The sequence below is a fragment of the Stenotrophomonas sp. SbOxS2 genome (assembly GCF_013416715.1).
GTDB classification, from domain to species: Bacteria; Pseudomonadota; Gammaproteobacteria; order Xanthomonadales; family Xanthomonadaceae; genus Stenotrophomonas; species Stenotrophomonas lactitubi.
The window spans coordinates 1-57,671 of sequence record NZ_JAAVXD010000003.1 but is presented as its reverse complement, the minus strand read 5'-3'; the positions used below and the strand labels follow the sequence as shown (position 1 = coordinate 57,671).

Annotated in this window: 47 protein-coding genes and 1 rRNA gene (1 of these 48 running past the window's edge); 16 read left to right on the top strand and 32 right to left on the bottom strand. The window is 66.8% G+C overall.

Annotated features, from left to right (window positions below):
- From HFK18_RS05420 to dnaQ, 5 genes are all read right to left on the bottom strand, one after another.
- Positions 1-336 carry the 5' end (the start) of an FAD/NAD(P)-binding protein gene (locus HFK18_RS05420; protein ID WP_180164924.1) on the bottom strand. It extends 1,086 nt beyond the left edge of the window, so 336 of the gene's 1,422 nt are visible here — the first part of the coding sequence; its start codon is at positions 334-336; the stop codon falls past the left edge of the window.
- Between the two features lie 24 nt (positions 337-360).
- Entirely contained in the window at positions 361-1,779 is a 1,419-nt protein-coding gene (cls, locus tag HFK18_RS05415; protein WP_089237853.1) for a cardiolipin synthase, read from the bottom strand.
- Between the two features lie 205 nt (positions 1,780-1,984).
- Entirely contained in the window at positions 1,985-2,152 is a 168-nt protein-coding gene (gene rpmG / locus HFK18_RS05410; protein WP_170272460.1) for a 50S ribosomal protein L33, read from the bottom strand.
- Positions 2,153-2,162: 10 nt separating this feature from the next.
- A complete protein-coding gene (rpmB, locus tag HFK18_RS05405) occupies positions 2,163-2,399 on the bottom strand; it encodes a 50S ribosomal protein L28 (RefSeq protein ID WP_005411638.1) in 237 nt (78 codons plus the stop codon).
- Between the two features lie 238 nt (positions 2,400-2,637).
- Entirely contained in the window at positions 2,638-3,147 is a 510-nt protein-coding gene (gene dnaQ / locus HFK18_RS05400) for a DNA polymerase III subunit epsilon (RefSeq protein ID WP_180164922.1), read from the bottom strand.
- Positions 3,148-3,350: 203 nt separating this feature from the next.
- On the opposite strand from dnaQ, the gene HFK18_RS05395 reads away from it, so the two are divergent.
- The gene (locus HFK18_RS05395; RefSeq protein ID WP_180164920.1) at positions 3,351-4,583 is read left to right on the top strand and encodes a glycosyltransferase; all 1,233 of its coding nucleotides are present in this window, start codon (positions 3,351-3,353) and stop codon (positions 4,581-4,583) included.
- Here HFK18_RS05395 and HFK18_RS05390 read toward each other — a convergent pair.
- Positions 4,552-5,445 (bottom strand): LysR family transcriptional regulator, encoded by an 894-nt coding sequence (locus tag HFK18_RS05390; protein ID WP_180164918.1) that lies wholly within the window; start codon positions 5,443-5,445, stop codon positions 4,552-4,554. The two genes, HFK18_RS05395 and HFK18_RS05390, sit on opposite strands and share 32 nt — an antisense overlap.
- Before the next feature lie 110 nt (positions 5,446-5,555).
- On the opposite strand from HFK18_RS05390, the gene HFK18_RS05385 reads away from it, so the two are divergent.
- From HFK18_RS05385 to HFK18_RS05365, 5 genes are all read left to right on the top strand, one after another.
- Positions 5,556-5,954, top strand: a complete 399-nt coding sequence (locus HFK18_RS05385; RefSeq protein WP_180164917.1) for a RidA family protein — start codon at positions 5,556-5,558, stop codon at positions 5,952-5,954.
- A 284-nt stretch (positions 5,955-6,238) separates the two neighbouring features.
- On the top strand, positions 6,239-6,583 hold the full coding sequence (locus tag HFK18_RS05380) for a hypothetical protein (protein ID WP_089237867.1): 345 nt from the start codon (positions 6,239-6,241) through the stop codon (positions 6,581-6,583).
- Positions 6,584-6,639: 56 nt separating this feature from the next.
- The gene (locus HFK18_RS05375) at positions 6,640-7,893 is read left to right on the top strand and encodes a TolC family protein (RefSeq protein ID WP_180164915.1); all 1,254 of its coding nucleotides are present in this window, start codon (positions 6,640-6,642) and stop codon (positions 7,891-7,893) included.
- On the top strand, positions 7,890-9,089 hold the full coding sequence (locus HFK18_RS05370) for an efflux RND transporter periplasmic adaptor subunit (RefSeq protein WP_180164913.1): 1,200 nt from the start codon (positions 7,890-7,892) through the stop codon (positions 9,087-9,089). The genes HFK18_RS05375 and HFK18_RS05370 overlap by 4 nt, the downstream gene beginning before the upstream one ends.
- A 9-nt stretch (positions 9,090-9,098) precedes the next feature.
- Positions 9,099-12,308, top strand: coding sequence for a CusA/CzcA family heavy metal efflux RND transporter (locus HFK18_RS05365; protein ID WP_180164911.1), 3,210 nt, complete (start codon positions 9,099-9,101; stop codon positions 12,306-12,308).
- Positions 12,309-12,432: 124 nt separating this feature from the next.
- Here HFK18_RS05365 and HFK18_RS05360 read toward each other — a convergent pair whose 3' ends face one another.
- The 9 genes from HFK18_RS05360 to HFK18_RS05320 form a co-directional block, all read right to left on the bottom strand.
- A complete protein-coding gene (locus HFK18_RS05360; protein ID WP_180164909.1) occupies positions 12,433-14,205 on the bottom strand; it encodes a DUF885 family protein in 1,773 nt (590 codons plus the stop codon).
- A 371-nt stretch (positions 14,206-14,576) separates the two neighbouring features.
- Entirely contained in the window at positions 14,577-14,924 is a 348-nt protein-coding gene (locus HFK18_RS05355) for a lipid-A-disaccharide synthase N-terminal domain-containing protein (protein ID WP_025878793.1), read from the bottom strand.
- On the bottom strand, positions 14,924-15,646 hold the full coding sequence (locus HFK18_RS05350) for a glycosyltransferase family 2 protein (protein WP_180164907.1): 723 nt from the start codon (positions 15,644-15,646) through the stop codon (positions 14,924-14,926). Before HFK18_RS05350 ends, HFK18_RS05355 begins: the two co-directional genes overlap by 1 nt.
- 90 nt (positions 15,647-15,736) lie before the next feature.
- Positions 15,737-16,702: an NAD-dependent epimerase/dehydratase family protein gene (locus HFK18_RS05345; RefSeq protein ID WP_180164905.1), complete on the bottom strand. Its 966-nt coding sequence runs from the start codon at positions 16,700-16,702 to the stop codon at positions 15,737-15,739.
- 64 nt (positions 16,703-16,766) lie between these two features.
- Positions 16,767-17,492 (bottom strand): suppressor of fused domain protein, encoded by a 726-nt coding sequence (locus HFK18_RS05340; protein WP_180164903.1) that lies wholly within the window; start codon positions 17,490-17,492, stop codon positions 16,767-16,769.
- Positions 17,493-17,636: 144 nt separating this feature from the next.
- Positions 17,637-18,557: a ParB/RepB/Spo0J family partition protein gene (locus HFK18_RS05335; RefSeq protein WP_089237881.1), complete on the bottom strand. Its 921-nt coding sequence runs from the start codon at positions 18,555-18,557 to the stop codon at positions 17,637-17,639.
- Positions 18,557-19,354 carry a ParA family protein gene (locus tag HFK18_RS05330; RefSeq protein WP_025878788.1) on the bottom strand — a complete coding sequence of 266 codons (798 nt, stop codon included), beginning with the start codon at positions 19,352-19,354 and terminating at the stop codon, positions 18,557-18,559. Before HFK18_RS05330 ends, HFK18_RS05335 begins: the two co-directional genes overlap by 1 nt.
- A 112-nt stretch (positions 19,355-19,466) precedes the next feature.
- On the bottom strand, positions 19,467-20,105 hold the full coding sequence (gene rsmG / locus HFK18_RS05325) for a 16S rRNA (guanine(527)-N(7))-methyltransferase RsmG (RefSeq protein ID WP_033832551.1): 639 nt from the start codon (positions 20,103-20,105) through the stop codon (positions 19,467-19,469).
- A gap of 39 nt (positions 20,106-20,144) precedes the next feature.
- Complete coding sequence (locus tag HFK18_RS05320; RefSeq protein WP_180164901.1) at positions 20,145-20,744, bottom strand: 4'-phosphopantetheinyl transferase superfamily protein; 600 nt, start codon at positions 20,742-20,744, stop codon at positions 20,145-20,147.
- A gap of 84 nt (positions 20,745-20,828) precedes the next feature.
- Between HFK18_RS05320 and HFK18_RS05315 the strand changes: the two genes are divergently transcribed.
- Positions 20,829-21,080: a GlsB/YeaQ/YmgE family stress response membrane protein gene (locus HFK18_RS05315; RefSeq protein ID WP_025878785.1), complete on the top strand. Its 252-nt coding sequence runs from the start codon at positions 20,829-20,831 to the stop codon at positions 21,078-21,080.
- 51 nt (positions 21,081-21,131) lie between these two features.
- On the opposite strand, the gene xth is transcribed toward HFK18_RS05315, so the two are convergent.
- The 4 genes from xth to HFK18_RS05295 form a co-directional block, all read right to left on the bottom strand.
- Positions 21,132-21,899, bottom strand: a complete 768-nt coding sequence (gene xth, locus HFK18_RS05310) for an exodeoxyribonuclease III (RefSeq protein ID WP_180164899.1) — start codon at positions 21,897-21,899, stop codon at positions 21,132-21,134.
- A 173-nt stretch (positions 21,900-22,072) separates the two neighbouring features.
- Complete coding sequence (locus tag HFK18_RS05305) at positions 22,073-23,479, bottom strand: coniferyl aldehyde dehydrogenase (RefSeq protein ID WP_180164897.1); 1,407 nt, start codon at positions 23,477-23,479, stop codon at positions 22,073-22,075.
- Positions 23,480-23,749: 270 nt separating this feature from the next.
- Positions 23,750-25,405, bottom strand: coding sequence for an MFS transporter (locus tag HFK18_RS05300; RefSeq protein ID WP_099819929.1), 1,656 nt, complete (start codon positions 25,403-25,405; stop codon positions 23,750-23,752).
- Positions 25,406-25,516: 111 nt separating this feature from the next.
- A complete protein-coding gene (locus HFK18_RS05295; protein ID WP_180164895.1) occupies positions 25,517-26,938 on the bottom strand; it encodes a DcaP family trimeric outer membrane transporter in 1,422 nt (473 codons plus the stop codon).
- 245 nt (positions 26,939-27,183) lie between these two features.
- Here HFK18_RS05295 and acs point away from each other — a divergent pair, with 245 nt between their 5' ends.
- On the top strand, positions 27,184-29,127 hold the full coding sequence (acs, locus tag HFK18_RS05290; RefSeq protein ID WP_180164893.1) for an acetate--CoA ligase: 1,944 nt from the start codon (positions 27,184-27,186) through the stop codon (positions 29,125-29,127).
- Between the two features lie 121 nt (positions 29,128-29,248).
- Positions 29,249-29,914, top strand: a complete 666-nt coding sequence (locus HFK18_RS05285; protein ID WP_006477308.1) for a response regulator transcription factor — start codon at positions 29,249-29,251, stop codon at positions 29,912-29,914.
- Positions 29,915-30,017: 103 nt separating this feature from the next.
- On the opposite strand, the gene HFK18_RS05280 is transcribed toward HFK18_RS05285, so the two are convergent.
- From HFK18_RS05280 to glyQ, 8 genes are all read right to left on the bottom strand, one after another.
- The gene (locus HFK18_RS05280) at positions 30,018-30,473 is read right to left on the bottom strand and encodes a transposase (RefSeq protein WP_180164891.1); all 456 of its coding nucleotides are present in this window, start codon (positions 30,471-30,473) and stop codon (positions 30,018-30,020) included.
- Positions 30,474-30,620: 147 nt separating this feature from the next.
- Positions 30,621-31,196, bottom strand: a complete 576-nt coding sequence (locus HFK18_RS05275) for a manganese efflux pump MntP family protein (RefSeq protein WP_180164889.1) — start codon at positions 31,194-31,196, stop codon at positions 30,621-30,623.
- Positions 31,197-31,514: 318 nt separating this feature from the next.
- Positions 31,515-34,970 carry a PAS domain-containing hybrid sensor histidine kinase/response regulator gene (locus HFK18_RS05270; protein ID WP_180164887.1) on the bottom strand — a complete coding sequence of 1,152 codons (3,456 nt, stop codon included), beginning with the start codon at positions 34,968-34,970 and terminating at the stop codon, positions 31,515-31,517.
- 154 nt (positions 34,971-35,124) lie between these two features.
- A complete protein-coding gene (locus HFK18_RS05265) occupies positions 35,125-37,272 on the bottom strand; it encodes a S46 family peptidase (RefSeq protein ID WP_180164885.1) in 2,148 nt (715 codons plus the stop codon).
- 178 nt (positions 37,273-37,450) lie between these two features.
- A complete protein-coding gene (locus tag HFK18_RS05260) occupies positions 37,451-41,317 on the bottom strand; it encodes a translocation/assembly module TamB domain-containing protein (protein ID WP_180164883.1) in 3,867 nt (1,288 codons plus the stop codon).
- A complete protein-coding gene (locus tag HFK18_RS05255) occupies positions 41,314-43,110 on the bottom strand; it encodes an autotransporter assembly complex family protein (RefSeq protein ID WP_165378667.1) in 1,797 nt (598 codons plus the stop codon). Before HFK18_RS05255 ends, HFK18_RS05260 begins: the two co-directional genes overlap by 4 nt.
- Before the next feature lie 299 nt (positions 43,111-43,409).
- The gene (gene glyS, locus HFK18_RS05250) at positions 43,410-45,485 is read right to left on the bottom strand and encodes a glycine--tRNA ligase subunit beta (protein WP_180164881.1); all 2,076 of its coding nucleotides are present in this window, start codon (positions 45,483-45,485) and stop codon (positions 43,410-43,412) included.
- 88 nt (positions 45,486-45,573) lie between these two features.
- Positions 45,574-46,485, bottom strand: a complete 912-nt coding sequence (gene glyQ, locus HFK18_RS05245) for a glycine--tRNA ligase subunit alpha (protein WP_089237912.1) — start codon at positions 46,483-46,485, stop codon at positions 45,574-45,576.
- An 83-nt stretch (positions 46,486-46,568) separates the two neighbouring features.
- Here glyQ and HFK18_RS05240 point away from each other — a divergent pair, with 83 nt between their 5' ends.
- The 3 genes from HFK18_RS05240 to HFK18_RS05230 are packed head-to-tail and all read left to right on the top strand — an operon-like array spanning position 46,569 to position 50,085.
- Positions 46,569-48,404, top strand: coding sequence for a GspE/PulE family protein (locus tag HFK18_RS05240; protein ID WP_180164879.1), 1,836 nt, complete (start codon positions 46,569-46,571; stop codon positions 48,402-48,404).
- Positions 48,376-49,122, top strand: coding sequence for a glutamine amidotransferase (locus HFK18_RS05235; protein ID WP_180164877.1), 747 nt, complete (start codon positions 48,376-48,378; stop codon positions 49,120-49,122). Before HFK18_RS05240 ends, HFK18_RS05235 begins: the two co-directional genes overlap by 29 nt.
- Positions 49,123-49,173: 51 nt before the next feature.
- Entirely contained in the window at positions 49,174-50,085 is a 912-nt protein-coding gene (locus HFK18_RS05230; RefSeq protein WP_089237918.1) for a BPSS1780 family membrane protein, read from the top strand.
- Positions 50,086-50,176: 91 nt separating this feature from the next.
- Here HFK18_RS05230 and tatC read toward each other — a convergent pair whose 3' ends face one another.
- The 4 genes from tatC to HFK18_RS05210 all read right to left on the bottom strand — a co-directional run bounded on the left by tatC (position 50,177) and on the right by HFK18_RS05210 (position 52,604).
- Positions 50,177-50,926 carry a twin-arginine translocase subunit TatC gene (gene tatC / locus HFK18_RS05225; protein WP_176022400.1) on the bottom strand — a complete coding sequence of 250 codons (750 nt, stop codon included), beginning with the start codon at positions 50,924-50,926 and terminating at the stop codon, positions 50,177-50,179.
- The gene (tatB, locus tag HFK18_RS05220; RefSeq protein WP_180164875.1) at positions 50,923-51,396 is read right to left on the bottom strand and encodes a Sec-independent protein translocase protein TatB; all 474 of its coding nucleotides are present in this window, start codon (positions 51,394-51,396) and stop codon (positions 50,923-50,925) included. The genes tatC and tatB overlap by 4 nt, the downstream gene beginning before the upstream one ends.
- A 15-nt stretch (positions 51,397-51,411) precedes the next feature.
- Entirely contained in the window at positions 51,412-51,639 is a 228-nt protein-coding gene (gene tatA, locus HFK18_RS05215) for a Sec-independent protein translocase subunit TatA (RefSeq protein WP_180164873.1), read from the bottom strand.
- Positions 51,640-51,713: 74 nt separating this feature from the next.
- Entirely contained in the window at positions 51,714-52,604 is an 891-nt protein-coding gene (locus HFK18_RS05210; protein WP_099819945.1) for a YSC84-related protein, read from the bottom strand.
- A 166-nt stretch (positions 52,605-52,770) separates the two neighbouring features.
- Between HFK18_RS05210 and hemH the strand changes: the two genes are divergently transcribed.
- The 4 genes from hemH (at position 52,771) to HFK18_RS05190 (ending at position 56,975) form a co-directional block, all read left to right on the top strand.
- A complete protein-coding gene (gene hemH / locus HFK18_RS05205) occupies positions 52,771-53,733 on the top strand; it encodes a ferrochelatase (RefSeq protein WP_180165602.1) in 963 nt (320 codons plus the stop codon).
- On the top strand, positions 53,730-54,587 hold the full coding sequence (locus tag HFK18_RS05200; protein ID WP_180164871.1) for an alpha/beta hydrolase: 858 nt from the start codon (positions 53,730-53,732) through the stop codon (positions 54,585-54,587). Before hemH ends, HFK18_RS05200 begins: the two co-directional genes overlap by 4 nt.
- Before the next feature lie 127 nt (positions 54,588-54,714).
- On the top strand, positions 54,715-54,864 hold the full coding sequence (locus HFK18_RS05195) for a hypothetical protein (RefSeq protein ID WP_165781014.1): 150 nt from the start codon (positions 54,715-54,717) through the stop codon (positions 54,862-54,864).
- Between the two features lie 14 nt (positions 54,865-54,878).
- Complete coding sequence (locus HFK18_RS05190) at positions 54,879-56,975, top strand: methyl-accepting chemotaxis protein (protein WP_180164870.1); 2,097 nt, start codon at positions 54,879-54,881, stop codon at positions 56,973-56,975.
- A 402-nt stretch (positions 56,976-57,377) separates the two neighbouring features.
- Here the strand turns inward: HFK18_RS05190 and rrf are convergent.
- Positions 57,378-57,492, bottom strand: a 5S ribosomal RNA gene (gene rrf / locus HFK18_RS05185).
- Positions 57,493-57,671 lie beyond the last annotated feature (179 nt).

Genomic DNA, 57,671 nt, shown 5'->3' with positions numbered 1-57,671 from the left:
GTAATGGCGACACACGTAACGTTCGCCCAGCACCTCGCGCGCCTCGCCCGGGTAGGCGTTGGCCGTCTGCAGGAAATCAAGAAAGTCGCCGGGCTGGTCAGGGAAGGCGCTCATCTTCGCCGCCGGTACGTTCAGCAGGTGCTCCGGCCACGGCGTGGCATAGGCAATGCCCTGCGCCAGCTGCGAGGCAGGTTCGAAGATGGCCAGCGCCAGCGGCACCCGGGCCTGCCGCAACACCTGGATCGCCACCAGCACCCCGGCCGCACCACCACCGATGATCGCCAGGTCCAGTTCGCCATTACGCGGTGAATCAGTCATGCGCCGATTGTAGGCCATCGACCCTGCCCGGCTGGCGCCGGCCTACATCAGCGCATCGGCCAGCCGTGCGATGCCTTCGCGGCTGCGCAGCCACGCTGGGCGCTTGCGCCACTGCTCCAGGTCCAGCAGGCGCGACTGGCGCAGATAGTCGTCCTCGATGGCGATCAGCTGCGTGACCAATTGACGGTCGTAGCAGATCAGGCCGATTTCGGCATTCAGCGCGAACGAGCGGATATCCATGTTGATCGACCCGAGCACGGCGATGTCCTCGTCCACGCTCATGTGCTTGGCATGCAGGAACTGCGGCTCGTACAGCGCGATCTGCACCCCGCAGCGCAGCAGCTCGTCGTAGTAGGCCTCCTGCGCCCACGAGGTCAGCCGCTGGTTGTTGCTGGCCGACAGGATCAGCTGCACCTGTACGCCGGACAGTGCGGCGATGCGCAGTGCACTCAGCGTTGCTTCGTCGGGCACGAAGTACGGCGTCACCATCACCAGCCGGCGCCGGGCAAGATGGATCAGCGCGGCCACCGCATCGCGTGCGTTGCTGTAGGGGTAGGCCGGGCCGCTGGGCAGCAGCTGGGTGGCGATGTCCTCGCTGCACACCGGCACGTCGGCGATGACGTCCAGGCGCTGCCCGGTTTCGATGTACCAGTCGCTGGCGAACACCGCTTCAAGGTGCGCTACCGCCGGCCCGCGCACGCGCGCCACCAGCTCGCGGTTGGGGTGGCCGGCAACGAATTCAGGCCGCGCCAGGTTCTGCGAACCGACATAGCCCACTTCGTTGTCGATCACCGCGATCTTGCGATGGTTGCGCAGGTCCATGCGTCCGCTGCGGCGCCAGCGCAGGCCGCCGGGCAGCATCGCGCGCACTTCGACGTCACGTGACCGCAGCCGCTTGCTGTACGCACGCAGGCCACGCTTGGCGCCCACCGCATCCAGCAGCACGCGGCACTGCACGCCACGCGCTGCGGCACGCTGCAGGGCTTCGACGATGGCCTCGCCTACGGTGTCATCGAACATCAGGTAGTACAGCAGGTGCACCCGGTCCTGGGCCTGGTCGATATCGGCGATCAGGTTGTGCAGTGATTCGTCGTAGTCGGTCAGCAGGTCGACCGCGTTGCCATGCACCGGCATGAAATCGCCCTGCCGCTGCACCAGCGGCACCACTTCGGCACTGGCCGAATCGGGCTGTGGCGTCCAGCGCAGGCGGCGCTGCAGCGCCTGCTCCTCGCGGATCACCTGCGAGGCCTCGGCCTGCCGGCGGATGCGTTCGCGCGACAGCCACGGGTGGCCAAACAGCAGGTACAGCGGCAGGCCCAGCAGCGGCACGAAGCCGACCAGCAGCAGCCAGCTGCGCGCCGCGCCCGGCGTGGTGCGGGTGGGAATCCAGCACAGCGCCACCAGCCGGATCAGCCAGTCGATCAGCAGCAGATACGAACCCAGCAACCACTCGAACAGCATCAGGCGCGCCCGTCGGGAGGGTGATGGGCCATTCTGCCCAGCGGGGTGGGTGGAGTCGAGCCGCGCCAAGCGTGCCGACCAACGGTCGGCACCCACCGGGGTCGGAACGTGTCGACCGAGGTCGACACCTACCGGGGGCGGGGGGCCACAAAAAAACCCGCCACGAGGGCGGGTTTCTTCGGAGGCAATCAGCAATCCTTGCGGATTACTTGATCTTGCCTTCCTTGTACGGGACGTGCTTGCGCACGACCGGATCGTACTTGGAGAATTCCATCTTCCCCGGGGTGTTCTTCTTGTTCTTGTCGGTCGTGTAGAAGTGACCGGTACCAGCGGTCGAAATCATACGGACCTTATCGCGCTTGCCTGCCATGATCGTCTACTCCTCAGACCTTTTCGCCGCGCGCACGCAGCTCAGCCAGAACGGAATCGATACCGTTCTTGTCGATGGTGCGCAGTGCATGCGCGGAAACACGAAGCTTCACCCAGCGGTTCTCGCTGGCAACCCAGAAGCGGCGCTCGTGCAGATTCGGCAGGAAACGACGACGGGTCTTGTTGTTGGCGTGCGAGACGTTGTTACCCGTCTGCACTCGCTTGCCGGAAACCTGGCATACGCGGGACATGGCGCACCTCGATAGTAAGTTGTGTCAGCCCGTAGCCCGGGAGACGGCGGCCTCGATGGTTGCCCACCACACGTCAAGAGAATCAAAGGGTTACGCTGGCGTTGGGCGGCCGGGGACGTGCTCCCGGGGGCGCCGCCCGGTACGAAACCGGACACAGCGAGCCGCGCATTATGCACGCAATCAAGACCTTGCGCAACTTACCCACAGGGCAAGGCTGAACACGGCGACGGGGGCCAGCTCAGCGCAGGTGTGGAATGACCTGGGCCAGCAGATGGGCGTCCTTCAGCGCGCCGTGCAGGCCACGATTACCGGGAATACGCAGGCGCTGCAGCACATCGTCGAGCTTGTTGGGCATGCCCGGCCAACGGTTGCGGGCCAGCTTCAGGCTGCAGGTCACGCGGCAGTGCTGGGCCAGCCCTTCGGCGATGCCGGCCAGGCGCAGCTCGTTGTCGAGGAAGCCGACATCGAAAGTGGCGTTGTGCGCGACCATCTCGCTGCCACCCAGGAACTCCAGCAGCTCGGCGGCCTTGCTCGCGAACAGCGGCTTGCCCACCAGCATCGCATCGCTGATGCCGTGCACGCGCTGCGCGCCCCAGTCCACTTTGCGCTGCGGCTGCAGATAGGTGTGGAACTGACGGCCGCTGAGCTGCCCATCGATCAGTTCCACCGCCCCGATTTCAATCACCCGGTGGCCCAGACGATGCGAGATGCCGGTGGTTTCGGTATCCAGCGCAACGACGCGGCTCATGCCGCACACCTGTGAGCAGCAACGCGCAGGCAGGAGACAACGGACGGTAGTGAAGGCAGTGCAGTCATGCGGTGCTGGATCCTGGTGCGCGCGCCCGTGCAGCGTGGGCAGGTGATGCGGGATTGTCCCATGCGGCGCGCCAACGGGTAGGCGGGACGAACACTGCGATACCGGCATACTGCCGCCTCACTGCGGAGGCTCCAATGCGATTGCTGGCCCTCACCTACGGCACCGAAGGCGATACACGCCCGCTGGTCATGCTCTGCCACGGGCTGATCGCGGCCGGCCACGACGTCATGCTGCTGGCCGACGGCGGCACCCTGGGCAGCGCGAAAGCAATGGGCGTCCCGCACGCGGCGCTGGAAGGCGACATCCACGATGAAGTGGTGGCGCTGGTCTCACGCGGCAACGGCGTGGCCGCCGCCAGCACCGGGCTGGCACGGATGGCGCTGCAGCACGTCGCCGGCTGGATGCGCCAGGCCGATGCTGCAGCCGAGGGCTGCGATGCGATCCTGACCGGCGGCCTGGCGGCGTTCGTCGGCATGAGCGTGGGCGAACGTCGTGGTCTTCCGGTGATCGGCGCCGGCATGATTCCGCTGACACCAACGCGCGCATTCCGCTCGCCCTTCCTCCCACCCGGGCGTTCACCGGGATGGTTGAACCGGGCCAGCTACGGGCTGGTCAACGGCCTGATCTGGCGGCAGTTCCGCGGCCCGATCAACGCGGCCCGCCAGCACGCCGGGCAGCGGCCACGACGCTCGCTGTGGACCGGCCTGCCGATGCTGTACGGCATCTCGCCGCAGCTGCTGGCACCGCCTTTGGACTGGCCGGCCGACCATGTCGTGTGTGGCCAATGGTCGGCACCTGCTGCGCCGTGGCAACCGTCGGCGGAACTGCAGACTTTCCTCGATGCCGGGCCACCGCCGGTCTATCTGGGCTTCGGCAGCATGACCGGCTTCGACCGCGAACGCGTGCTGCCGGCGCTGTTGTCGGCGCTGGCACCGCGCCGCGTGCTGCTGTTCCCCGGTTGGGTCGGCGTGCCCGACATGGCGTTGCCCGACACGGTATTTGTGATCGGGCCCACCCCGCATGAAGCCTTGCTGCCGCGCTGCGCGCTGGCGATCCATCATGGTGGCAGCGGCACCACGCATTCGGCCTGTCGTGCCGGCATACCGTCGATGGTGATGCCGTTTGCCGCCGACCAGTTCTTCTGGGCCGATCGCCTGCAGCGGCTGGGTGTAGCGCCTGCGCCGCTGTCACCGAAACGGTTGCAGCCGCAGGCGTTGGCCGATGCACTGGCGTTCGCCGAGCAGGCGGATACGCGCGCGCGTGCAGCCGCGCTGGGCGCTGCAATGGCGAACGAGGACGGAGTGGCATGCGGCGTGGCGGTGATCGAGCGGTGGCTCAGCCCAACTTCTCCACCACCCAATCAATGAACACCCGCAGCCGCTGGCTCATGTGCCGGTTCGGCGGGAACATCACGTGCATCGGCATCGGCGGCAGCTGCCAATCCTGCAGCACCGGCAGCAGCTCGCCGCGCGCCACATGCGGTTCGGCCATGTAGCTGGGCAGCGCGACCACGCCGAGGCCGGCCAGGCCCGCCGCCAGATAGGCATTGCCATCATCGAAGCCGATGGAATAGCGCCCCTGCACCTCGATGCGCTCGGCACCGCGCTGCGCGCTGAACACGCGGGCACGGCCACTGCGCGGGCTGAGGAAACCGACCGTGTGGTGGTCCGGCCCTTGCAGCGCGCGCGGGTGGTCCGGCATACCGAACTGCTGCACATAGCCAGGGCTGGCATGGAAGCCGATCGGCAGGCTCGCCAACGGCCGCGCCACCAACGCCGGGTCGGCCGGGGTGCCGCCACGGATCACGCAGTCGACGTTGTCGGCGATGACATCGACCTCGCGGTCGCTGACCCCCACCTCCAGCTGGATGTCCGGATAGCGCGCCTGGAAGCCGGGCAGCGCCGGTACCAGCCGCAGCCGCGCGTACGGTCCGGGCACATCGATGCGCAGGCGACCGCGCGGTTGTGCGGCGGCATCGCCCAGGCCGCCCTCCACCTCTTCCAGCTCGGCCAGCAGACGCACGATGCGCGGGTAATACGCCGCGCCATCGGCGGTGACACTGACCCGGCGCGTGGTGCGGTTGAGCAGCCGCAACCGCAGATGCGCTTCCAGCTGCTGTACCAGCTGGGTGACCGTGGTGCGGCTGAGCTGCAGCGTATGCGCGGCGCGGGTGAAGCTGCCGGTCTCCACCACCCGGGCAAACGCCCGCATCGCCTCGAAGCGGTCCATGTCAGCGGCTCTGATTATTTGGAATTACCAATCAATCTAGGCGCATCATCGCGGTTTATCTAGACAGCGGCAGCGGGGAGGATGGTCTCCTCCCGTCTGGAATCCCCCGTATGTCCCACCGCGATGTCGTCTTTCCCGCCGGCCGGCAGGCGCTGTACGAGCGCAACCGTTACTCGCCGGCCATTCGATCCAATGGCTTCCTGTTCGTCTCCGGCCAGGTCGGCAGCCGCGAGGACGGCTCGCCCGAGCCGGACTTCGAGACCCAGGTGCGCCGCGCCTTCGACAATCTCAACGCAGTGCTGGCCGCGGCCGGCTGCGCGTTCGACGACGTGATCGACGTGACCGTGTTCCTGGTCGATCCGGAAACCAACTTCGAAAAGGCCTGGGCGATCGTGCCCGAATACTGGGGCGAAGCGCCGCACCCGACCCTGACCGGCATCGGCGTGACCTGGCTGTATGGCTTCCAGTTCGAGATCAAGGTAATCGCGAAGCTGCCCGCCGACCGGTAGTGCCGGCCGCTGGCCGGCAATGTGTCGGGGGTCAAAAAGCGTGTCGACCAAGGTCGACACCTACCGGGGCAGCTGGTCGCGCGACAGCAGCCGAGCATGGGCTCGGCTCTACAGAAGCGCATCCCGGTGTCCCACCCCACGGACCGAAAGGCGTGCCGACCAAGATCGGCACCTACCAGAGCAGCAGTCCCGTGCGCGGCGCAGCTGAACGGGAGGTTCCGACGAATTCCCGAGGTGGCCATTGATATTGTATCCACCGAAAACCGCTTGCTAGCCTCCCCTCCATGCGCCGGATCGCCCGCCACCTTCGTTCGTACCTGCTGATGCTGCTGATGGCGGCGTTCGTGGTCGTGCCGGTGGCCGATGTTCTGGCGTGTGCGGTGGAACCGCACGACAGCACGGTGGTGCATGTGGAGTCGGCTGCCGAAGAGCCCGACGGTGACAATGACAATGACGGCAAGCACACCGCTGCCTGCAGTCATAACCACTGCCACCACTCCAACCTGAGCCTGCCGGCGAGCACCTTCGCCGCCTTTGGTACGCCGCAACCGGCGCGCTGGATGAATGCAGGCGACGCGGCGACCTATGCGGTCGCCCAGGACGAACTGGCACGTCCTCCCCGGGCGTGAGTTGAGCGCGTCCCGCAATCGCGGGCTCCCGTTTCACTCACAACCGGAATCCCCCTATGTCGATCCTGACACGTCGGTCGCCGCGCGCGGCCGGGCTGGTCGTCGCCGTGCTGCTGGGCCTGATCCCCGCCGCACAGGTCGCCGCACAAGCCGCACCTTCGTACGACACCCTGCTTGAACGTCTCGACCAGCTGCCCGGCGCCCGCGTCGGCGCGGCATTGGCCGAGGCGGCCGACGCCCGCGCCGACCAGGCCCGGGCGCTGCCCAATCCCTCCCTTTCCTGGTCCGCCGAAAACGCCTGGGGCACGGGCTCCTACGGCGGCATGGGCAGGGCCGACACCGTGCTTACCCTGTCCCAGCCTTTGGAGGTCTGGGGCCAGCGTGGCGCGCGCGTCCGCGCCGCCCGCGCCGAGGCACAGGCCGCTGCCCTGCGTGGTTCGCAGAGCCGCAGTGATGTCGCCAGCCAGCTGGCGGCGATCTACGCACAGGCGGAAAGCGCCCTGCGTCGTTACACCCTGGCCGACGAAGCGCTGACCCTCACCCGCGACGATGCGGCGGCGGTCACCGCCATGGTCAAGCATGGCCGCGAGCCGCAGTTGCGCGCGGTGCAGGCACAAAGCGAAGTGGCCAATGCCAGCGCCGCGCTGGATGAGGCGCAGGCCTTCCGCGATGCTGCACTGGCCCGCCTGGCCGGTGCGGCCCTGCTGGATGCACCGGTGCAGACCATCGACGACAGCCTGCTCGACCGCGCACCGCCGACACCGCGCGGCGCCACCGATGTGGCACTGGCCGTGCGCGTCGCCGAAGCCGAGGTGGATGCAGCCGGTCGCCTGGTCGATGTGGAGCGCAAGCGTGCCCTGCCCGACCTCAGCGTCACGGCCGCGCAGACGCGTTTCCGCGAGGACCGCGAGCAGGCGTACACGCTCGGCGTCAGCCTCTCGATCCCGTTGTTCGACCGCAACCGTGGTGGCATCCGCGCCGCCAGTGCTGAACAGCGTGCGGCCGAAGCGCGGCTGGACCAGCAGCGTCGCGACAGCGAAGCGGAACGGTTGTCGGCGGTGGCGGGGCTGAAAGCTGCCGGCAGCCGCACCCGTGCCGCCGATGAAAGCGTCGTGGCCGCCGAGGAGGCCTATCGGCTGGCCCGCATCGGCTTCGACTCCGGACGCATCTCGCAGCTGGAACTGCGCAGTACCCGCAGTGCCCTCATCGCCGCCCGCGGCACCGCTGTGGACGCGCGTCTGTCGCGCGTCGGCGCGGAAATCGATCTCGCCCGCCTCGAAGGGCGCGCACCTTTTGTGGAGGCCCGATGAACCTGTCCCGCTCTTTCCCCCTGGTTGGTGGCCTGCTGCTGACCGTATTCCTGGCCGGCTGCTCCGGCAACGCACAGACCCCGGACGCGTCGGATGCCGCCAGCAAGGCAGCGGCCGACGACGGCCATGGTCATGCCGCTGACAGCACCGAAGCCAAGGCCGAAACAAGCAAGGTGCCCGACGCCGATGAAGGCGTGGTGCAGCTGACGCCCGAGCAGATCAAGGCCTCCGGCATCGACGTGGTTGCTGTCGGCCGCGGCGGCGGCGGTTCAACGCGGCTGTCCGGCCGGGTGGAGCCATCGATCGGTGCGCGTGCATCGGTCGCCTCCACCGTAACCGGGCGCGTGGAGCGCGTGCTGGTCGCACCGGGCACGGCAGTGAAGCAGAACCAGGCGCTGGCGATCGTGGTCAGCGGCGAGGCGGCGGTGTTCCGCGCCAATGCGGTTGCCGCCGCTGCGGAAGCCGAGGCGGCGCGCCTGGCCCATGGCCGTGACAAGGCGCTGGTCGAACAGGGCGTGGTCGCCCGCCAGGAACTGGAAACCTCACGTGCGCGCTCGCTGGCGGCACAGGCGCAGGCTGCGGCCGCACAGGCACAGGCCGCCGCCAACGGTTCACCCGACAGCAGCGGCCGCGTGCGCATCACCAGCCCGGTGGCCGGCATCGTCGGCAACGTGCAGGTGACGCCCGGTGGCGTGGTGGCAGCCGGCAGCCCGGTGGCCGACGTCGCCGATCCGTCGATGAACGAGCTGGTATTCACCGCACCGCCAGCGCTGGCCGCACAGGTCAGCCCGGGCATGACGCTGGAAGTGACCGTGCCGGGCGGCAGCTTCAGTGCCACCGTCACCGGGTCTGCCGCCGATGTGCGCCAGCAGGGTGGCGTGGCGGTGATCCGTGCCACGCCGGTCAATGCGGCATTGCCGCCCGCCGGTTCGCCGGTGTCGGCGGTGGTGGTCACCGACGGCAAGGACGGCGCGTTGAGCGTGCCGGCCGATGCCGTGCAGAACGTGGATGGCAGCAGCGCGGTGTTCGTCGCCGTCGAGGGCGGCTTCAAGGTGCAACCGGTGCTGGCTGGCCGACGCGCCGGCGACCGCATTGAGATCCTCGGTGGCCTGAGCGGCAACGAACGCATCGTCGGCGCCAACGCCTTCCTGCTCAAGGCCGAACTGGCCAAGGGCGAAGCCGAGCACGGGCACTGAGGACCATCCATGTTCAAGCTCATCATTGAAACCGCGGTACGCCACCGCTGGCTGGTCGTGGCCCTGGCTGCACTCATTGCCGCCGTGGGCCTGTTCCAGCTCGGCAAGCTGCCGATCGATGCGGTACCGGACATCACCAACCGCCAGGTGCAGATCAACACCGTGGCGCCGGCACTGACGCCCGAACAGATCGAGCGGCAGGTGACCTATCCGCTGGAAACCGCGCTGGCCGGCATCCCCGGCCTGACCACCACCCGTTCGCTGTCGCGCAATGGCTTCTCGCAGGTCACCGCGATCTTCACCGATGCCACCGACATCTACTTCGCCCGCCAGCAGGTGGCCGAACGCATGCGCGAGGCCGCCGAGGCGCTGCCCGAGGGTGCCTCGCCGATGCTGTCGCCGGTCACCACCGGCCTCGGCGAGGTGTTGATGTGGACGGTGGACTTCACCGCGTTCGACCCTGCAAAACTGGCCACGCCGGGCGAAGCCGGCTGGCAGGCCGGCGAGGTCTACCGCACGCCGGAAGGCAATCTGCTGCGCACGCCGGAAGAGCGCGCCACCTACCTGCGCACCGTGCAGGACTGGATCATCGCGCCGCAGATGCGTTCCAGCCCCGGGCTGGCCGGCGTGGACACCGTCGGTGGCTACGTCAAGGAATACGGCGTGCATCCGGACAGCGCGCGGTTGGCCGCGCATGGCCTGGGCCTGGCCGATCTGGTGACGGCCCTGCAGCGCTCCAACGTGCAGGCCGGTGCCGGCTTCGTGCAGCGTGCCGGCGAAGGCCTGGTGGTGCGTGCCGACGGTCTGGCACTGACCACCGACGATCTGGCACAGGCGCCTGTGGCCACCCGCAATGGCGTGGTGGTACGGGTGTCCGATGTGGCCGAGGTCGAACTGAGCCGCGCACCGCGCCTGGGTGCGGCCAGCCGCAACGGCCATGAAGCCGTGCTCGGTACCGCGCTGATGATCGCCGGCGGCAACAGCCGCACCGTGGCCCAGGCCGCCGCCGCGCGCCTGGAACAGGTGAACAAGTCGCTGCCGGCGGACATCGTGGCGGCGCCGGTGCTGGACCGCAGCGTGCTGGTCAATTCCACCATCAAGACCGTGGCCAAGAACCTCACCGAGGGCGCACTGCTGGTGGTGGTGGTGCTGTTCCTGCTGCTCGGCAACCTGCGCGCGGCGGCGATCACCGCACTAGTGATCCCGCTGTCGTTCCTGTTCGCGGTGATCGGCATGAACCGCTTCGGCATCAGCGGCAACCTGATGAGTCTGGGTGCGCTGGACTTCGGCATCCTGGTGGACGGTGCGGTGATCGTGATCGAGTCGACGCTGCTGATGCTGGGCCAGCGTCGTGCCGAACTGGGCCGCGCGTTGACCGCGATGGAACGCCTGCGTGTAGCGGCCGATTCGGCGCGCAAGATGGCACGACCGGCAGCGTTCGGACAGCTGATCATCCTGCTGGTGTTCGCGCCGATCCTCACCCTGGAAGGCGTGGAGGGTAAGACGTTCCATCCGATGGCGGCGACGTTCATGCTGGCCCTGGTGGGTGCCTTCATCTTCTCCTTCACCTTCGTGCCGGCGATGGCCGCGCTGCTGGTGCGCGAGCCGAAGCTGAAGGAGGGCGAGGCGCACAGCGATGATGGCGAGCACGAAACGAAGCTGATCCGCGTGCTGCGTGGGCGCATCGAGCCGATCATCCGCCAGGCCGTCGCGCGGCCGCGGTCAGTGGTGGCGGGTGCGGGCTTGATGCTGCTGGTGGGTATTGGTTCGTTCGGCCTGCTCGGCCGCGAGTTCATGCCTACCCTGGATGAAGGCAACGTGGCAATGCAGGCACTGCGCGTGCCGTCCACCTCACTGGAGCAATCGCTGGCGATGCAGCTGGCGCTGGAAAAGGCGATTGCCAAGCAACCGGAAGTGGAAACGGTGTTCTCGCGTACCGGTACCGCTGAAGCGGCGATCGATCCGATGCCGACCAACATTTCCGACAGCGTGATCGTGCTCAAGCCACGTGCGGACTGGCCCGATCCGAAGCTGGGCAAGGAAGCGCTGGTGGCCCGCTTCGAAAAGCTGGCCGGCCAGCAGCTGGGCAACAGCTTCGAGTTCAGCCAGCCGATCGAGCTGCGCTTCAACGAGCTGATTTCCGGCGTGCGGACCGATCTGGCGGTGATGATCTTCGGCGATGACTTCAGCCAGCTGCAGAAGGTGGCCGACCAGGTGGCGCTGAAACTGCGTGCGGTGGAAGGTGCGGCCGATGTGCGCGTGGAGCAGATTTCCGGCCTGCCCACGCTCAACGTCAAGATCGACCATGTGGCAGCGGCGCAGTACGGATTGACCGCCGCGGACGTCAGCGATGCGCTGTCCACCGGCATCGGCGGCACGGCGGCCGGCAAGATCTTCGAGGGCGACCGTCGCTTTGACGTGGTGGTGCGGCTGGACGACAGCGCACGCAACGACCCGGATCAGCTGGCCTCGCTGCCGATCGCAACACCGGCCGGTGTGGTGATTCCGCTGTCCTCGGTCGCGCGCATCAGCGTCAGCGAAGGGCCGAACCAGATCAGCCGCAACAACAGCAGCCGCCGGGTGGTGGTGCAGGCCAACGTGCGTGGCCGCGATCTCGGCGGCTTCGTTGGTGAGGCGCAGACCGCCGTCGCCGAGGTGGCGCTGCCGCCCGGTGCGTACCTGACCTGGGGTGGCCAGTTCGAGAACCTGCAGCGCGCGGAAAAGCGCCTGGCCACAGTGGTGCCGGTGGTGTTCCTGCTGATCGGCAGCCTGCTGTTCATGGCCCTGCGCAGCGGCAAGGAAGCGGTACTGGTATTCAGCTGCGTACCGCTGGCGCTGGTCGGCGGCATCCTCGCCCTGCTGCTGCGCGGCATGCCGTTCTCGGTATCGGCAGCGGTGGGCTTCATCGCAGTGTCCGGCGTGGCCACGCTCAACGGCCTGGTTTTGATGCAGGCGATCCGTGAGCGCCTGAACGCCGGTGACGTGCCGATGATGGCCGCAATCAATGGTGCGTCCAGCCGTATCCGCGCGGTGCTGACCACCGCGCTGGTGGCCATCGTCGGCTTCATTCCGATGGCGATCGCCAGTGGTTCCGGTGCGGAAGTGCAGAAGCCGCTGGCAACAGTGGTGATCGGCGGCTTGATCACCGCCACGGTGCTGACCCTGCTGGTGCTGCCGACCTTTGCTGCGCGCGTGGCGAAGGTGCGGACGGCAGGCTGAAAGACGAAAGGGGCGGATCATGCGATCCGCCCCTTTCTGCTGAGGTTGCCGGCCAGCGGCCGGCACTACCACCGCGCATTCCGGTAGCGCCGGGCCATGCCCGGCGGCGCGGCGACGCGACGGCTCAGGCCTTCTTGCGTTCGGCGATGTACGCCTGGATCTGCTGTTCCAGTACCGGCAACGGCACCGAGCCCTGCTTCAGCAGCGTATCGTGGAAGCCTTTGATGTCGAACTTGTCACCCAGTTCCTTCTCCGCCTGCGCGCGCAGGCGCACGATGGCGATCTCGCCGAGCTTGTAGCTCAACGCCTGGCCAGGCCAGGAAATGTAGCGGTCCACTTCGGTGGTCACTTCGTGCTCGCTCAGCGCCGTGTGGTCACGCAGGTAGGCCAGCGCCTGCTCGCGGCTCCAGCCCTTGCTGTGCACGCCGGTGTCGATCACCAGGCGCGTGGCGCGCCACATCTCGTAGGTCAGGCGACCGAAATCCTCGTACGGGGTTTCGTAGATGCCCATTTCCACGCCCAGCTTCTCGCAGTACAGCGCCCAGCCTTCGCCATAGGCGGAGATGTAGGCATTGCGGCGGAACTCCGGCAGGTTCTTCTGCTCGGCGGCGATGGCACCCTGCAGTGCATGGCCCGGATCGGATTCGTGCAGGGTCAACGCCGGCAGGTTGTACAGCGGGCGCGACGGCAGGTTGTAGGTGTTGAGCCAATAGGTGCCCATGCCACCCCGGCCGGCGGTCCAGAACGGCGCGATGTCCGGCGGCACCGGCACGATGGTGAAGCGCGCACGCGGCAATGTCATGTACTTGCCGAGCTGGCCATCGGCCCGCTTGGAGATCCATGCGGCACGCGACAGCAGTTCTTCCGGCGTCTTGGCATAGAACTGCGGGTCGGTACGCAGGAAGGTCAGGAACTCGGCGAAGCTGCCCTTGAACTTCACCTGCTTGATGATGTCGTTCATTTCCTTCTGGATGCGTGCCACTTCATCCAGGCCGATGCGGTGGATCTCGTCCGGCGACAGGTCCAGCGTGGTGTATTCGTGGATCTGCTGCTTGTAGTACGCCTTGCCGCCGGGCATCGCTTCGGCGGCGAGGGTGGTACGCGCCTGCGGCACGTATTCGTTGACGAAGAAGGTGCGTAGCTGCTGGAACGCCGGCACCACCTTGCCGCTGATCGCCGCGCGCGCCTGTGCCTGCAGCTTGGCCTGCTCGGCAGCCGGGACGGTGTTGGGCAGCTTCTTGAACGGCGCGTACAACGGCGATTCGGTTGGATCCTTCAGTTCGGCGACGGTGGCGATGGACACCTCGCGGCCATCGAGCACCGCACGCGGCACGCTGAAGCCGCGCTTCAGGCCGGAGCGCATGTTTTCGGTCTGCTGGTCGAAGTAGCGCGGCACATCATTCAGGCGCGCGATGTAGTTCTGGTAGTCCTGCACGGTCTTCATCTCGCGCCGGGCCATGAAGGACAGATTGGACCAGAACGAGGAGTCGGCGTTGAACGGCATCTCGTAGCCGCGCAGGCGCACTTCTTCGGCCAGGTTGAACACCTGGTCGCGGTAGATCGCGTAGTTGACCTGGTTGTCGGGCGACAGGGTCTTCGGGTCGATCTTCTTCAGCGCGGCCAGGGTTTCGTCCCATACCTTCAGGCGTGCCTGCTGCGCGGCCGCACCGACGTCGGGCATGCGGGTGGCGTTGGCCGGGGCGTCTTCGTCCTCGCTGGCCTCGCCACCGCCGTCCTGGCGCCACTTCCATTCCTTCTCGTACAACGCGCGGAAGGCCGCGTCGGCGGGCGATTCAGTGGCCACGCTGGCCGGCGCGGTGGCGGTGGGCGGTGCGGCCAGGGCCACGGCAGGGGCAGACAGGGCGATCAGCAGGGCTACGGCAAGACGGGTTTTCACGAGCACAGGTTCCCGGGAAGGCAGACCCTGATCATGGCACCCCGCACCACGCAAGGCATGGGACGAAGGTCCTGCCTGCAACGCAGGCAGGACCGGGAACGGCCGCAGGCCGGGACCCTAGAGCCGACCGCTGGTCGGCTGCTCTTGCGCTCGATGTGTGGAAAAGCCCGCGCCTCGCATGGCATGGGAGGGAGCCCGGCCTCAGTAGATCCACGCCATGCGTGGATGCCCCTGCCGCTGGGCACACCTGCGCCGACCAAGGTCGGCGTCTACCGGAGCACCGGGGCGCCAGCATGGCCGCTCTGGTAGTGGCCAACCTTGGTTGGCCCCGCAAAACCCAGCGCCGACCAAGGTCGGCGTCTACCCGAGCTTCAGTGGCTGGCCTTGTCCCGCTTCCAGCCGCGGTGCTTGATGTCCAGCTGCAGGCTGTACAACGCGGTGAACGCCGGGAACAGGTTCTGCAGCACGCCCACCGAGTCCTGCTTGGCCGAGAACAGGAAGTAGCTCAGCGTCATCAGGCTGCCGACCACGCTCATGTACCAGAACAAGCGCGGGATCACCGGCTTGCCGGCGCGCTTGGAGGCGACGAACTGGACCAGCCAGCGGCCGCCGAACATCAACGCGCCGGTGTAGCCGATCAGCTTCCAACCGGTCACATGCAGGCCGGTCCAGTACAGCCAGGTCAGCGGCTGGTCCAGCCAGTGAAGCTCCAGATCCATCAACGCTCCTCCACCGCGGTGCGCTTGCTGCGGGTGATCAGCCAGGCCACGCCGCGCAGGTCGCGGATGCCGACCAGCGCGCGGCCGAGATTGTTGTACTTGGACACGCCGGCAGTGCGGTGGCGATGGTTGACCGGCACGCTGACGGTCTTCCAGCCGGCGCGCTGCATCAGTGCCGGCAGGTAGCGATGCATGTGGTCGAAGTACGGCAGATCGAGGAAGGCATTGCGCTCGAACAGTTTGATGCCGCAGCCGGTATCGGGGGTGTCATCGCGCAGCATGCGCGCGCGGATGGCGTTGGCCCACTTGCTGGCCCAGCGCTTGCTGCCGCTGTCCTGGCGGTTGACGCGCCAGCCGGCGAACAGCTTCACCTGGGCATCGGCGGCACCGCGGGCCTGCAGCAGCTTGGGGATGTCGGCCGGATCGTTCTGGCCATCACCGTCCAGGGTGGCGATCCACGGTGCCCGCGCGTGCTTGACGCCGGTACGTACCGCGGTGCTCTGCCCGCTCTGCGAGACGTGGTGCAGCACCCGCAGTTCCGGCGTGGTGGCCTTCAGGCCCTGCAGCACGGCCAGGGTGTCATCGCGCGAATGATCGTCGATGTAGACGATCTCGAACGGCAGCCGGCCGCGCAGTGCAGCGGTGATTTCGGCCACCAGGGGCGCGACGTTGTCGCGCTCGTTGAATACTGGGACGACGACGGACAGCTCGGGTTGGCTCATGGGGGGACTCGGCCAAGGAGGGACAAAGACCGCGCATTTTCCGACGCCGAGGTTATCCGAAGATGAATCCGGCAGTGTGAGGATGCGTTCTCACGCGCGATCAGCAAAATACTCGCGGCACCACTGCACCACCGGTGGCAGGCCCTGTTCGATGGGCATGGCCGGTTCGTAGCCAAATGCGTCATGTGCGCGCCGGGTATCGGCCATCGTGCGCACCATGTCGCCCGGCTGCATCGGCTTGTAGACCTTCTGCGCGGGGCGACCGGCGGCCTGCTCGATCACGCCGATGAAGCGCTCCAGCTCGACCGGCGTGTGGTTGCCGAGGTTGAACACCCGGTGCGGCACCGGACCATCAGCCGGGTGCGCGAGGGCGCCGAGAATACCGGCCACGATGTCGGAGACATGTGTGAAGTCGCGCTGCATGCGGCCTTCGTTGAACACATCGATGGAACGACCGGCCAGCACCGCGCGCGAGAACAGCAGCGGTGCCATGTCCGGCCGACCCCACGGGCCGTACACGGTGAAGAAGCGCAGGCCGGTGGCATGCAGGCCATACAGCTGCGCGTAGGTGTAGGCCATCAGTTCATTGGCGGCCTTGGTTGCGGCGTACAGCGAGCGCGGCTGGTCCACGCGCTGGTCTTCGGAAAACGGCGGCGTAGCCGAATCGCCGTACACCGAGCTGCTGGACGCATACACCAGGTGCTGCACGCCACGGTGGCGGCACAGCTCGAGCATGTTGACGAAGCCGACCAGGTTGCTGTCGACGTAGGCGTGCGGGTTTTCCAGCGAATAGCGCACGCCGGCCTGCGCGGCCAGGTGGATCACCGCCGTCGGCTGTATTTCGTCGAACAGTGCGGCCAGTCCGTCGCGGTCGGTCAGGTCCAGGGTGCGCAGGTCCAGCGTCGGGCACAGCGCGGCCACGCGGTCGCGCTTGATCTGCGGGTCGTAGTAATCGTTGAAGTTGTCCAGGCCGACCACGGACTGGCCCGCATCAAGCAGGGCACGCGCGGTGTAGGCGCCGATGAAGCCGGCTGCGCCGGTAAGCAGGATGGTCATTGCGGTGGGCCTGGAATTCAGCGGTCGATTCAACGGTTACAGAGTCTGATGGTACGCGCAGGGCCTAGAACAGGCCGAAACGCTTCTTGGCCACATTGGTGCGCCCCGGCTGGATGACATCCTGGATGTTCTTCGCATCGAAGCGGTCCAGCAGGGTTTCCGAATCCTTCTTCAGCTTCAGGTCCATCTCTTCCGGGTACAGCGGCACGATCGCCATGAACTCAATGGTGGTGCCGTCTTCCAGCGCCAACGTGCCGAAGTCGTCCGGGGTGGTGACCGGCGGCAGCACGATGGCGCCATCGAATCCCACGCCCGGTGCATAGGGCTCGGACGGATGGCCGTTGGGAATGGTGTGGCCGAAACCCAGCCAGGTGTCGTACTCGTGCGGCAACCGCGCCAGGGTCTTCAGCAGGCGCACCGGCCAGTAGTTGCGCTCGTCCTTGAAGGCGTCATCGCTGATCGGCCAGTCGGCCGGCAGGGTCACCATCAGTTCCATGTGCCGGGGGGCGTCCACCTCCTCGGGCACGGACATCGGCAGATCACTCATGCCCGAGGTCACCAGGCGCAGGTACGGACATTCATCGGTAGCCGGCACGACGTGCACGTCGATGTGCACGATATCGGAGATGATTTCGTGGAAGACGCCGGAGATCGGCCCCAGATGGCGCTCGATGTACGCGCTGATCGCCTCGATGTGTTCTTCGCCGTGGGCCGGGGTGAAGTCCTTCTCGCGGCTGTGCACGAGAATCGGGCTGCCGCCCGGGCTGACGTCGTCTACTTCAATGGTCATGTCCTGCTCCCTGGATGAGCCACGGGGCGGAGCGGGCCCACCCGCGAGTGGACGATACGACCTCCGGCACGCGCGGCGGTGCGTTCCCTGCAATCGACGGAGCACGGCAGGAACAGGCCGTACTCCCATGAAACTGCGCCGGGGTCAGCCCTGGCGCGTGCGCAGCCGCTCCAGCACGCCATCGAGCGTGTCCAGGTTGGCGTAATGGATGATCAGCTTGCCCTTGCCACCGCGGCCATGGTTGATCGCAACGGAGGTGCCCAGCACTTCGGACAGCTCGGTCTCCAGCGAGGCGATATCGGCCTGCTGCACCTTGGCCACCGGCTGCGGACGGTTGCTCGGCACCTTGCCGGCGGCGAACGCCTGCGCACGACGCTCAACCTCGCGCACCGACCAGCCCTCATCGGCCGCTTCCTGGGCCAGCTTGCTGGCCAGTTCCGGGGCCAGGGTCAGCAGCGCGCGGGCGTGCCCCATCTCCAGCCGGCGCGTTTCCAGCAGCAGGCGGATGGCGATCGGCAGCTCCAGCAGGCGCAGCAGGTTGGACACCGCCGCGCGCGAGCGGCCGACGGCCTCGGCGGCCTCGGCATGGGTCAGGGTGAATTCGCTGATGAGGCGCTGCAGCGCTTCGGCTTCTTCCAGCGGGTTGAGGTCTTCGCGCTGGATGTTCTCGATCAGCGCCATCGCGATGACGGTGCGGTCTTCCAGCTCACGCACCACCACCGGCACTTCGTCCAGGCCTGCCAGCTGCGAGGCGCGCCAGCGACGTTCACCGGCGACGATTTCGAAGTTGCCTGCCGGCAGCTGGCGCACCAGGATCGGCTGGATCACGCCCTGCGACTTGATCGAGTCGGCCAGTTCGGACAGCTTGCCCTGGTCCATTTCGCGACGCGGCTGGTACTTGCCCGGCTGCAGCTGGCCTACTGGCAGCTTGCGCAGCACTTCACCGGGCAGCGGCTCGATCACCGCCGTGCTGGCCTGCACCTGGCTGACCGCGCCCTTGGGCCCCAGCAGGGCGTCCAGGCCGCGGCCGAGGCCACGCTTCTTGGCGGCAGGCTTGCTGGTCATCAGACGGTCTCCACGGCCTTGGTGGCCTTGTTGCGTTCGTTGTTGCGGCGGATGATCTCGCCGGCCAGGCCGAGGTAGGCCACGCCGCCACGCGAAGCACGATCGTAGCCGACGATGCTCTGGCCATGGCTGGGCGCCTCGGCCAGGCGCACGTTGCGCGGCACGATGGTGCGGAACACGCGGTCACCGAAATGCTCGGTCAGCTCGGCCGACACGGCGTTGGCCAGGTTGTTGCGCACATCGAACATGGTGCGCAGCACGCCTTCGATCTCCAGCGCCGGGTTGAGGTTGGCACGCAGCGCTTCGATGGTTTCCACCAGCGCGCTCAGGCCTTCCAGCGCGTAGTACTCGCACTGCATCGGCACGATCACCGAATCGGCGGCGGCCAGGGCGTTCAAGGTCAGCAGCGAAAGTGCCGGCGGGCAGTCGATCAGGATGTAGTCGTACTCGTCGCGGATCGGCGCCAGCGCGCGCTTCAGGCGCTGCTCGCGCTCGCTCTGCGCCATCAGCTGGATCTCGGCCGCGGTCAGGTCGATGTTGCCCGGCAGCAGGTCGTAGCCTTCGGCGGTCTGCACGCGCACGTCGGCAGCGCTGGACTCGCCCAGCAGCAGATCGTAGGTGGAGGAGACCAGCTCGCGCTTGTCCACGCCACTGCCCATGGTCGCGTTGCCCTGGGAATCCAGGTCGACCAACAGCACGCGCTTGGGTGCGTTGGCCAGGGAAGCGGCCAGGTTGACGGCGGTCGTGGTCTTGCCGACGCCACCCTTCTGGTTGGCGATGGCGATGATGCGGGCCATGCGGGTGTGCCTCGTCGACGTGTGCTGGGACCGGTCATTATGCGTACAACCGGGCCCGTGCGGAAATCGTGGATCGCCAACCGCTTGTTCCACAAGGGGCTGGCGGCGGGGTTCAGGGGCCTGTGACGGTGACCAGATGGCGTTCGCCGGCCAGGCCGGGCACGCTCAGCGGGACCACCTCGCGCACCTGCCAACCGGCCGGCAGCGCGGCGATCTCCTCATGCGGGTAGACGCCCTTCATGGCCAGCAGCACGCCACCGGGGCGCAGCAGGTGGCCACCGACGCGGACGATGCCGGCCAGGGTGTCCATCGCGCGCGCGGTCAGCTGGTCGTAGCTGCCCGGCTCGGCCAGCGCTTCGGCGCGCGACTCGGCCACGCGGGCATTGCCCAGGCCCAGCTGACGCACGGCTTCGCGCATGAAGCGGGCTTTCTTGCCGTTGCTTTCCACCAGGGTGACCTGCAGGCCCGGGCAGGCGATCGCCAGCGGGATGCCCGGCAACCCGGGGCCGGTACCGAGGTCGGCCAGGCTGCCATCGGCCACGAACGGCTGCATCGCCAGCGAATCAAGCAGATGGCGGGTGACCATTTCCTGCGGATCGCGGATGGCGGTGAGGTTGTAGGTGCCGTTCCAGCGGTGCAGCAACGCCAGGTAGCGCAGCAGCGGCGGGGCCAGCTCGGCAGCCAGGCCCATGCTGGCCAGGCCCTGCTGCAGCGTGGTCGCTACGCCGGCGGGAAGATCGTGTTCGCTCATGCCGACATTATCGCCGGTTTTCACTGCAGATTCGGCGATTCACTGCGGATACCAGGCCAATGCGGCGCGGAACTGGCCACTGGCCTGCCACTCGTGCAGGTGCCAGCGCGTCGCCTCGCCCAGTTCCGGGTCGCACCAGCGCAGGTGCAGCGCGCCATCGGCGGCCGGGGCCAGCTGCAGGCGGTGCAGGCCAAAGGAAATGCCCTGCCCGTGCGCCTTCAGCATGGCTTCCTTGGCGCACCACACGCGGAAGAACCAATGTTCGCGGTCAGCCTCGTCCAGGCCCTGCAGCCAGACCACTTCGTCGGGATGGAAGAAGCGCTGGATGATTTCCAGCATGCGAGGGCGCGGCCGCAGCAGTTCCAGGTCCACGCCCAACCGCACGCCTTCGCCCAGCGCCACCAGCAGCACCTCGCCGCTGTGGCTCCAGCCGGTGCCGTAGTGGGCCAGCGCGCCGCTCAGCTCGGGCCGGCCCTTGTCATCGCGCAGCAGCGGCAGCGCATCCGGCTCGCCGCCCAGGGCCTGTGCCAGCACCTGCCGGGCCTGCGGCTCACCGCGCTGACCGGGCACGTGCGGGCAGCGCCAGACGGTGACCGGACCAAACCGCCAGGGGCCGTCGAGGGTGGCTGGCAGGCTCATGCGCACGCGGCCGTCACGGGATTGCACAGCGGGTTCACGGCACTGCGCGTCAACTGGACACGGTTATCCACCGGAGAGTCGATCATGGGAATCATCATCTGGCTGATCGTCGGCGGCATCGTCGGCTGGCTGGCAAGCATCATCATGAAGCGCGATGGCCAACAGGGCATCATCCTCAACATCGTGGTGGGCATCGTTGGCGCACTGATTTCCGGCTGGCTGTTCGGCGGCGGCATCAATGAAGCGATCACCCTCCGCACGTTCCTGTTCTCGCTGATCGGCGCGGTGATCCTGCTGGCGATCGTCAACCTGTTCACCCGCAAGAGCATACGCTGACGCGGGATACTGCTTGAACACGGGGCCCGGCCATCGCCGGGCCTCGTTGTTTCAGCCCAGCTGCACCCACGCCGGTGCATGGTCGCTGGGACGTTCCCAGGTGCGCGGCTCGCGGTCGATGCCCGAGGCCACTGCACTGCCCTTCAATGCATCGGAGACCAGGGTCAGGTCGATGCGCAGGCCGAGGTTGCGGCGGAAACCGGCCGCCCGGTAATCCCACCAGCTGAACGTGCCAGCCTCGTCGTTGTGCAGGCGGAAGCCATCGTGCAGGCCCAGCTGCAGCAGCTTGGCCAGCGCACCGCGCTCGGCGGTGGAGGTCAGGATGTGGTTCTCGTTCCAGACCTCCGGGTCGTGCACGTCGCGCGCATCGGGGGCGATGTTGAAGTCGCCCATCACGATCAGCTTCGGATGCCGCTGCAGTTCTTCGGCGATCCACGCATGCACCGCCTCCAGCCAGCGCAGCTTGTACTCGTACTTGTCGGTGCCGATGTCCTGGCCGTTGACCACATAGAGGTTGATCACCCGCAGGTCGCCGAAGGTGCCGGCGATGACCCGCTTCTGCTCGTCCTCGAAGCCGGGAATGCCGATCTGCACGTCCTGCGCCGGCTCGCGCGACACCAGCGCCACGCCGTTGTAGGTCTTCTGCCCGGCAAACACGCTGCGGTAACCGGCGGCGATCAACGCCGAGTCCGGGAACTTGTGGTCCTCCAGCTTGGTTTCCTGGATGCCGACGATGTCCGGACCGAAGTCCTTGAGCCACTGCTCCAGGTGCGGCAGGCGGACATTGAGCGAATTGACGTTCCACGAGGCGATCTTCATGCGGGCATTCTACCCGGCCCAGCTTTGGTAGACGCCAACCTTGGTTGGCGCTGGGGGGCCCGTATGTCCCGGTAGAGGCCGACCTTGGTCGGCGCTTGGGGTTCACGCGTGCCAACCAAGGTTGGCACCTACCGGAACCCGGTCCCGTCAGTAGAGCCACGCCATGCGTGGGTTCACCGCAGCAGCAACCTCAACAACCCCGCAATCTTCGAATACGGCGGCCGCAGCCGGTCACTGGCCGCCCAGCGCGACTGCCACAGCACCGGCAGCAGCTTGCTCATGGCATCGAACCCAGCCTGCCCGTGGTACGCGCCCATGCCACTGGCGCCCACTCCGCCGAACGGCAAACCATCAGCGGCGAAGTGCAGCAACGTGTCATTCACCGTCACCCCGCCCGCCACCACCTGGCCGAGGATGCGCTCCACCGTGGCTGTGTCATGGCTGAAGGGATACAACGCCAGCGGCCGGTCGCGGGCCACGATGTCGGCCAGCGCCGCATCCAGGTCCGGATAGGCGCGCACGGGCAGGATCGGACCGAAGATCTCCTCGCGCATCAGGTCCAGGTCATCCGGCGGATCCAGCACTACGGTCGGCACCAGCAGGCGTTCGCGGTCGGCGCGTGCCTGGTCCACCTGCGCCAGCGCAATCACCGGCACACCGCGTTCGCGCGCCTGCGCCAGGTAGCCCTGCAGGCGCCGGTACTGGCCCTCATTGATGATCCGCGTGTAATCGTCGGCGTCGCTGAAATCGCCATAGCGCTCGCGTATCTGCTGCTGCAGTGCCTGCACGAATTCGCGCTGGCGCACGCTGTCGATCAGCACGTAGTCCGGCGCGATGCAGGTCTGGCCGGCGTTGAACCACTTGCCGGTGGCCAGCCGCGCCGCGGCTTTATCCAACGGAAAATCGCGGCAGACGATGGCGGGCGACTTGCCGCCCAGCTCCAGCGTCAGCGGCACCAGATGTTCCGCCGCCGCCGCCATCACCTTGCGGCCGACCGCGGTGGAACCGGTGAACACGAGATGATCCAGCGGCAGCGCGGACACTGCCGCTGCAACATCGGCCCCGCCCTGCACCACCGCCACGCGATCGGACGGGAACACGCTGGCCAGCAGATCGGCCAGGAAAGCGCTGGTGCGCGGTGTGTGCTCGGAAGGCTTCAGCAGCACATGGTTGCCAGCGGCAATCGCAGTGGCCAACGGCACCAGCGCCAGCGTGACCGGGTAGTTCCACGGCGAGATCACCCCGACCACGCCCAGCGGCGTCGGCCGCAGCTGCGCGCGGGCTGGCCAAAGCTTCCAGCCTGCAGACGCATGACGCGGCTTCGACCAGCGTCGCAGGTGGCGGCGCAGGTGATCGATAGCCGACAGCACGCTCATGCCATCGCCCAGTTTCGATTCAACATGGGCGCGGTGGCCGAAGTCCTCGGCAATGGCCGCAGCCATTTCGTCCATGCGTTCCTTCAGCGCCGCGCGCAGGCGACGCAGATCGGCTTCGCGCTGGTCCAGCGACGGGCGCTGTGACTGCCAGGCACTGCGCAGGGTGTGCAGGATGGCGGGGAGGTCGGCGGCTGAGGTGCTCATTCCGCGACTATACGGCGTGCGCACGTGAGGCGGCGGTCTCGATGGGGTCAGATCCCTTTCGCGCGCGAAAGGGATCTGACCCCGGGCGCGAGAGGGCGTGCGGCTTCGGATGCTTGTCAACCGCGATGACGGCATTGAGCGCTGTATGTTCGCGTCTGCGGAGTCTTGTGCCGCGCGTTGCGCGCTCGCCGAGCATGGCTCGGCGCTACAGGGAAATGAAAAGGCCGTGGTCTGCACCACGGCCTCTCCTTCATCCAATGAACATCATTCTTACTTGGTGATATCCACGTTCTTCGTCTCGCGCAGGAACAGGCCGCCAATCACCACCGACATCAGCGCGATGATGATCGGGTACCACAGGCCGTAGTACAGGTTGCCGGTACCGGCCACCAGCGCGAAGGAGATCGCCGGCAGGAAGCCACCGAACCAGCCGTTGCCGATGTGGTACGGCAGCGACATCGAGGTGTAGCGGATGCGGGTCGGGAACAGTTCGACCAGGTAGGCGGCGATCGGGCCGTAGACCATGGTCACGTACAGCACCAGCAGCCACAGCATGAAGATCGTACCGGCGTAGTTGATGCGTGCACCGTCTGCCTTGGCCGGGTAGCCGGCGGTGGTCAGCGCGGTCTTCAGCTCGGCACCGAACGCATCGGCCTTGGCCTTGCCTTCTTCCTTGGTCAGGCCGGCGGCCTCATACGAGGTGACGCTGGCACTGCCCACGTTGACCATCGCCAGCGAGCCAGCAGCGGCCGGCTGCACGTCATACGGCACACCGGCCTTGGTCAGCGCAGCGGTAGCCACATCGCAGGAGCTGGTGAACTTGCGCAGGCCGACCGGATCGAACTGGAACGAGCAGGTGTTCGGATCGGCCACGACCAGCGCCGGCGAGCTGCTGCGGGCTTCTTCGATGGCCGGGTTGGCGAAGTGGGTCAGGCCCTTGAAGATCGGGATGTAGGTGACGGCGGCCAGCAGGCAGCCGGCGAGGATGATCTTCTTGCGGCCGATTCGGTCGGACAGCCAGCCGAAGAAGATGAAGAACGGCACGCCCAGTGCAAGCGCGGCGGCGATCAGCAGGTAGGAGGTGGTGGCATCGACCTTCAGCATGCTGCTGAGGAAGAACAGCGCGTAGAACTGGCCGCCATACCAGACCACCGCCTGGCCTGCGGCAGCACCGAGCAGCACCAGCAGCATCAGCTTCAGGTTGCCGCCCTTCAGGCTGTCACGGAACGGCGTCTTGGAACCCTTGCCCTCCGACTTCATCTGCTGGAACAGCGGCGACTCGCTCAGCTGCAGGCGGATCCACACCGACACGCCCAGCAGCACGATCGAGACCAGGAACGGAATGCGCCAGCCCCAGGCTTCGAAGGCTTCGTTGCCGAGGAAATAGCGGCAGGCCAGGATGATCAGCAGCGACATGAACAGGCCAAGGGTGGCCGTGCACTGGATGAAGCTGGTGTACAGGCCACGCTTGTCGTCCGGTGCGTGTTCGGCCACATAGGTCGCCGCACCACCGTACTCGCCGCCCATCGCCAGGCCCTGGGCCAGGCGCAGGATGATCAGGATCACCGGCGCGGCGAAGCCGATCGAGGCGTAGTTGGGCAGCACACCGACCAGGAAGGTCGAGATGCCCATGATCAGGATGGTGACCAGGAAGGTGTACTTGCGGCCGATACGGTCGCCGAGGCTGCCGAAGAAGGCCGCGCCGAACGGTCGCACGAAGAAGCCGGCCGCGAAGGCCAGCAGGGCGAAGATCATGCCCGTGGTTTCATTGACGCCGCTGAAGAACTGCTTGGCGATGATCGCCGCAAGCGAGCCATACAGGAAGAAGTCGTACCACTCGAAAACGGTGCCCAGGCTGGACGCGAAGATGACCTTCTTGTGTCCCTGGGTAAGTTGGGCTTTCGCCGGTGCGGGTGTTGTGGACATGGGACGCTTTCCCTCTGTAGGTGCCGACCTTGGTCGGCACGCAGTCTAGGTAGATACCGACCATGGTCGGCACTCAATCTCGGCAGGTGCCGACCGTTGGTCGGCACTCGATCAGAAGCTGTATTTCGTAGTGAACTGCAGACGGGTGATGTCGCCCTTGTTGCCGTTCTCGACCTCGCGCTTGCCGTACATCAGCTCGGCACCGACATCGACCTTGGGCAGCGGCGAATAGAAGATGTTGCCGCGGATGCTCTGCACGCTCTTGGTCACCAGCGGGCCGAGGATGCTGTCGTTGTCGTAGTCGCTGCGCGCGTAGATCAGGTTGGTGCGCAGCTTCGGCGAGAACGCATGGCGCCAACCGACGTAGCCGGCGATCACACCGGTCGGATTGAGTTCGTCACGTGCCACGTCATAGGCCGAATCGGCAGTGATGCCCAGGCCGATGTAGCGGGCGATGCCCTCGCCACCGGTGAACTGGTAGTGCAGCGAATCGCTGTCACCCATCACCCACTTGCCGCCCAGGGTGAGGCCACCGGCCACCTTGTCAGCCTTGGCACCGGTGGTCTGGTTGTCGACCTTCAGCTGACGGACGATGCCGCCCACACCGAAGGTGCCCCAGTCTCCCTTCCAGCCGTAACGCAGGGTCAGGTCCGGCAGGCTGCCGCGATCGGAGTTGGCGCTGGCGTTGGTCCAGGCGCCGGTGACCGGATTGCGCGTGCCGGTGAGGGTGGTGGTTTCCGGATTCTCCAGCGCGACGCTGAAGCCGCCCTTGGTGTAGCGAACCTGGGCCTGGCGCACGAAGATCACACCGTCGGTGGGGCCGACGAAGTCGACCGCCTCCGGCAGCGACGCCGCATCCATGAAGTTCGACCAGGTCTGGCCGGCCATCCAGTTGTTCCAGTACATGTACGCATGGCGCAGGGTCACGCCATAGGTGTTGGTGGCAGTCTGGTTGCCCAGCGAATTGCCGAAGAAATCCATCTCGAAGAACGCGCCGGCCTTGTTGCCCGATTCGCTGACGTTGTCGATGCCCAGGTTGAAGCGCGAGAACTTGGCGTGGGCGTTGTAGTCCACGTCCGAGCGCTTGCCGCTGCCGCCGGCACCTTCCACCGGGGTCTGCCCGGGCAGGTACAGCGCGCGGCCGGTGGCATCGTCGGCCAGCTGGCCATCGCTGGTCTGGGTGGCCAGGAAATCGGCCTTGATGAAGCCGCCGATCTTGACCGTGGTGCCCGGCGCCGCACCGGGGGTGATGGTGGTGACCTGGATCGGCTGCTTGCCCGCAGGCACCGCCGGCTTCTGTTCGGCCTGCAGCGTGCGGACGTCGGTGACCGCCTGCTGGGTCTGCACGATCTGGGTCTGTTGCTGCTGCTGTGACGACAGCAGCGCCTGTACCTGCCGCTCCAGTTCGGCAACGCGTGCTTCCAGTGCCTTCTCTTTGGCGGTCTCGGCGAACGCCATGCCCGGTGCGACCAGGGCGACCAACAAGCAGGCCGCCAAAGGTGTGCGCACGGCTTTCAACGTACGGTGGCTCATGTTGCCCTCTCTCCCAAGTGGCAAGGTGATGCCGCGCGTGGGGCACGGTCGAGCCGAGACTGCGGGGCGTTTGCACGCACCGGCTATTGGCCATTGGTCGAACCCGGGCCTGAAGGGGCCCGACTTTCGACCAAGGTCTAACCGAAGTGGTGACGCGACCGGGGGTGGATGGGGCAAACTGAGGGGGAACGGCTGCTGCAATGCTGCGGCTGCACACACAAAGTCAACGTGCAAGTGAGGGTGCCATGGCTGATCTCTACCCCGTCGATCCGCAGTTCGCCGCCAAGGCGCGTATCGACAAGAACTCCTATGAACAGCAGTACCAGGCCTCGGTGTCCGATCCGGATGCGTTCTGGGGCAAGGCCGCCGAGCGGCTGGACTGGTCGCGCAAGCCGACCAGGATCAAGAACGTCAGCTACGACCTGGCCGACTTCCACATCAAGTGGTTCGAAGATGGCGAGCTCAACGCCAGCGTGAACTGTCTGGACCGTCAGCTGGAAAAGCGTGGCGACAAGACCGCCCTGCTGTTCGAGCCCGACCGCCCGGATGCGCCGGCCCAGCACGTGACCTATCGCGAGCTGTACGAGCGCACCTGCCGCCTGGGCAACGCGCTGCGTAACCTCGGCGTCAAGAAGGGCGACCGGGTCACCATCTACCTGCCGATGATCGTCGACGCTGCCGTGGCCATGCTGGCCTGCGCACGCATCGGCGCGATCCACTCGGTGGTGTTCGGTGGCTTCGCACCGAACTCGATCGCCGACCGTGTCAGCGACTGCCAGAGCAAGCTGATCATCACCGCCGACGAAGGCCTGCGTGGTGGCCGGAAGATTCCGCTGAAGGCCAACGTCGATGCGGCGCTGAAGCTGCCCGGCACCAATACCGTGGAAACCGTGCTGGTGGTGCGCCATACCGGCGGCGCGGTGGACATGCAGGCCCCGCGCGACCGCTGGTTCCATGACGTGGTCGACAGCCAGCCGGCCAGCTGCGAACCGGAACCGATGAACGCCGAGGATCCGCTGTTCATCCTCTACACCTCCGGTTCGACCGGCAAGCCGAAGGGCGTGCTGCATACCACCGCCGGTTACCTGCTGTACGCGGCCTACACCCATGAAGCGGTGTTCGACCTGCGCGAGGACGACATCTACTGGTGCACCGCCGACGTTGGCTGGGTCACCGGCCACAGCTACATCGTGTACGGCCCGCTGGCCAATGGCGCGACCTCGCTGATGTTCGAGGGCGTACCGAACTACCCCGATACCTCGCGCTTCTGGAACGTGATCGACAAGCACAAGGTGTCGATCTTCTACACCGCCCCCACCGCCATCCGCGCGTTGATGCGCGAAGGCGAGGAGCCGGTGAAGAAGACCTCGCGCGCGTCGCTGCGCCTGCTCGGCAGCGTCGGCGAACCGATCAATCCGGAAGCCTGGCGCTGGTACTACGAGGTGGTCGGCGACAGCCGCTGCCCGATCGTCGATACCTGGTGGCAGACCGAGACCGGCGGCATCCTGATCTCGCCGCTGGCCGGTGCGATGGATCTGAAACCGGGTTCGGCCACCCTGCCCTTCTTCGGCGTACAGCCAGCCCTGGTCAACGCCGATGGCGAGATCAAGGACGGCCCGACCGAAGGCAACCTGATCATCCGCGATTCCTGGCCGGGCCAGATGCGCACGGTGTATGGCGACCACCAGCGCTTCATCGATACCTACTTCCGCACCTATCCGGGCAGCTACTTCACCGGTGACGGCTGCCGCCGCGATGAAGACGGCTACTACTGGATCACCGGCCGCGTGGACGATGTGATCAACGTGTCCGGCCACCGCATCGGTACCGCCGAAGTGGAAAGCGCGCTGGTCTCGCATCCGAAGGTGGCCGAGGCCGCCGTGGTCGGCTTCCCGCACGACGTGAAGGGCCAGGGCATCTATGCCTACGTCACCCTGGTGGCTGAGGAAGCGCCGAGCGACGAACTGCAGAAGGAACTGGTCGCCTGGGTGCGCAAGGAAATCGGCCCGATCGCTACGCCAGATCATCTGCAGTGGGCGCCGGGCCTGCCGAAGACCCGTTCGGGCAAGATCATGCGCCGCATCCTGCGCAAGATCGCCGAGAACGCGCCGGATCAGCTGGGCGACACCTCGACCCTGGCCGATCCATCGGTCGTGGCCTCGCTGGTGGACGAACGCAAGGTCCGTTGATGACGTGAGCGCGGGCACAGGACGCGCCACGAACGTGGCCGGGAGGAGGGACCCGGCCATGTTCAACCCGTCCTGTGCCAGCCATCACACCGCCCTTTTTCCTGATCGATAAGCTCGACCCATGACCACCCTCCTGATTGCCGATGACCATCCGTTGTTCCGCGAAGCCCTGCGGGGTGCCGTGCAACGGGTCATTCCGGGCGTTCAACTGTTCGAGGCCGACAGCGTGGAAGCGCTGTATGCGCTGGCCGACCAGCACAACGACGCCGACCTGGTCCTGATGGATCTCAACATGCCCGGCGCACAGGGCTTCAATGCGCTGGTGCACATGCGCTCGCTGCATCCGCACCTGCCGGTGGTGGTGGTCTCCGCACGCGAAGAAGCCACGGTGATGCGTCGCGCACTCGACCACGGCGCACTGGGTTTCATTCCGAAGTCCGCTGATTCGGACACGATCGGTCATGCGCTCGGCACCATCCTCGATGGCGAGACCTGGGCGCCGCCGGAAGCACACAACGTGCCGCCGACCGGCAGCGAAGAACGCGAAGTCGGCCAGCGTCTGCGCGAGCTGACCCCGCAGCAGTTCCGCGTGCTGCAGATGCTCGGCGCGGGCCGCTTGAACAAGCAGATCGCCTACGACCTCAACGTCTCCGAAGCAACGATCAAGGCGCACGTCACCGCGATCCTGCGCAAGCTGGGCGTGACCAACCGCACCCAGGCGGTGCTGATGGCCGGCAAGCTGGCGATCGACGACGACGCCATCGTGCTGCCGCCGGAAGAAGATTGATCGTGACGAACTTCAGAGCCGAGCATGGGCTCGGCTCTACAGACCTCATGATGCATTTGTAGAGCCGAGCCCACGCTCGGCTGCTCTTTGTCCAAGTACCGAATCAGCCCAGCAAGGGCCATCGACTCCAGGCATACGGGTACTCCCCAATGCACGTAGCCAGTCCAGCGCGCACCGGATTGGCCGCAATGTACATCGCCTGCATTCGCAGGCATTCATCACTGCGCAGTGCATGATCGTAGTACCCCGGCTGCCAGATGGGAGTATCGGCATCGACGCACCTGCCGATGGAGCGGCCGCTGCGCGACTTGAGAATCTGCATGCAGCCGGCGAGCGTTCCGCTCCGCAATTGGATCAACCAATGCAGATGATCCGGCATGATCACCCAGGCCAGGGAGCATGTCCGACCCTTCCGCTCCACTGTGCGTAGCGCTTCTATCAGCAGATCGACGTTGGCCTCATCGTCGAACCAGCGCCGACGCGCGTATGTCACGGCGGTGATCGCATAGACATTGCCGGTCTGCGACCACCGACCAGTACGAAGTGCAGGGCTGGACATGCATGAACACTACGGCGCAGCAGAGGATCTCTACATCAGCAAAATGCCGTGCTGCATGTCGGCCATTGCCCCAATGTAGAGCCGAGCCCATGCTCGGCTGCTTCAGGCACAAGCCGAGCATGGGCTCGGCTCTACAGCTATCTCTGCTTACGCGGCACCGCGCAGGTGCTCGTACAGGATCGTCGCACCGATGATCACCAGGATCACGCCACCGATGATTTCGGCGCGCTTGCCGACCATGCTGCCGAGCACGCGGCCCAGCATGATGCCGGCGGTGACCATGGTCAGCGTGCACAGGCCGATGACTGCGGCCATCACCCCGATATGCACGTCCATGAAGGCCAGGCCGATGCCCACCGCCATTGCGTCGATGCTGGTGGCGAAACCGGTCAGTGCCAGCTTCCAGAAACCATGGTGCTGCGCAGGATCTTCATCGTCCTCGCCGTTATCCGGACGCAGGCCGTTGTAGATCATGTGGATGCCCAGCGCGCCGAGCAGGCCGAAGGCGATCCAATGGTCGAACGCCTCCACGTACTGCAGAGCGGCACGGCCAAGCAGCCAACCGATGATGGGCGTGATCGCCTCGATGACGCCGAAGATGATGCCGGCGCGCAGCGCATCACGGAACACCGGCTTGCGCATGGCTGCGCCCTTGCCGATCGCCGCGGCGAAAGCATCGGTGGACATGGCAAAGCCGATCAGGAGGATCGAAAGGGGGGACATTGGCGGCTGTTGAGGTCGGGCAAGGACGGACGCACGGCCTGCGCTCGCGCCCAACCTGATGTTGCGCGCGCGGGCCGCTGGTCTCGCCAACCATCATGGTTGTCCACGCCACGGCGCACTGGCCGAGTATGTTGACGTGGACGATTCCTGCGCAGGAATCCGGCTACTCCCCAAGGGGACGCGAAGCTTAGCACCGCGATCCGCGCGTGGCGCATTTCCAGCGAAACGCGCAGGCAGGGCTGGTTTTTATAGCGAAGGCTATATATGAGCCGCGCTTCGCGCAGGAGCCGAGCATGGGCTCGGCTCTACAGTTGCCCATCAGGCATCGCCGTTGCGGGTATCCCGCAGCGCGCCCAGGAACGCGCGCAGCGACGCCGGCTTGATCGGCTTGGTCAACAGGCGATAGCCACGCTCGCGCGCCATCCGCTTCAGTTCATCGCGGCCATCGGCGGTAAGCAGTGCACCGGGCAACGGATAGCCCGCCGCCTCGCGCAATGCCACCAGCGCGTCCAGGCCATCCATGCGATCGTGCAGGTGGTAGTCCACCAGCATCACCTGCGGACGCTCGGCGATCTTCTGCAGCGCCTGGTCCACCGTCGATGCGGTGATCACCTGCACCTGCCAGCGCCCCAGCAGCGCGCGCATGCCATCGAGGATCTCCTCGTCGTTGTCCACGCACAGCACGCGCAGGCCCGCCAACGAATCGCTGCGGACCGGTGGTGCCGTCGCCGCCAGGGCGACCGCATCGGTGTAGCCCGGCAACGGCGCCACGCGCGGCAGGATGATCGAGAACATCGAACCACTGCCGACCCGGCTGCGCGCGTTCAAGCGATGATCGAGCAGGCGCGAGATGCGCTGGCAGATCGACAGGCCCAGTCCCAAGCCCTGCTCGCCCCAGTCGAACGGCTGCTGGTAGCGGTGGAACTCGTCGAAGATCTGCCGCATGTGATGCTCGGGAATGCCGGGGCCGGTATCCCACACCTGCAGTTCCACTTCATCGCCGCGCTGGCGCACCGCCAGCACGATGCGCCCCTGCCGCGTATAGCGGAGCGCATTGGCAAGGAAGTTCTGCAGCACGCGACGCAGCAGGCGTCGGTCGCTGCGTACCCAGGTGGTGCGCGCGAACAGATCCAGGCGCAGCCCACGTCCGGCCGCAACCGGTGTGTACTGCGCGGCCAGTTCGCGCATCAGCGCACTGACATCGAATTCGCCGATCACCGGATGCAGGCCGCCGGCATCCAGCCGCGACACGTCCAGCAGGCCATCCAGCAGCTCCTCGGCGGCGCGCAGCGATGCATCCACGCGCTCGGCCAGGTGCTTCTGCTCGTCGCTGACATGGTCGCTGTCGCGCAACGCCGATGCGAACAGCCGCGCCGCGTTCAACGGCTGCAGCACGTCATGGCTGATCGCGGCCAGGAAACGGGTCTTCGACTGCTGCGCGACTTCCGCAACATGCGAGCGCTCGGCCACGCGCTGCTCCAGCGTTTCGTTGGCTTCCAGCAGCGCGCGTTCGGCGTGCTTGTAGTCGGTGATGTCGTTGTAGCTGGTGACGTAGCCGCCGCCGGGCAGTGCCTGGCCACGCATTTCGATCACCTTGCCATCGCTGCGGGTACGCTCGAACACATGCGGCGAACCGGCGCGCATATAGCCGATGCGACGGTTGATCTGCACTTCGATATCGCCCTCGCCCAGCTCACCACGCTCGGCGTTGTAGCGGATCAGATCGGCCACCGGACGACCCACGTAGAGCATGCCATCGGGATAACCGAACATGTCCTGGTAGCGGCGGTTCCAGGCGGTCAGGCGCATGTCCGGGTCGACCACGCTGACCCCGGCGCTGATGTTTTCCAAGGTGGTCGACAGGATCTCGCGATTGAAGCGCAGTTCCTGTCCCGCTTCGTCCAGCACCGCCACCACTTCACCCAGGTCCATGCCCGAACCGCGCAGCAGGCTGGTCAGCAGCAGGCGCGCGGACGCCGCACCGATCGACGCCGCCAGCAGGCGTTCGGTGAACTGCACCCAGGGCCGGTCAGCCGGTGCCGAGGACTGCAGCTCGCGCCCCAGCGACTGCGCCTGTTCGAAGAACGAGCGCCGCGCATGGCGTTCGCCGACCACGCGCGAGGCCAGTGCCAGCAGGTCACCCACATGCACGTGACCCGGCCAACCACCGGCCACTGAAGGCCGCTCGGCATAGGGATCGAGGAAGGGCGCGGCGCGCAGGCGCTCATCCACGCCCGGCCGCCAACGCGCCGATACCAGCATCATCGTCGCCGCGTTGACCAGCAGCGACCAGAACGTGCCGTGGGTCAGCGGGTCCCAGCCGGTCATGCCGAACAGCTGCTGCGGGCGCAGCCAATCGATGCCGAACGGACCGTGCTGCACCCAGCCCGCATCCATCCAGCCGGCCATGGTCATCGCCGGCAGCAGCAGGGTGTACAGCCAAGTGGCGAAGCCGAGCAGCATGCCGGTCTCGACGCCACGACGGCTGGCGCCGCGCCAGTACAGGCCACCGATCAGGCCCGGCGCGAACTGCGCTACCGCGGCGAAGGCCATCAATCCATACGAGGCCAGCGTGCTGTCGTTGCTGCTGCTGCGGTAGTAGCTGTAGGCCATCAGCGCCAGCAGCAGGATCGCCAGGCGGCGGATCCACAGCACGCGCGAAGCGACGTCAGCCGCTTCCTGGTGATCGCCACTGCGACGCAGCAGCACCGGCATCACCAGGTCGTTGCTGACCATCGTCGCCAGCGCGATGGAAGACACGATGACCATGCCGGTGGCGGCGGAGAAGCCGCCGATATAGGCGATCAATGCCAACGCGTTGCGGCCCTCGGCCAGCGGCAGGGCCAGCACCATCGAGTCGTCGGCCACGCCGCTTCCGGTACCGAAGAGGCTGATGCCGGCGGTGGCGATCGGCAGCACCATCGCCGAGATCAGCACCAGGTAGCCCCCGAACATCCAGCGCGCGCGGCGCACGTCGCGCACGTCGCCGCACTCGACCACCGCCACGTGGAACTGGCGCGGCAGGCAGATGATGGCGAGGAAGCTGAGCAGCGTCTGCGAGAGGAAACCCACCGGTGGCAGGCCGGTGAACAGCGTATGCACCGACTCCACCACCGCTTCATTGCGGTCGCTGAGCCAGACATAGGCAAACACACCCACCGCCACCATCGCCACCAGCTTGATCACCGATTCCAGCGCGATCGCCAGCATCATGCCGTGGTGGTGTTCGGTGGCATCGACCTGGCGGGTGCCGAACAGGGTGGCGAACAGCGCCATCAACAGCGCCACATACAGGGCCGGGTCGCTGAAGAATCTGGTCGGCCCGGTGTTGCCGGTCAGTACCTGCAGGCTCATCGCCACCGCTTTGTACTGCAGGGCGAGGTAGGGAATGATGCCGATCAGCGCGATGATCGCCACCAGCGCTGCCAGCCGCCGCGAGCGGCCGAAGCGCGAGGAAATGAAGTCGGCGATGGACACCACGTTCTGGCTGCGCGCGATCAGCGCCAGGCGCTCGATGATGCGCCAGCCGAACAGCAGCAGCAGCAACGGCCCGATGTAGATCGGCAGGTAGCCCACGCCGTTGCGCACGGCGGTGCCGACTGCGCCGTAGAAGGTCCACGACGAGCAGTACACCGCCAGCGCCAGGCTGTAGACGACCGGACGCAGCCACGGCCGGTCCGGGTACATCGGCCGACGGTCGCCCCACCACGCCACGCCGAACAGCAGCGCGGCATAGGCAACCGAGACCAGCAGCAGGATCCAGCTGGAGACCAAGCGCGTGTTTCCGTCGAAGGAACCCGCAGTGTAGGCCACGCGTGGCCGGGTGTACGGGCTGGGTGAAGGGCCACCACCCCCACCAAGGTGGGGGCCCACAATCATCAGGCACCCCCACCCAGGTGGGGGTCGGCAATCCGCGCTCGATCCGGCCTTATTCCGCCGGAACGCCCATTTCCTTCAGCAGCTCGGGCGCCGGGTAGACCTTGGCCAGCAGCCAGCGCAGGTAGCGCATGTCCACGTGCACGGCGCGCTTGTAGCGCGGGTCGAACCACCAGCTGGCACTGACCGACTCCCAGTTGCTGTCGAAGTTCAGCCCGATCAGCTCGCCCTTGGCGTTGAGCACCGGCGAGCCGGAGTTGCCGCCGGTGGTGTCCAGGTTGGTCAGGAAGTTGACCGTCTGGGTCTTCAGCGCGGGATCGGCAGTGCTGCCGAAGTCGCCCTTGGCAATCGCGGCCAGCAACGGCTTGGGTGCATCGAACGGATAAGCGTTGGTGTTCTTCTCGACGATGCCGGCCACGGTGGTCACCGGCGAGTACGTCACGCCATCACGCGGGTGCAGCGCTTCCACCTTGCCGTAACTGATGCGCAGCGTGCGGTTGGCATCCGGGTACACCGCACGGCCCTGCTTGGCACGCCAGGCGAACAAGGCCTGCATGTAGGCCGGGCGCAGGCGCAGCTGTTCGCCTTCGCGGGTCTTGCTCTCGTTCTCGATGCGCAGCTGCGCGGCCACCAGCGGGCCGGCCACGGCGATCAGCGGGTCGGCGGCCAGCGCCTTGCCTTCGCGGGCAGCGGCGAAACGGGACAGACGCTGCGCTTCATCACCCAGCTGGGTGCCGGCGTACAGCGTGTCCAGTGCCTGCGCCAGCTGTGCCGGGGTACGGCCGAACGCAGCGTCGAACTCGGCCACGCGCTGCGCATCCGGCAGCTGCTGGTAGCGGGTCAACAGCGTGGTCAGCAGTGCCTTCTCGACCTCGGGTGCATAGCGACGCTGCACCTGCTTCAGCACGCCCTCGATCATCGCCTGGTCGCGCTGCTGGTAGCCGGTCTCGCGCTGCGCGTCCGGCTTGGCCGATTCGATGCGCAGGCGTTCCAGCAGCAGCGCCGAGCGCAGCAGCTGGCTCTGGCCGGCCATCTGCTCCAGCAGCAGGTCACGCTCGCCCACCGCCGCACCCTGCGACAGGTTGGTCAGCAATGCCTTGATGTCGCCCTGGTACCTGCGGTCGGTGGCGGCCAGCATCGCCTGCTCGTCGGCTGCACGCTGCGCCTTGGCGTCGCTGCGCAGCAGGCCTTCCAGCTCACCGGCGGCACGCTTGCGGTTGTTCTTCAGCGACTGCAGCTGCGAGGCGTAGCGGGTACGCGCCTGCGCATCCTTGGCACTGGCCGCCTCGATGGTATCGATCATCTGCTGGAACACCGACACCCGGCGCGGCAGCACGGTATCGATCTGGCCCGCGAATTCGGCGGCGGTGCGGTGGCGGTAGGTGATGCCCGGGTAACCGGCCAGCATCGCGTAATCGCCCTCCTTCGGGCCTTCCACCGACATCTGCAGGTGCGCCGGTGCCTGGTAGGGCACGTTGTCCTTGCTGTAGGCGGCCGGCTTGCCGTCCTTGCCCACGTAGGCGCGCAGCAGGGTGAAGTCGCCGGTGTGGCGCGGCCACATGAAATTGTCGATCTCATCGCCGTAGTTGCCGATCGCGCGCGGCGGCGCATAGACCAGGCGCACGTCGCTCAGTTCCAGCTGGGCGATGCGGTAGAAGTCGGTGCCGTAATACATGTTGGCCACCGAGCAGCGCACGCTGCCGTCCTTCTCGCACTCGGCCACGATCTGCTTGCTGGCCGCATCCACCGCGTCGAAGTAGGCGCGGCCGGTCTTGCCCCGGGCCTGCGCCAGCACCTGGTCGGTCACCTTGTCGAAGCCGACGGTGACCAGCACGCGGAAGTCCGGATTGGCCGGACGCTCGTCGGCGCGGCCCCTGGCGATGAAGCCGTCGTTGATGAAGTTGTGCTCGGGCGAGCTGTTGTACTGGATCACGCCCATCGCCACGTGGTGGTTGGTCAGCAGCAGGCCATCGGCCGAGACGAACGAGCCGGTGCCACCACCGGCACGCACCACCGCGCTCAGCGGCGGCGCGGTCACGTTGGCCAGATCGGCCGGGTTGCCCTTGAAGCCGGCCGCCTGCAGCGGCTTGGCCAGCTCCGGCAGCTGGGTCGGCATCCACATGCCTTCATCGGCGTGGGCGCCGGCGGCGAGGGTCAGGCCCAGGGCCAGGGCGGTGGGGAGGGCTTTGCGTGGCGACATGAGGCAATCCGGTACGACAGAACAGCCCGGGACCATAGCCGCTGGGGGCGGATGGGGCAACGGCCGATGGTTGGGGGCCTGACAGGTAGAGCCGAGCCATGCTCGGCTGCTCTTCCGTCAGTCCGCGCTGCGCGCGGAAGCCGAGCATGGCTCGGCTCTACAGGGATGCCGCGGCGGGTTATTTTTCCCGCCGCCAGTTCAGCGAACCGCGGTTTTCCACCGTGCTCGATTCCACTTCAACGTCGAAGCCGCGGCGCAGCAGGTACTTCAGCGTGATCACCGAACCGGCACCGACCAGCGACACGCCGTAGCCCACGTACAGCTTGGGCGAAATGTACTTGCCGACGCCGATGACCGAACCGCCCAGCGCGCGCGACTGGCTGACGCCGGCGTCGTCCAGGCCCAGCTTGGCACCCAGCTGCGACGCCAGCAGGCCGCTGCCGGCCGACAGCGCGGCCGATGCGGCGTTGACCTGCTGGGTCTGGTCGCTGCTGGCACCGGTCAGGCTGCGCCCCAGCACCAGGTAACCCAGCGCTTCGGACTGCGACATCGCCGGATCGGACCAGACATCGGCACGTGGCTGCTGCGCGCGTCCGGTCACGTCGATGCCGGCGGTGACATCACCGATCCGGCGCTCGGCGCGGATGTTGATGCGCGGGTCGGACACCGCGTTGTAGTTCCAGTTGAGGTTGCCGCGGGTGATGGTCAGGTCCTGGCCATAGGCCTTGTAGCGGCCACTGACTTCCAGGCCGCCGTTGGCGGTCATCTCGCGGCCGGGCTTGGCCCAGACCTGCATCTTGCCGGTCAGCGCGCCCTTCAGGCCGAAGCCGGTCATCTTGACCTTGTCGCCCAGGCTGACGGTCAGCTCCATGTCCAGCGGCGAGGTGCGCGACTCTTCCGGATCGGCCGGGTCCAGCACCACCACGTCTTCGGACACCGAGGTGCCACGGTCCAGGCGCTCCAGATCGATGTCGGCCTCGGGCACGTGCACCGTTCCACGCAGCTCCATCGCGGCCTTGGCCAGGGTGAAGTCCAGGTTGGGATTGGCGACGATGCGCAGTTCGCTGGTATTGGACAGCAGCACGTTCTCGCCGTGGATCTTCAGCTGCAGCGGCTGTGCATCGCCGAACCAGGACAAGCCGCCGTCGACATACAGCGTGCCCTTGCCCGAATTGGCCTGCGCGGTGATCTTGGCCGACCCATCAGGCTGTGCGACGAAGCTGCCCTTGCCCTGGTCGAAGGTCAGGCCCAGCGCCGGGAACTCGCCCTTGAAGTTGCTCAGCTGCGCATCACCACCCAGCGACGGTTGGCCGCGCGTGCCACGCAGGCTGACGTGGCCCTCGATCAGGCCGGTCGGGCGCACCACGTCCGGCGAGAACAGTTCCAGCCAGTACAGGCGCGACATGTTGAGGTAGAGCTCGCCGTTGAGCGGCGCACTTGGTTCCCAACCGGTCTGCATCTTGGCATCGACGAAGCCATTGCCCTGGAAGCCCATGCCCAGGTAGCCCTTGATGCTGGCCGGGGTCATGTCCAGCTTCAGCGAGAACTGGTCATAGCGCACCAGCTCGCCACGGTTGGCATCGGCCACGCTGGTGTTGCGGTTCTCGCCCAGGCGGACGCCGCCTTCGGCCGAACGCACTTCCACATGCCCTTCCCACGCGTTGCCACGCGGACGGATCTGCGCGTCCAGGTTGAGTTCGCCACGCAGGTAGATGCGCCGGCCGGACTGCGGGGGCAACCACGGCTGCACCAGTGCCAGCGGCAACGCATCGCCGCGCACCACCAGCCCTTCGCGCGGCCAGTTGGCGTGCGCACACAAGGCGCCCCCGGTCGCAGCGCCCAGGCAGGTTTCGCCCAGCGTGTAGTTGCCGCCGTTGATGGCGAATGCCGCAGGCGCACGCAGTGCCCACGCATCGCCCTTCACCGGTGCGATGCGCAGCGCGGCCAGTTCGCCACGCCATTGCTCGCCCTGCTGGCGCACGCTGCCCTGCAGCTCGATCGCGCCCAGCTCGTTGCGGGTCTGCGCGGCCAGGCGCAGGTTGGAGACACTGCCCTGCGCATCGATGTTCAAGCGTTCCAGCAGCATGCCTGCATTGACCTGCTGGCCCTGAATCGCCAGCGTGCCACTGTCGCCACGCCACGGCAGCCGGCCCTTGATGCTCAGGCTTTCAGCGCCGTAACCGTCCCAGTTGAGATTGTTGCCGACCAGATCCGCGGTGATGTCCGGCGCATCGCGCGGGCCTTTCACCTGCACCTGGCCACGCAGGCCACCGTCGGCGCCGGGCAGCAGATCGCTCAGCTGCAGCGGTTCGAAGCGCGCATCGATGTCCAGGCGGTCGCCGACCTTGCCCGAGGCGGTCACCCGGCTGCTGCCGACGGCCAGTTTCAGTTCACCCTGGCCCTGCTCACCCTGCAGGGCGAACTTGCCTTGGGCATCCACGTTGCGCTGGCGCAGGGTGCCCTTCAGCGAGGGCAGGTCCACCGTGGCCTCCATCGTGCCCGCGGTGCCCGGCGGCGCATTGGCCGGCGGCGGCAGCTGGCGGCCCTTGGACGCGAGATTGCCGGACAGACGACCATCCCAGCCCGGCGCGAAGTAGCCCGGGTCGAAATCCTTCAGCGTGGCCTTGGCATCCCAGTCCAGCTGCGGTGCCCATGCCACCTTGCCTTCCACCTGCAGCTGGCCACCCGGGGTCTGCGCCTGCAGTTCGCGGATCTCCGCAGCCTGATCGTTGCCACGCACATCGAAGCGCAGCTGCGCCTTCTGCTTTTCGCGTTCGACATCGGCACGGCCGATCGCCGCCCACGCCTTCAGCGTACCGGCCAGACCGAAGCGCGCTTCCTTCAGCGTCACCGGCACCGGCGAACTACCGGCAGTGTTCGGGTCCGGCGCCGGCACCCAGGTCAGGTTCTGCGCGATCACCGAGAAATTCAGCTTCTGCTGGTCTTCTTCGCTGAAATCAGCGGTACCTTCCAGGCGCGCTTCGCCGCCAAGGCCCTTGACCACCAGCGGTGAGACCTTCAGCACCTGGTCCTGCAGCGACACCACCGACGGCGCCAGCTCCAGTTCCTGTTCACCCTGTTTCACCCGGCCATGCAGGTTGGCGTTGCCGCCCTTGCCGGAGGCCGTGAAATCCAATGCCAGCGGCGCGATGGCCGAGCTGGCCAGCGCCGGCGACAACAGCGCCAGGTCCAGCTCGTCGCTGCGCACCGTCGCATTCCAGGTCGGATCGGTGCGGCCATCGAACACCAGCATCGCGTGCAGCGGCTTCGGCGCGCGACCGGCCAGCGCCACTTCCATATGCGCCAGATCACCGCGTGCGACCAGGCCGACCGTGGCCGCGGTCCGCCCGCGCGGTGCCGGCAGCACTGCAGTGACGGTGACGTCGGTGTCGTAATCCTTGGCCGGGATGTAGCGGCCCTGAGCAGTGAAATTGCCCATGTCGCTGTCCACGACCAGCTTGCGCGCCTGGAACTCGCCGTTGGCGATCTCGATGCCACCACGCACGCGACTGATGTCGATCACCGGCTCGTTGGCCTGGCTGATGCGGAAACTGTCGATGGCGATCACATCGGCCTGGATCGCCAGCGGCATTTCGATCTGCGGCAGTGAATCGGGCCACGAAGGCAGCTTGAACGGCTCGTCGCTCTTGGCCAGGTTGAGCGTGGCGTTGGTAAGTTCCAGCTTGTCCAGCAGCAGCTTGCGGCCCAGCAGCGGGCGCAGGTCCGGCTCCAGGTGCGCGCGCTCGGCGTGGAAATGGATGTCGTCGTAGCGGAAGTCCACGTTGTACAGGGTCAACGGTCCGGCCACCGGGCCATCGACCTTGTCCCAGGTGAAGCTGGCACCCACCGGCAGGCGTGCCACCACCTGCGCCAGCAGTACATCGCGGCCGGCCACCGTCTGCAGCAGCCAGTACACGGCCAGCAGGGCAACCAGCACCAGGCCGACCACGCCCGCGCCGGACCATGCCCAGAAACGGCGACGGCGGTAGAAGCGCACGCGCCGCGGCGGCGTGTTCGGCGACGGGGTCGGTGCGGGCGTGCTCACAGGTCCGCTCCGATGTTGAGGTACAGCTGGAACTGCGAATCAGGGTTGTTCAGGCCATGCGCGATATCGACCCGCACCGGGCCCACCGGCGATTTCCAGCGCACGCCGAAGCCAACGCCGGTATGCAGATCGATATTGGTATCGAAGGCGCTGCCGGTATCGACGAATACCGCCGCACCCCACGGGCCGCCATTGAAGTAATGCTCGTATTCGGCCGAACCGACCACCAGGTGCTTGGCACCCAGCGCGTACTTGTCGGGTCTAGGCGTACGCGGGCCGACCTCACGGTAGGCATAGCCGCGGATGCTGCGGTCGCCACCGGCGAAGTAGCGCAGGCTGGGCGGCATCGCCACCAGGTCACTGGTCCAGGTGGTGCCGCCTTCGCCGCGCAGGATCAGGCGATTGGTTGGCCCCACCGGGATGTACCAGCGCAGCACCGCATTGGCCTGCACGAAGCTGGTGTCCGAACCGACGCCTTCGACGCCGGCACGCACGGTCGCGGTGCCACTGATGCCGCTGCGCGGGAACAGCTCGTCGTCCACCTTCACGTAATCGGCCACGATCTGCGGATAGACCAGCGTGGACGTGTTGTAGACCGCATCGGTGAATTCGGTGCCCGAGGCATAGCGCCAGCGCTCGCGCAGCGCGTTGATCGAGGCGATGGCGGTCCAGTTCTCGTTGATCTCGCCGCTGCGGCTGGCGATCAGCTTGAAGTTGCGCAGATCGATGTAATCGGTCTGCTCGTCGTAGGCACTGGCCGCGAAGGTGTACCAGCCATCAAGCCAGTTGAACGCCGGGATGCGGTAGCTGGTGATCAGGCTCTTGCGCTTCTGCGCATAGTCCAGCTGGGTGTTCATCTTGTGGCCACGGCTGTTCAGGAAGCGCCGTTCAAGGCCACCGCGCACACCGGCGCCACTTTCGCTGCCGTAGCTCAGACCGTAGGAATAGATGCTGCGCTTGGCCCGCGTCAGCTTCACATCAACCGGCACCTCGCCGTTTTCATCGGCCTGATCCGGGCGCGGCTGGATGTCGATCACGCTGAAGTAATCGAGCTTGGTCAGCGACTCGCGCAGGCGGTCCAGCTTGCCTTCGTGGAAATAGCTGCCCTGGTCCCAGTACACCAGCGGGTCGAACAGCTTGTCGTCGAAGTAGTTCTGCTCGAAGGTCACCGGGCCCATGTTGTAGCGGCGGCCGCTGTCCCAGGTCAGGTCGATGTCGGCAGCGTTGTCCGCGCGGGTGATCTGCACCTGGCGCTGGGTGTAGTCGGCGTCGAAGTAGCCACGCTCGGCCAGGCGCCGGGTCACGGTGATCTTGCTGGCTTCGTACTGGGTATGCTCGAAGCGCTGGCCCTTGCGGGGCTTGAATGCGGTCAGGTCGTCCTGCAGGTACTGGTCGTACATCGCCGGACCGGTGATGTCGATATGCTCGCGGCGCACCAGCACCGGCGGGCCCTTGTCGACATGGATCAGCACGGTGACATGCTCGTCCTGCCGCGGCGCCTCGACCTTGATCACCGGGTTGTAGTACCCGAACGGCTCCAGCGCCTGGCGGGTCTGCCGCTCGGCCTGCGACAGCAGGTACTCCAGGCGTGACTCGCCCTGCTCCTTGCCGATCGTGTCGAACAACGACAGCGATTCCTGGATGTTCTCGATGATCGCGGCGTCGTCGCCCTTGTCCAATCCCTTGATGTCCACCTTGTCGATGGTGCCGCGCGCATGGGCCACGGAAGTGGCGCAAAGCGACAGGACCATCAGCGGCAGGGCGTATTTCGTTGGCTGCATGCGGCACAGCATACCGACCGAAGGTGACGATGCGAAATGCATCACGTGTTTCGGGATCGGTTGTTAAGTGGCGGTCAAAATACGCGCCTTTGTGGCGATCATCGCGAGCGTATGCGGAAATGCCGGCATCGTGTGCGATGCCGGCGATGACCCCGATGGACAACATCGGGCAGTGCCGGCCGCTGGCCGGCAGCATGGCGATGCATTGCAGGATCGTGGCGTTGCCGGCCAGCGGCCGGCACTACCGGTAAATCCACACCATGCGTGACGGTTGCCCAGTAGATCCACGCCATGCGTGGATGGGCTACCCATCAGCTCGACAGGTGCTCGATCGCCGCGACCTTGCCCAGGCGTTCACCCAGCATCGTCAACAGCGCCAGGCGGTTGCCGCGCAATGCCGGATCCTCGGCATTGACCATCACCCCGTCGAAGAACGCATCGACCTGCGGACGCAGGCGGGCCAGGCGCGCCAGCACGGCCACGTAGTCCTTCTGGTGCAGGCTGGCGCCGGTGTCGTCGATGGCGGCAGTCACAGCTTCGGCCAGCGCGCGCTCGGCATCTTCCTGCAGCAGGGCCGCATCGATCTGGCCCGGAATATCGCCTTCGGCCTTGCGCAGGATGTTGCGGATGCGCTTGTTGGCCGCTGCCAGCGCCTCGGCCTCCGGCAGCGCGGCGAAGATCCCGATCGCATCCAGGCGGCGGTCGAAGTCGTACAGCGAGGCCGGCTTCAGCTCGGCCACCGCATTGAAGTGGCTGGCCGGCACGCCCTTGTCGCTGTAATAGCCCTTCAGGCGGTCGAGGATGAAGTCGTACAGCTCAGCCACGTCGGCCTGCACGTTGCGCGCGGCCAGCCCGGCATTGGCGCTGGCCAGCAGCGCGCGCAGGTCCAGCTCGAAGCCGCTCTCGATGATCGTGCGGGCCAGGCCCAGTGCGTTGCGGCGCAGGGCGAACGGGTCCTTGTTGCCGGTCGGCTTCAGGCCCGCGGCGAAACCGCCGGCCAGGGTGTCCACACGCTCGGCGATCGCCAGCACCTTGCCCAGCGGCGACAGCGCGATGTCATCGCCACCGAAGCGCGGCTGGTAGGCCTCGTCAATGGCCAGCGCCACCTCCGGCGACTCGCCACCGACCACCGCGTAGTGGCGGCCGGCGATGCCCTGCAGTTCCGGGAATTCGTTGACCATGCGCGACTGCAGGTCGTTCTTGGCCAGCTGCGCTGCACGCTTGGCCAGCACCGGGTCAGCCCCCACCTGCGTTGCGATCACCTCGGCCAGCGCCGCCACGCGCGCGACCTTGTCGGCCACGCTGCCCAGCTTGGCCTGGTAGGTCACCGTCTTCAGGCCCTCGCCCATCGCCTCCAGGCCCTGCTTCAGGTCTTCGTCGAAGAAGAACCTGGCATCGGCGAAGCGCGGGCGGATCACGCGCTCGTAGCCCTTGGCCACTTCGGCCACGTCCTTGGACTCGATGTTGGCGATGCCGATGAACTTCTCGGTCAGCTTGCCGCCGTCATCCAGCACCGGGAAGAACTTCTGGTTGATCTCCATCGTCTCGATCAGCGCTTCCTGCGGTACCGCCAGGAACGCGCGCTCGAAGCTGCACAACACTGCCGACGGCCACTCGACCAGGTTCACCACCTGCTCCAGGTTGTCCTCGGTGATGCGTGCGCTGCCACCGGCGGTGGCTGCAGCAGCTTCCACCTCGGCGACGATGCGCTGGCGGCGCTCGGCCGGATCGACCAGCACGAAGGCGGCGCGCAGCGATTCGACATAGTCCTGCGGCTGGGTCAGCCACACGGTCTTGTCGTGCAGGAAGCGGTGGCCGCGGCTCATGCGGTCGGCCTTCAGGCCGAACAGTTCTGCCTCGACCACGTCGCCGCCGTGCAGCAGCACCAGCCAGTGCACCGGGCGGGCGAAGCCCCAGCTGTGGTCGCCCCAGCGCATCGGCTTGGGAATCGGCATGCCGGCGATGGCCTCGCGCAGGATTTCCGGCAGCAGCGCAGCGGTGAGCGCGCCCGGAGTCACCGCACGGTGCACGAAGCGCTCACCCTTGTTGTCGGTGGTCTTCTCCAGTGCGGTCCAGTCGATCCCGGCCTTGGCCGCGAAACCCTGCAGCGCCTTGGTCGGCTGACCTTCGGCGTCCAGCGCGATGTTCAGGTACGGGCCCAGCACTTCGCTGTGCTGTTCCGGCTGTTCCAGGCCAACGCCCGGCAGCAGCACGGCCAGGCGGCGCGGGGTCGACAGCGGGCGTGCATCGCCCAGCTCCAGTTCGACGCCGCGCTTGCGCAGGCCATCGACAACACCGTCGAAGAAAGCCTGGGCCAGGCCCGGCAGCGCCTTGACCGGCAACTCTTCGGTGCCCAGTTCAATCAGCAGGGGAGACAAGTGGCTCATCGGTTCGATCCTGTGGTGGGGGCGCAGCGCGCGACGCGGCCGGCGCCCCTGGGGTAGTAGGTGAAACGCGTGATGGGAGAACGGGCCGTCAGGCCTTCTTCGCGCCCGGGAAGCCCAGCTTCTCGCGCTGCTCGTAGTAGGCCTTGGCCACCGCCTGCGCCAGCGCGCGCACGCGCAGGATGTAGCGCTGGCGTTCGGTCACGCTGATCGCACGGCGCGCATCCAGCAGGTTGAAGGTGTGGCTGGCCTTCATCACCTGCTCGTAGGCCGGCAGCGGCAGGTTCACTTCCACCAGCTTCTGCGCTTCACGCTCGCAGGCGTCGAAGCGGTGGAACATTTCTTCCACGTCGGCGTATTCGAAGTTGTAGGTGCTCTGCTCCACCTCGTTCTGGTGATAGACGTCGCCGTAGGTCACTGGCTGCCCGTCCGGGCCGTAGGTCCACACCAGGTCGTAGACGTTGTCGCAGTTCTGCAGGTACATGCACAGGCGCTCGAGACCGTAGGTGATCTCGCCCAGCACGGGCCGGCATTCCAGGCCACCGGCCTGCTGGAAGTAGGTGAACTGGGTCACCTCCATGCCGTTGAGCCAGACTTCCCAGCCCAGGCCCCAGGCGCCCAGCGTCGGCGATTCCCAGTTGTCCTCGACGAAACGCAGGTCGTGCACCAGCGGATCGATGCCCACCGCCTTCAGCGAATCCAGGTACAGCTGCTGGATGTTGTCCGGCGCCGGCTTCATCGCCACCTGGTACTGGTAGTAGCGCTGCAGGCGGTTCGGGTTATCGCCGTAACGGCCATCGGTCGGACGCCGCGAGGGCTGCACGTAGGCCGCATTCCAGGTTTCCGGACCGATCGCACGCAGGAAGGTGGCCGGGTGGAAGGTACCGGCGCCCACCTCCAGGTCGAGCGGCTGGATGAGCACGCAGCCCTGCTGGGCCCAGAACTGGTTCAGGGTCTGGATCAGGCCCTGGAAGGTGATCGGAACGGTCGGGGTCGCGGACATGCGGACGAGTCTTGGCCGGCAAAGGGGTGCGCTAGTATAACGGCCGACCTGCGGGGCATTCCGTACCCGGAAGGAGCAGGTGGATGGAACATCGGCTGCCCACGGGCACGCCCGGCGAGCCTGGTGCGGTGCCGTTGCCGCCCGGTCGCCTGCAGTTCGAACAGGTTGCGGCGGCCCTGCTGGCCGATGGCGTGGTGGCTGCGCACGAGCGCGAGCGCATCCGTTTTTCCGCGCAGGGCGCCCGCAATGCCAGTGAAGTACATCCGCTGGTGCTGCTGTCCAACCTCAAGCTGGCCGCAAGCGACGGCGGCGACCTCAATCTGGAACGCCTCACCGAGTGGCTGGCCCAGCGCACCGGCAGCCGCTACCTGCGCATCGATCCAACCCGGGTCGACGTCGCTTCGGTCACCGCCGTGGCCTCGCACGCCTACGCGCGCCGCCATCGCTTCCTGCCGCTGGCGGTGGATGGCGAACGCGTGCTGGTGGCCACCAGCGAGCCGCTGGCCCAGGAATGGCTGCGCGACCTACAGCACCTGACCCGGCTGCGCATCGAGCTGGCGGTGGTCAATCCGCTCGACCTGCACCGTTACACCATGGAGTTCTTCGGCGTCACCCGCTCGGTGCGCGGAGCCCGTGGCGACGTGCGTGGCGAGGCCAACACCACCCTGCCCAGCTTCGAGCAGCTGGTCGAACTGGGCCGTACCGGCGACGTCAATGCCGACGACCAGCACATCGTGCACATCGTCGACTGGCTGCTGCAGTACGCCTACGAACAGCGCGCGTCGGACATCCACCTGGAGCCACGCCGCGACATGGGCCGCATGCGCTTCCGCATCGACGGCGTGCTGCACAAGGTGTTCGAAGTGCCGCCGGCGGTGATGACCGCCGTGGTCAGCCGCATCAAGGTGCTGGGACGCATGGACCTGGCCGAGCGCCGGCGCCCGCAGGATGGCCGCATCAAGACCCGCTCGCCCGGCGGCCGTGAAGTGGAAATGCGCCTGTCGACCATGCCGACCGCCTTCGGCGAAAAGTGCGTGATGCGCATCTTCGACCCGGAAGCGGCCTTCAAGAGCATCGACCAGCTCGGCTTCAGCCCGCAGGAAGCGGCCGGCTGGACCGCCCTGGTCGAGCGCCCGCACGGCATCGTGCTGGTCACCGGCCCGACCGGTTCGGGCAAGACCACCACCCTGTATTCCACCCTGAAGCGGCTGGCCACGCCGGACGTCAACGTGTGCACGGTGGAAGACCCGATCGAGATGATCGCGCCGGAATTCAACCAGATGCAGGTGCAGACCAACATCGACCTGGACTTCGCCAGCGGTGTGCGCACCCTGCTGCGGCAGGACCCGGACATCATCATGATCGGCGAAATCCGCGACCTGGAAACCGCGCAGATGGCGGTGCAGGCCTCGCTGACCGGCCACCTGGTGCTGTCCACCCTGCACACCAACGATGCGCCCTCGGCCATCACCCGCCTGCTCGACCTGGGCGTGCCGCATTACCTGCTGTCATCCACCGTCAACGGCATCCTCGCCCAGCGCCTGGTGCGCACCCTGTGCCCGCACTGCAAGCAGCCGCACACCCTCGGCAGGGCCGATTGGGCGGTGCTGGCTGATAGCGAAGCTGCATATCCAGATGCCGCCACGCCCTGTCGGCCGGTCGGTTGCCTGGAGTGCCGGCGCACCGGATTCCTCGGCCGCATCGGCCTGTATGAGTTGCTGCCATTGGGCTCGCGCCTGCGCGGGCTGATCCGTGCGGACATGGATCTGGCCGGTTTCAACCGCGCCGCGCGTGCTGAAGGCGTGCGAACCCTGCGCCAGGCCGGGCTTGAAAAGGTGGCACAGGGGCTGACTACAATCGAGGAAGTCCTGTCAGTACTGCCTCCCCCGGATGAATCCAGCGCCCTTCCTGATCCTTGAAACCGGCCGCCCCGTGCCGTCGCTGCGCCGTTACGGGCGCTTTCCGCACTGGATCCGGGTGGCCGCCGGCCTGGAAGAACACGAGACCGTGGTGGTCGACGTCGAGCATGGCGCCGACCTGCCCGATCCACGCAACTTCGCCGGCGTGCTGGTGACCGGCTCGGCCGCATTCGTCACCGACCACGCCGAATGGAGCGAGCGCAGTGCCGCCTGGCTGCGACAGACCGCGCACGACGACGTGCCGGTGTTCGGCATCTGCTACGGCCACCAGCTGCTGGCCCACGCGCTGGGCGGCGAAGTGGCCTACAACCCCGCCGGGCGCGAATCGGGAACGATTGAACTGGCACTGGACCCGCAGGCCGCGCAGGACCCCTTGTTCCAGGGCCTGCCGAGCCACTTCCCGGCCCACGCCACCCATCTGCAGACCGTGCTGCGCGTGCCTGAAGGTGCCGCCGTGCTGGCACGCTCGCCGCTGGATGGCTGCCACGCCTTCCGCTGGGGCCGCCAGGCCTGGGGCGTGCAGTTCCATCCGGAATTCGCCACCCACCACATGCGTGGCTACGTGCGCGCGCGCGCCGACTGCATCGGCCGACATGGTGGTTGTGCGCGCAGCATCGAGCGCGCGGTCAGCGCCGCCCCGCTGGCCCGCCAGCTGTTGCGGCGCTTTGTCCGCCAGGCCCGGCTGTCTTCAGCCCAGCCGGTGGCAAAACAGGGATAATCGGCGGCACGGGCACACCGCCCGGCCCCTCCTGTCCCTCCCCGGATGTCCATGAAAGAGATTCGCAAGCTGCCAGCCTCGGCGGGCGCCCAGTGGTTGCTGGATACGTTCTCGCTGTATCGGCGTGCGCCGCTGCAGCTGGCCCGGATCGGCCTGACCTGGCTGCTGGTGAACTGGGTGGTCACCCTGCTGGGGACGATGCTGCCCGGCACCGCCGGCCTGGCCCTGCAGATGATGACGCTGGTGATCTCACCGGTGATGTTCGGCGGCATGCTGTACGCCATGGGTGAGATCGACCAGGGCCGTCCCGGCCTGGCCACCCATCTGCTGCAGCCGATCCGCGACCGCCGTGTCAGCCACCTGCTGGTGCCGCTGGCGATCCAGGTGCTGGCCGTGCTTCTGCTCGGCGCGCTGCTGTACCTGATGATCGGCCGCGAGGGCTTCACCGCCTTCAGCGACACCATGACCAAGATGCAGGAACTCGGCCGCAGCGGGCAGCAGATCAGCCCGGAAACCGCCGCCGAACTGGTCGCCAACCTGCCGGCGCAGCGCATCGCGCTGTGGATGCTGCTGGTGTTCTGCACCGCCGTGGCCCTGACCCTGGCGATGTTCACCCAGCCGGCACTGGTGGTGTTCGACCGCCAGAGCGGCATGCACGCCCTGCGCCTGAGCCTGCAGGGCTGCATCGAGAACATCGGCGCCACTGCCGTGTTCACCGTGCTCGGCCTGATCGCCGCGTTCTGCGTCTATGTGCTGTTCGTGATCGTGGTCCAGCTGGGCATGCTGATCGGCGGCCCGCTGGCGGCGGCATTCATCGCGCAGCTGGTGTTCACCACGGTGCTGATGCCGCTGTATGTCGGCGCGGTCTATGCGGCCTGGAAGCAGATGTTCGTGCATCGCGGCAGCCGCGGCGCACCGCCGGTGCCGCAGTCGCCGCCTGCCAACGACGTCTTCCACGCCTGAGCAGGCGCTCAACGGTAGCGCCGGGCCAAGCCCGGCGGATGGATGTCACCTCGCCCCTCGAACGCCGGGCATGGCCCGGCGCTACCGGGAATCAGGCCGCAGGCTTCTTGACCGCCGAAGACGGCACCAGCCAGCGCGCGGCGTGGATGCCCAGCTCGTACAGCAGGCACATCGGGATCGCCAGCATCAGCTGCGACACCACATCCGGCGGGGTCAGGATCGCAGCGAGCACGAAGATGCCGACGATCGCGTAGCCGCGCCCTTCCTTGAACTGCTGCGGCGTGATCCAGCCCAGCAGCACCAGGATCACCATCGCCACCGGCAATTCGAAACTGCCGCCGAAGGCGAAGAAGATCGCCAGCACGAAATCCAGGTAGGCGTTCGCATCCGGCGTAATCGCGATCACTTCCGGGCTGAAGGTAGTGAGGAAGTGGAAGACCGCCGGCAGCACCAGGAAATAGGCGAAGGCGCAGCCGGTATAGAACAGCAGCACCGACGAGACCAGCAGCGGCATCGCCAGGCGCTTCTCGCGTGCATACAGGCCCGGCGCGACGAAGGCCCACAGCTGGTACAGCAGCCACGGCACGGCCACGAACAAGGCCACGAAGAACGTCAGCTTCAACGGCGCGAAGAAGGCGCCGGCCGGGTTGGTGGCGATCATCGTCTGCCCGTTGGGCAACTGCGAGATCAGCGGCTCGGCCAATGCGTTGTAGAGCTTCTGGGTGAACGGCAGCAGGCCCAGCAGAACCACGCCCAGCCCCAGAAGCGCACGCACCAGGCGCGCGCGCAGTTCAACCAGGTGTTCCACCAGCGAGCTTTCGCCGAAGTCGTGTTCGCTCATGACGGGCGCTCCGTGCGGGCAGGCGCTTCGGCCGCGGCATCAGCAACGGCATCGCCTGCGGGTTCGACGGTGGTGGGCGCATTGGCAGCACCTTCCGCCGAAGCAACCACCGGCCCGGTCGCCTCCACCAGATGGGGGGGCTGTTCGGCCGGTGCCGGTGCACGCACCTGCTGCGCCAGCGTGTCGCTGTGCTGTTGCATCTGCTCGGCCTCGCGGCGTACGGCTTCGCCGCTGGCACGCAGCTGGTTCCCGGTGTCCTGCATGCCCTGGCGCACGTCCTGCATCTGCCGCTTGATGTCTTCGGCCTGCAGTTCGCGTTCCAGTTCCTGCTTGACCGAATCCCATTGATTACGCGCGCGGCGCACCCACAGCCCGGCGAAGCGGGCCGCCTTGGGCAGGCGCTCAGGTCCGAGCACCACCAAGGCGACAACCGCGATCACCAGCAGTTCGCTGAAGCCGATATCAAACACCGCAACCGCTCCGGATCAACGCGCGTTGCGGTCGTGCTCGTCCTGCGCGGTGCGCGAGGCGTCCTGGCTGCGCGACTCATCGCCCAACTGTGCGTTCGGCTTGTCTTCGTCGTGCATGCCCTTCTTGAATTCCTTGACCGCCGAGCCGAGATCCTTGGCACCACTGGTCAGGCGCTTGGTGCCGAACACCAGCAGGACGATGACGAGCACGACCAACCAATGCCAGATGCTGAAACTGCCCATAAGTCGCTCGTTACGTTAGTGATCAGATTGCCGAGCATAGCGCACCGGCTGTAAGCCGGCGCGCGTGACGAAAGTCAGTTGTTGCCCAGCGTTTCAGTGCGGATTTCACCGTCATTGACCGGCTGGAAACCCTGCTGGGCCGGTGGCGGGGTCTGCGGCACGGCCTGCAACGGCGCCGTGGTCGCTTCAACCGGTGCCGCAGGTGCTGCCTGAACAGGCGCCGGGGCGGGCGCTGCAGCGGCGGCCGGACGCGGTGCGTCATTGCCACCGTTGCGGTTGTTGCGCGCCGCGTAGGTCGCCTCTTCCAGGCGATCACGGAAAGCGACCACATCCATTGACGGCGAGCCAGCCGCGCGTCCCTCGAAGATCATCCGCGGCGTCGTGTTGCTGCCGTAGGCATCGAGATTGGCGGCATCGTCGATCTGCAGGATCGCACCATCCAGGGCAACGCCTGCGAACAGGCCGCGGGCGCGCGACCACGACCAGATTTCGGCCTTCAACTGGCCATCGGTGGCGGCGGCGGCATTACGGCCCACCGGACCGGCGGCCACGCCGGCATCGGCGCCGAGGGTGAACTTGCCGTTGACGAGATTGTCCAGGCTGCGGTCGTTGCGGAACACCAGCACAACGTCGGAGGACTGCACGCCAGCCTGGAAGCCGATGCTGCCGCCGGTGAGCTTGATGAATACCGGGTTGGACCACGCACCATTGGGCATGCGCACCGACATCAGGCCGTGGCCACGGCGTCCGCCGATCACCAGACCGGCCTTGATCGTGTCGGGAATGACGATGACCGCGCGGCCTTCGTCGAGCAATTTGTCCGGAATGCCCTGTTCAGGGATTCCCTGGATTTCAGCCAATACACGCACCGCGTTGCGGGCGCGCTGGTCTTCCTGCGGTCCGGCCATGGCCTGGCTGGACAGCAGGCTGGCGGCGATCAGCAGGGCTTGGATCGGGCGACGCATGGCAGGCTCCAGAAGTCAGTCCATAGGAAGATATAGCAAGTGACTGAAATTAGTAGTGTTGTGATGAATCCCCAATGAGCGTTGCCTGCTCATATTGGGCTCATCAATGACACCGATGCGAACCCTGCATGCCGACGTGACGATGGAATCGGCGACAATACCGCCCATGCTCGACGCACCCGATACCGCCGTACTGGCGGTCAACCTAGGCACGCCCGAGACGCCGACGGCTCCCGCTGTTCGTCGTTACCTGGCCGAATTCCTGTCCGACCCGCGTGTGGTCGCGATACCCGCACTGCTGTGGCAGCCCCTGCTGCGCGGCCTGATCCTGCCGCTGCGCAGTGGCCGTTCGGCCGCCAAGTACGCCCAGGTGTGGCTGCCGGAAGGCTCGCCGCTGATGGTCCACACCCGCCAGTTGGCGCAGGCGATGCAGACGCTGCTGCCGACGCTGCGCGTGCGCCACGCGATGCGCTACGGCGAACCGGCGCTGACCACCGAGCTGGATCGGCTGGCCAGCGAGGGCGTGCGCCGCATCGTGGTCTTGCCGCTGTATCCGCAGTATTCGACCACCACCACCGCCTCGGTCGAAGACCGCGTGGATGCGTGGCAGCGCAGGAACCCGCAGGTCACCGTCAGTCTGGTGCAGGACTATTCGATCGATCCCGACTGGGTTGCCGCCGTCGCCGGCTCGATCCAGCGCTATTGGCAGCAGCAGGGTCGCGGCCAGAAGCTGATGTTCTCCTTCCATGGCATTCCGCAGCGCCTTGCCGATGCCGGCGATCCCTATCCGCAGCGCTGCGAGGCCAGTGCACGCGCGATCGCCGCGGCGCTCGGCCTGGGCGCAGACGAGTGGCAGCTGGGTTACCAGTCGCGCTTCGGCCGCGAACGCTGGCTGCAGCCCTACGCCGAACCCAGCCTGTGGGAGCTGGCCGAAGCGGGGGTGAAACAGATCGATGTGGTCTGCCCCGGATTTGCCACCGACTGCCTGGAAACACTGGAAGAAGTCGCCATGGGCTTCACCGAGACATTGGCTGAGCGCGGCGCGCAGATGCGTTACATCCCCTGCCTCAACGCCGAACCGGAACACGCCCGCGCATTGGCTCGGCTGGCCGTGGCCTCGCTGGCATGACCCTGCAGCCGTTTGAGCTGCAGGTCGCAGGCGTCCGCGTGGCCGGCCTGCGCCGTGCGGGCGACGGGCCGCGCGTGCTGGCCCTGCACGGCTGGCTCGACAATGCGGCCAGCTTCGTACCGCTGGCGCCGCATCTGCCACAACTGGATCTGGTGGCGATCGACCTGCCCGGACACGGCCACAGCGCACATCTGCCCACCGGTGCGGTGTACACGACGCCGGCGGCGATCACCCATGTGCTCGATGTCGCCGACGCGCTGGGCTGGGACCGGTTCACCCTCATGGGCCATTCGATGGGTGCCGGCATCGCCAGCCTCACCGCGGCGGTCAGTGATCGCATCGAACGCCTGGTCGCCATCGAGGCGCTCGGCGGCCTGCGCGGACCGGAAGAAGACACCGCCAGCCGTCTGCGCGAACACGTCGATGCCACCCGCGCACTCGCGCGCAAGCAGCTGCGCGTGTTCCCCGATCTGGCCGCACCGATCCGGGCGCGGATGATGACCAACCAGCTCAGCGAAGGCTGCGCGCGCCTGCTGGTCGAACGCGGTGTCGAGCCGGTCGAAGGCGGCTATCGCTGGTGCAGCGATCCGCGCCTGATGCTGCCCACTGCGATCCGTCTCAGCGAAGGCCAGATCGACAACCTGCTGCAGGCCATCAGCTGCCCGACCCAGGTGATCTACGCCACGCCTGCGCAGTCGTACTATCCCGAGCCGATGCGCAGTGAGCGCCTGCAGCACCTGCGTGATGGCCGCCTGGCGGTATTCCCCGGCAACCATCATCTGCACATGGAACACCCGGCACAGCTTGCCGCGGTCATCGATGCATTCCTGAGCGGAAACGCCAACGCACGCTGACCATCGTCGGCTGCGCGCACTTCACTCTTCGCCAGTGCGGCCGATAGAACGGTAGTGGGCCCCTGCGCCCACAGCACGCAGGCCCTTTGTGCCTGCGGCTCGTTCCTGGTTCTGCAAGGAAGACCGCATGTCCCGTCTGCTGCACCGTCATCCACAGGATGTGGTCACGGTGTCTGTCCTCCGCGTCGCAGCCTGCGCCGCATTCCCTGAATTTCCCGACCCTGCCGTCGTTGCGCTCGTCCGCGCAGCGCGTTGCATGGCCGCTGCCGTCCGTTGATCCAGGAGTTGCCGATGTCCATTGCGTCCTCCCGCCCGCCCGACCAGGGCCGTGTCCCTTATCTGCAACAGCTGGCACAGCGAGGCGATCGTCGCCTGCTGCTGGGCAGCGTCGTGTTTGCGTTGATCGGCCTTGTGCTGGCCGTGCGCGGTACGTCGCTGCCCGCCGCGAGCGCCGTTGCCGCTGCGGTGCTGCCAGCCGCCTGGCTGGGCTGGCGCCAGGCCGGCCATGTGCTCGCGCGCAACGGCCTGGCCGTAGCGCTTTCACTGCAGTTGAGCCTGCTCTGCCATATCAGCGGATTGAATGCCGCATTGCCCATCGCGCTGCTGCTGGGCGTGCTGCTCATCCAGCGTGACCGCATGCCGTTGTGGCTGGCCGGCGCGGTGGGTCTCAGTGCGTTGCTGGCGCCGTTGCTTGATGGGGCGACCGTCCTGCCACCACTGTTGAATGCCACGGCCCTGGCAGTGCTGACGCTGGTGCTGGGGCAGACCGCCGCACGCCTGCGTCAACAGAGCGAAGCGCTGGGTCACGGACCGCACCGCCTGGCCGCACTGGCACGCGACATCGCCACGGGCGCCGACCTCGGCGCACACAGCGATGCACGCAACTACGCACCCGGTTCACTGGCCCACGCGCTGGCCGATACCGCACGTCATGTGCAGGCGCAGCGCGGCCGCGAAGCCGAAGCACATGCCGAAAACGCGCAGATCCGCCAGGCACTGGATGCCTCGCGCACGGCGATGATGATTGCCGACAACGATCACGTCATCCGCTACGTCAACCGCTCGGTGGTGGCGCTGCTGCGCAACCAGCAGGCCACGCTGCGCCAGGCGTTCCCCGATTTCGACGCAGAGCGGCTGGTCGGCAGCAGCATCCATCGTTTCCATGCCAACCCTGACCGCATCCGCGGCATCCTCAACGGGTTGCAGGCGACGCACAACGGCAAGGTGCGGATCGGGCCGGTGCATTTCGCGCAGGTGGTCACCCCGGTGTTCGATGCACAGGGCGCGCGCCTGGGCTTTGCGGTGGAATGGCATGACCGCACCCATGAACTGACGCTGGAGAATGCCGTTGCCGGGATTGTCGATGCCGCCGCGCACGGTGATCTCGAACAGCGCCTGCAGGCCAGCGAAGGCGCCAGCTTCCTCGACGGCCTGACAGGGGGCATCAACCAGCTGCTGGACACCCTGGGCAGCACGGTCGACGAAGTTCGGCAGATGCTCTCGGCGATGGCCAACGGCGATCTCGACCGCCGCATGCAGGGCGAGTATCACGGCGCGTTCGCCGCCATCCAGCGCGATGCCAACGCCACTGCCAGCCAGCTGGCACGCATGGTCGGGCACATCCAGCACTGCGCCACCACCATCAGCACGGCCGCCAGCGAAATCGCCGCCGGCAACGGCGCCCTGTCCGAGCGCAGCGAACGACAGGCTGCGCATCTGCAGGAAACCGCAGCCTCAATGGAGGAGCTGACCGCCACCGTGCGCCAGAATGCAGCGCATGCGCGTCAGGCCAGTGAGCTGGCCGCCTCCACCCAGGGCGCAGCAAGTGATGGCAACCACGCCATGCAGCGGGTGGTCGACACCATGCAGGCCATCGAAGGCGCGTCGAAGCGGATCGGCGACATTACCGGCGTGATCGACGGCATTGCCTTCCAGACCAACATCCTCGCGCTCAACGCAGCGGTCGAAGCGGCACGCGCCGGCGAGCAGGGGCGCGGGTTCGCGGTCGTCGCCAGCGAGGTCCGCGTGCTGGCGCAGCGATCGGCGGCAGCCGCCCAGGAGATCAAGGTCCTCATCGACGAGGCAGGTCGTCAGGTCGGCGAGGGCGCCCAGTTGGTGGCCGATGCCGGACAACGCATGCAGGGCATCGTCGGCGGCGTAGAGAACGTAAGCCACCTGATGCGCGAGATCTCGGCGGCATCGCAGGAGCAGTCCTCCGGTATCGAGCAGATCAACCAGACGGTGGTGCAGATGGACCAGGCCACACAACAGAATGCGGCCCTGGTGGAAGAAGCCACCGCAGCAGCGCGGGAACTGCAAGCGCAGGCAGGTGAATTGAACCAGGCGGTATCGGTGTTCCGGCAGCGCGAGGCCGCGTTGATCGACTGAGTCGACCCTGCGCCATGCTCCATGGAAGGCGGCGCCCGCAGGGCGCCGCCTTTTTGTTGGGCGCGGTTCGCGGCAGGGTTCGTTGGCTCAACGGGTACGAAGGCAGTCCATTCAAGGCTGCCCGGCACACGATGATGAAGGCCGAGGGCACCTGCCGTTGCGGCGAAGTAACTCTGCCTGCCGTTGAGCTCTACAGAAAGCGGCGCCCCTGGGCGCCGCTTTCTTATGCTTGGTGCCGACCATTTGCGTGATGCTGGGCACCGGTAGTGCCGGCCGCTGGTCGGCAACCCCATGAACCTCACGCAGCTGCACGTGACTGCCGGCCAGCGGCCGGCACTACCGCGGTTTACGACGGACAAAGAAAAACCCCGCTGCGTGAGCAGCGGGGTTTTTGGGTATAAACCCTGGCGATGACCTACTCTCGCATGGCTTAGGCCACACTACCATCGGCGCAGCTACGTTTCACTTCCGAGTTCGGGATGGGATCGGGTGGTTCCATAGCGCTAATTTCACCAGGGAGGCGGTTGGAGTGTCGCTTGGACGTCGCGTCTTTGCAGGGAGCGGGCATGGTGATGCCAGCGTTGCAAAGAGACGCGCCTGAGCGCCTGCCTCTCGTTTGGTCTTGTGACGTAGCGTGCACTTGGATCTATCGACATGTCATGTCGGCCAAGGCAACTTGAGGTTATATGGTCAAGC

Bases quoted from the DNA above. Each gene is read 5' to 3' on its own strand.
- cls (WP_089237853.1), bottom strand. From the start codon at position 1,779: ATGCTGTTCGAGTGGTTGCTGGGTTCGTATCTGCTGCTGATCGACTGG.
- rpmB (WP_005411638.1), bottom strand. From the start codon at position 2,399: ATGTCCCGCGTATGCCAGGTTTCCGGCAAGCGAGTGCAGACGGGTAAC.
- dnaQ (WP_180164922.1), bottom strand. From the start codon at position 3,147: ATGAGCCGCGTCGTTGCGCTGGATACCGAAACCACCGGCATCTCGCAT.
- HFK18_RS05395 (WP_180164920.1), top strand. From the start codon at position 3,351: ATGCGATTGCTGGCCCTCACCTACGGCACCGAAGGCGATACACGCCCG.
- HFK18_RS05390 (WP_180164918.1), bottom strand. From the start codon at position 5,445: ATGGACCGCTTCGAGGCGATGCGGGCGTTTGCCCGGGTGGTGGAGACC.
- HFK18_RS05385 (WP_180164917.1), top strand. From the start codon at position 5,556: ATGTCCCACCGCGATGTCGTCTTTCCCGCCGGCCGGCAGGCGCTGTAC.
- HFK18_RS05380 (WP_089237867.1), top strand. From the start codon at position 6,239: ATGCGCCGGATCGCCCGCCACCTTCGTTCGTACCTGCTGATGCTGCTG.
- HFK18_RS05375 (WP_180164915.1), top strand. From the start codon at position 6,640: ATGTCGATCCTGACACGTCGGTCGCCGCGCGCGGCCGGGCTGGTCGTC.
- HFK18_RS05370 (WP_180164913.1), top strand. From the start codon at position 7,890: ATGAACCTGTCCCGCTCTTTCCCCCTGGTTGGTGGCCTGCTGCTGACC.
- HFK18_RS05365 (WP_180164911.1), top strand. From the start codon at position 9,099: ATGTTCAAGCTCATCATTGAAACCGCGGTACGCCACCGCTGGCTGGTC.
- HFK18_RS05355 (WP_025878793.1), bottom strand. From the start codon at position 14,924: ATGGATCTGGAGCTTCACTGGCTGGACCAGCCGCTGACCTGGCTGTAC.
- HFK18_RS05350 (WP_180164907.1), bottom strand. From the start codon at position 15,646: ATGAGCCAACCCGAGCTGTCCGTCGTCGTCCCAGTATTCAACGAGCGC.
- HFK18_RS05345 (WP_180164905.1), bottom strand. From the start codon at position 16,702: ATGACCATCCTGCTTACCGGCGCAGCCGGCTTCATCGGCGCCTACACC.
- HFK18_RS05340 (WP_180164903.1), bottom strand. From the start codon at position 17,492: ATGACCATTGAAGTAGACGACGTCAGCCCGGGCGGCAGCCCGATTCTC.
- HFK18_RS05335 (WP_089237881.1), bottom strand. From the start codon at position 18,557: ATGACCAGCAAGCCTGCCGCCAAGAAGCGTGGCCTCGGCCGCGGCCTG.
- HFK18_RS05330 (WP_025878788.1), bottom strand. From the start codon at position 19,354: ATGGCCCGCATCATCGCCATCGCCAACCAGAAGGGTGGCGTCGGCAAG.
- rsmG (WP_033832551.1), bottom strand. From the start codon at position 20,105: ATGAGCGAACACGATCTTCCCGCCGGCGTAGCGACCACGCTGCAGCAG.
- HFK18_RS05320 (WP_180164901.1), bottom strand. From the start codon at position 20,744: ATGAGCCTGCCAGCCACCCTCGACGGCCCCTGGCGGTTTGGTCCGGTC.
- HFK18_RS05315 (WP_025878785.1), top strand. From the start codon at position 20,829: ATGGGAATCATCATCTGGCTGATCGTCGGCGGCATCGTCGGCTGGCTG.
- xth (WP_180164899.1), bottom strand. From the start codon at position 21,899: ATGAAGATCGCCTCGTGGAACGTCAATTCGCTCAATGTCCGCCTGCCG.
- HFK18_RS05305 (WP_180164897.1), bottom strand. From the start codon at position 23,479: ATGAGCACCTCAGCCGCCGACCTCCCCGCCATCCTGCACACCCTGCGC.
- HFK18_RS05300 (WP_099819929.1), bottom strand. From the start codon at position 25,405: ATGTCCACAACACCCGCACCGGCGAAAGCCCAACTTACCCAGGGACAC.
- HFK18_RS05295 (WP_180164895.1), bottom strand. From the start codon at position 26,938: ATGAGCCACCGTACGTTGAAAGCCGTGCGCACACCTTTGGCGGCCTGC.
- acs (WP_180164893.1), top strand. From the start codon at position 27,184: ATGGCTGATCTCTACCCCGTCGATCCGCAGTTCGCCGCCAAGGCGCGT.
- HFK18_RS05285 (WP_006477308.1), top strand. From the start codon at position 29,249: ATGACCACCCTCCTGATTGCCGATGACCATCCGTTGTTCCGCGAAGCC.
- HFK18_RS05280 (WP_180164891.1), bottom strand. From the start codon at position 30,473: ATGTCCAGCCCTGCACTTCGTACTGGTCGGTGGTCGCAGACCGGCAAT.
- HFK18_RS05275 (WP_180164889.1), bottom strand. From the start codon at position 31,196: ATGTCCCCCCTTTCGATCCTCCTGATCGGCTTTGCCATGTCCACCGAT.
- HFK18_RS05265 (WP_180164885.1), bottom strand. From the start codon at position 37,272: ATGTCGCCACGCAAAGCCCTCCCCACCGCCCTGGCCCTGGGCCTGACC.
- HFK18_RS05255 (WP_165378667.1), bottom strand. From the start codon at position 43,110: ATGCTGTGCCGCATGCAGCCAACGAAATACGCCCTGCCGCTGATGGTC.
- glyS (WP_180164881.1), bottom strand. From the start codon at position 45,485: ATGAGCCACTTGTCTCCCCTGCTGATTGAACTGGGCACCGAAGAGTTG.
- glyQ (WP_089237912.1), bottom strand. From the start codon at position 46,485: ATGTCCGCGACCCCGACCGTTCCGATCACCTTCCAGGGCCTGATCCAG.
- HFK18_RS05240 (WP_180164879.1), top strand. From the start codon at position 46,569: ATGGAACATCGGCTGCCCACGGGCACGCCCGGCGAGCCTGGTGCGGTG.
- HFK18_RS05235 (WP_180164877.1), top strand. From the start codon at position 48,376: ATGAATCCAGCGCCCTTCCTGATCCTTGAAACCGGCCGCCCCGTGCCG.
- HFK18_RS05230 (WP_089237918.1), top strand. From the start codon at position 49,174: ATGAAAGAGATTCGCAAGCTGCCAGCCTCGGCGGGCGCCCAGTGGTTG.
- tatC (WP_176022400.1), bottom strand. From the start codon at position 50,926: ATGAGCGAACACGACTTCGGCGAAAGCTCGCTGGTGGAACACCTGGTT.
- tatA (WP_180164873.1), bottom strand. From the start codon at position 51,639: ATGGGCAGTTTCAGCATCTGGCATTGGTTGGTCGTGCTCGTCATCGTC.
- HFK18_RS05210 (WP_099819945.1), bottom strand. From the start codon at position 52,604: ATGCGTCGCCCGATCCAAGCCCTGCTGATCGCCGCCAGCCTGCTGTCC.
- hemH (WP_180165602.1), top strand. From the start codon at position 52,771: ATGCTCGACGCACCCGATACCGCCGTACTGGCGGTCAACCTAGGCACG.
- HFK18_RS05200 (WP_180164871.1), top strand. From the start codon at position 53,730: ATGACCCTGCAGCCGTTTGAGCTGCAGGTCGCAGGCGTCCGCGTGGCC.
- HFK18_RS05195 (WP_165781014.1), top strand. From the start codon at position 54,715: ATGTCCCGTCTGCTGCACCGTCATCCACAGGATGTGGTCACGGTGTCT.
- HFK18_RS05190 (WP_180164870.1), top strand. From the start codon at position 54,879: ATGTCCATTGCGTCCTCCCGCCCGCCCGACCAGGGCCGTGTCCCTTAT.